Source organism: Massilia agilis, assembly GCF_024756255.1.
Taxonomy (GTDB): domain Bacteria; phylum Pseudomonadota; class Gammaproteobacteria; order Burkholderiales; family Burkholderiaceae_D; genus Telluria; species Telluria agilis.
In genome coordinates this window covers 114,613-169,245 of the sequence record NZ_JANUHB010000001.1, presented here as the reverse complement: position 1 = coordinate 169,245, position 54,633 = coordinate 114,613, and the positions used below count along the sequence as shown (strand labels likewise).

Sequence of the window (54,633 nt, the reverse complement as noted above, 5' to 3'; positions counted from 1 at the left end):
CGTGGCCGTGCATGCCCTTGCTGGACGCGTGGGCAGGAGACCTGCCCACCCTACGTGATCATTTTGCCGGGGATTTCAGCATCGACGGGTAGCCCGCGTCCTCGGTCGCCTTCTTCAGGTCGTCCACGGTCGCCTTGCTGTCGTCGTACACGATCACGGCTTCGCGGCGCTCGTAGCTCACCTTCACCTTGGACACGCCCGTCACCTTGTTCAGCGATGCCTTGATCGTGATCGGGCAGGTGGCGCAATCCATGGTGGGGATGTTCAGCGAAACGGTCTGCTGCTTGGCCAGCGCAAGGCCGGGCACGAGCAGGAGGGTGGCGATAAGCAGGTTGGCCTTCATGGTTCGGCTCAGTAGAAAAGTGGTGCGATCAGGGGAAAGCCCAGCAGCAGCGCGACAAACACGGCGCAGGCGATGAAGATGCGGCGCGTGGCCGGCCGCGTGGTGGCACAGGCGTCAGTACCGCATTCGCCGGCAGGACGCAGCACCAGGTAGCCGGCCCAGCCCATTGCGCCAAGCGCCAGCGCGATGAACAGCGGCGTGACCGGCTTGAGCGCGACCAGGTTGGCCATCCACGCGCCGGTCACGCCCAGCAGCACCAACACCAGCGGCAGCACGCAGCAGGTGGAGGCGAGCAGGGTCGAGACCACCGCAAGCCCCATCAGCCGCAGGCCGAGGTGCTCGCGCGAGGGGGCCGCCTTGGCCGGTGCTGCTTGCAGGTTCATGCCGGTTTATGCCTTGATTTCGCGGGCGGTGATGGTGTACTTGAACGAGTCCGGATCGAGCGGGTCGTAGGCTTCGCCGCCGGTCTGGGCCTGCGGGTACATCAGGAAGCCGAGCTTGGCGCCATGCGCGCCTTGCAGCTTCACGTCGTGCGCAAAGTTGTAGCCCATCCAGTTGCCTTCCCAGCCGCCGAACAGGCCGGCCTTGACCGGCGCGACCACGGCGTTGTCCGGGTCCTTGATCCAGGTGTCGGTCTCAAGGCGCATCACCTTGCCCACGTCCGCCGGGTCCATTGCGACCCAGCCGTGCTTCTTCAGGTACACCTCGGCGCGGCAGTGCTGTGCGCCTTGCAGCGCGGCGCTGTTGCCGCTCAATTGCTTGTAGCCGAAGGCCGATGGCGCCAGGCGCACGCCGTACACGTCGCGCGCGGGCACGCCGGCGGCGCGGCACAGGCCGACGAACAGGCCGTTGATGTCACCACACTTGCCGCCGAAGTTGCCGGTCTCGAGCATGGTCTTGATGTCGCCGGTGCCGCAGCCGCGCACCTTGGGCTCGCGGAAGGTGTTCAGCACGATCCAGTCGTAGATGCGCTGGACCTTTTCGTCGTCGCTGCGGGCGCCCGCCACGACCTGGTGCGCGGTCTTGCGCACGATGCCGTCGGTGGGCATCAGGTCGGTCGGCTGCAGCCACATGCGCAGGTCGGCGGCCGATTCGGTCGCGGCGGGTGCGGCCTTCCAGTCTTGCGCGCGGTCGCGCGTCTGCACGCGGCTGGCCACTTCGAGCACCGGCTTGCTGGTGCCGTCGAATTCGGCGACCAGGTAGCGCGCGCCAAAGCGCGGGTCGGCCGCCATGCGCATCGCGGTGGCGTTGCCGGACCAGTTGTTCGTCAGCGAACGCTGCCATTCGGTGTCGATCGACGGCAGCGGCACCCACACGGTGGAGGGCGCGGTGCCGTGCGTGAGCTCGATGCGGGTGACGACGTCGAAGGTGCGCCAGTCGCCCGGACGCGGCTCGAAGCGGCGCGCGGCTTCCTTGGCCAGCAGCGTGGTCGGCAGTGCGCCGAACAGCATTGCGCCGGAGGCGGCCTTGAGCACGGCGCGGCGGGTCATCTTGCTCTTATCTTGCATGGTTGAACCTTTCCCTGTTCTTGGTTGTTTTTATTGCGCGAGCATCTGGTCAAGCGCCTCGCGCACGCGCTTGTCGTTGGGGGCGATCGCGCCGATCACACGCCAGCGCGGCTTGCCGTCGCGGCCGATCAGCACCGTGGTCGGCATCACGCCGCTGGTCCAGCGCTGGAAATGCTCGCCGCTCTTGTCCAGCAACACCGGGTAGCCGAACTGGTGTTCGCGGGCGAAGCGCTCCACGGTCCAGCTCGGCTCCTTGTAGTTGACGCCGAGGACGACCAGCCGGTCGCCAGCAGTGGCCGCGATCGTGTTGAGCGCGGGCAGCTCTTCAATGCACGGGCCGCACCAGCCGGCCCAGAAGTTCAGCACCACCACCTTGCCGCGCAGGTCGGCCAGGTTCCATTGCTTTCCGTTCAGGTCGGTCAGGGACAGCGGCGCTGGCGCCAGCTTGGCCGGCCACGGGCGCAGTACGCTGTCGGGGGCGGCAATCGCGCTCGAGCAGGCCAGCAGCAACGGGACGATCCCGCATGCCGTGCGGTGCAAGAACTTGACGCGCATTGAACTCAGATACTCCCGCTGTGCTACGAAAAATGCCCGCTATTTTAGCAGATCAGGCCTGGCGGGTCGGCCGGGAATGCGCGCCAGCCCTTGTCACGCGGCGCGCAGGACGCATATCTCTTGATGCAAACGAGACAAGGAGGAGATCATGGCAACTGGAGACGAACGCAAGGACAAGCCGGGACGGCCTTACGACCAGATCACGCACGACGGCACCAGCAGTGCCGGCAGTGTCGGCCCCGGCGGTACGGGCGACCTGGGCGGCGCGGCTGGCGGGCAGGGCGGATCGCGGCAGTCGGAGACGCGCACGGATGACCTGCTGGCGGGTGAAGCCGGGACGCAGGGATTCAGGCCCGAGCAGGCGGGTGAACTGCAGACCGGGATGGGCGGTATCGGCAGCATCAGCCATGGCAACCGCCAGTCGGCCCCGGAAGGGCAATCGGGCTCGGTGCAGGGCGCGCGCGACCGCGAGAACGAGCGGGAGGCGCCGGGCGGCTCGGAACAGCACGGCCGCAAGGGCTGAGTGCCGGCGCGCTCCCCGCTGTTAGCGCAGCGCCTGCCGGGCGGCGGCGCCGTACTGTGCGACCGCGGCCTCGCGAATGAACTCGGCGGTCGCGTCCGGCTGGGTGATCGGCAGCATGTGGCCGGCATCGAGCAGGCTGAGGCTGGCGCCGGGCACCTTGTCGACCAGCGCCTGGCCGTTTGCGCGCCAGTCGAGGATCTTGTCGTTCAGGCCGTACAGCACGCGCACCGGCAGGCGCAGCTGGCTGTAGCGCGCCTCCAGTGCCGGCAGCGTGTGCTCGAGCGCCTGCAGGTCGCTCGATGAGGACAGGAAGGCGCCCGGGCGCAGGCTGAGCAGGCCGCCGCCGCGGGTGGCGAAGTCGGCCGGCACCGGTTCCGGACCGAACACGTCGGCCAGCACACGCGCGCTCTGGATGATCGACATGGGCGTGGCGAGCGTCCATGCGACGATCTTGCGCGCCAGCGCCGAGCGGATGGTGAGGCCCTTGAACGCGGGCGGCACGTCGCCCGGTGCATGGGTGAGCGGGGCGATCAGCGCCAGCGCGCCAACCTGCTCCGGGTGGTCGAGCGCCAGCGTGAGCGCCACGGTGCCGCCGAACGAATGGCCGACGACCAGCGGCCGGTCGAGCTTGAGCTCGTTGACCAGCGCGGAGATCGCGTTGGCCTGCGCCGTTGCGCTTGCGCTGGTGGCGGCATCGCGCGTGGAGTAGCCCGAGCCGGGGCGGTCCACCATGATGACGCGGTAGTCCGCAGCCAGCCGGTCGAGCAGCGCGTAGCTGAAGTGCGCCATCTGGCCGGCCAGGCCGTGGATCATCAACAGTGGCGGGCCGTTGCCGGCCTCGCGCACGTGCAGGCGCGCGCCGGGCACGTCGATGAAGCGGCCGGCCGGGCGCAGCCAGGCTTCGATCCGCCTGGCGGTGCGCCAGGTGAACAGCGCGCTGGCCGCCAGCACCATTGCGATGGCGCCGGCAACGAAGAGCAGCAGGTGTGTGGTCATGCCCTGATCGCTTTCCTGAGAAGGTTCCAGTAGCCGACCGGAGCGAAGCGCTCCAGCAGCGATACCATTTTCGCATCGTTCCCGACCAGGATGCGGGCGCGGTCGCGCTCGATGCCCCGGACGATGATTTCGCCGGCCTGGTCCGCCGGCAAGCGCAGCATCGCCTGCGCGATCTTGCGGCCGCGCTCGGCTTCTGCGCGCGGGGCGCCCGCTGGAATGCGCGCGTTCTGGGCGATCGCGGTGGCGACCCCGCCGGGGTGCACCACCGCCACGCTCACGTTGGTGCCGGCCAGCTCGTGGCGCAGTGCGTTGGAAAAGCCGCGCACAGCGAACTTGCTGGCCGAGTAGGCGGCCTGGCCCGGCGGCGAGATGATGCCGTAGATGCTCGACAGGTTGACGATGCGCGCCTGCTGGCTGCTTCTCAGGACCGGCAGGAAGGCCCGGGTCATGCGTACCACGCCGTGGAAGTTGACCTCCATGAGCCAGTCGAAGTCTTCCTCGCTGACCTGCTCGAACGTGCCGCCGAGGGCCACGCCGGCGTTGTTGATGAGGATGTCCACGCCGCCGTGGGCCGCGCGCACCGTCTCGGGGAAGGCGCGCACGGCATCGCGACTGGCGACGTCGAGCTGGTGCCAGGTGGCGCGCACGCCGTACTCGCGGGCCTGCAAGGCCGTGTACCTGGCCCCTTCCTCGTTGATGTCGGCCAGTGCGAGATGGCAGCCGCGGCGCGCCAGCGACAGCGCTGTCGCGCGTCCGATGCCACCACCTGCGCCGGTGATTACTGCAATGCGTTGGGCCAGTTTCAAGGCATGTTTCCTTTCCGTCCAAAGTGCATGACGCCGTCGGCCAGGCGGCCGAAGCGGATCATCAAGAGGTCCTGCAGGTAGTTCTGGTACACCTGCCAGGGTTTGCGGTCGCCCTGCTTGGGCAGCATGTCGATCGCGCGCTGCACGTAGCCCGAGGTGAAGCTGACGAAGGGCTGGGCCCCGGCCTCGTGGCCGCGCCGCGGCACGGCGATGGCGAGCTTGCGGCGGTCCATGTAGCGCAGCAGGCGGCACACCCAGGCGGCGGTCAGGTCGGCCTTGAGTGTCCAGGACGCGTTGGTGTAGCCGAAGGCGAGCGCCAGGTTCGGCACATCCGACAGCATCATGCCCTTGTACGACAGCGCCTCGCCCGGCTTGAAGGGCTGGCCGTCGATGCTGATGGCGGCGTCGCCCAGCACGTTCAGCTGCAGGCCGGTGGCCATCACCACGACGTCGGCCTCCAGTTCCTGGCCCGACGCGAGGCGAATGCCGGTTGGGGTAAAGCGATCGATGGTGTCGGTGACGACCGACGCGCGTCCCTCGCGGATTGCGCGGAACATGTCGCCGTCCGGAACCACGCACACGCGCTGGTCCCACGGCTTGTAGCGTGGGGTGAAGTGGGTCGCCACGTCGTAGTCGCGGCCCAGGTCCTTGCGCGCCAGCGAGACGATGCGGCGCTTGACTTCTTCGGGATACTTGCGCGCCATCCGGTACAGGAACATGCTCTCGGCGATCACGCGCCAGCGGGTGACCGCATAGGCGAGCTTCTCCGGCAGCAGGCGGCGCCAGCGCGCGGCGAATTCATACTCGGACGGCCGTGACACCACGTAGGTGGGCGAGCGCTGCAGCATGGTCACGTGTGCGGCGCGTTCGGCCATCGCGGGCACCAGCGTCACGGCGGTGGCGCCGCTGCCGATGACGACCACGCGCTTGCCGCTGTAGTCGAGGTCCTGCGGCCAGAACTGCGGCTGCACGATGGTGCCGGCAAAGCTGTCCTCGCCCTCGAAGCTGGGGCGGTAGGCCTTGTCGTAGCTGTAGTAGCCGCTGCACATGTAGAGAAAGCGGGTGCGCAGCAGCCTGCTTTCGCCGGTCTTGCTGTCGCGCGCCTCGACGCTCCAGCAGGCATGCTCGCTCGACCAGCTCGCGGCGACGACCTTGTGGCCGAAGCGGATATGTCGGTCGATCCCGTATTCGCGCGCGGTTTCGCGCACGTAGTCCAGGATCGACGGCCCGTCTGCAATCGCCTTGGACGCCAGCCAGGGCTTGAACGCGTAGCCGAGCGTGTACATGTCCGAGTCCGAGCGGATGCCCGGATAGCGGAACAGGTCCCAGGTACCGCCGATGGCGTCGCGCGCTTCGAGGATCGCGTAGCGCTTGCCCGGACAGCGTTTGTGCAGGTGAACCGCCGCGCCGATGCCGGACAGGCCGGCGCCGACGATGATGACGTCGAGGAGTGGCTCCTCGGGTGGAGAGGATACGGCTGTCATGTGGTGTCTCTTGTTGTAATTATGGTGTGTGACACTGTACATTGTCAGAAATCCGGTTGCAACAACCTGTGCCAAAATAGAGGGATGACTCCAGACTCTTCTCCATCGCGCCCGTACCGCGGCGTGGCCCCCGATGAGCGGCGTGCGCAGCGGCGCCGGCGCCTGATCGAGGCCGCGGTGGCGGTGTACGGCGAGCGCGGCTACCGGCAGGCGACCGTCAAGGCGGTATGCGAGGCGGCCGGGCTCACGGAGCGCTATTTCTACGAATCGTTCGCCAACAGCGACGAGCTCCTGATCGCCGGCTTTAACGCGGTGACGTTCTCGGTCGTCGGAGAGGTGCTGGCGGCGGCGCAAGCCGCGGGACGCAGCCGCAGGGAGCGTGCGCGCGCGCTGCTGGGCACATACTTTGCGGCGCTGCAGCGCGACCCGCGTTCGGCGCGCGTGTTCCTGGTGGAGATGCGCGGCGTGAGCCGTGAAGTGGACAAGGCCTTCGACGCGGCGCTGCGCGACGTCGGGCGCCAGGTCGCGCGCGTGGTGGCGCCGCCGGGCAGCCAGGACGACGAGCTGCTGCAGGCCGGCGTGATCGGCGGGGTGATCCACATCGCGCTGCGCTGGATCGAGCAAGGCTATTCGCCGGCGCTGGAAGAGGTCACCGAAACGGCCCTCCGGCTGGGCATGGTGCTCGCGCGCGCGTCCAGCACGCCCTAGGCGGGTCAGAAGTTGCAGTAGCCGGCGCCCGGCACGCCGCGAAAATCCATCCGCCCCACGAAGTTGTTGTGGAACGCGTCCCAGGTACTGCGGTTGCCATTGGCGACCAGCGCGGCATTGAGCGCGCCAAGCGTGGCCTGGTGCAGCCTGGTCTCTTCCTGGGTGTAGGTCGGCGCGAAGTTCTGGATCACGTAACCCCGGTAGAACAGCAGGTTCACGCAGCGCATCTGCGGCGACTCGGTGATCGCGGCATTCACGATGATGCCGGTTGCGACGTGGTCGGTATGGTCGCCGGGGTTCCAGCGCGTGTCCGGGTCCTGCGTGTTCAGGTTGACCATGGCGGCGGCGCGGTTGTTGATCCTGACGATCTCGCGTATCACGTCCTTCAGCTCGGCCAGCGTGTAGGTGTTGACCGGGTTCAGGCTCGTCACCATCCCGAGCCGGCCGGTGGCCAGCTGCTGCAGGCTCATGTCGTCGGGCAGGTTCAGGTGGTACATCACCACGTTGCCCATGTGGACAGTCTCGATGGCCTTGCCTGCGATGAGTTCGGTCGTCCTGAGCGGCACCGGGGCCGGCACGTCCGGGTTCAGGCCCTGCCAGAAATGGACGATGGACTCGAACGCCCTGAGCCTTGCGCGGTAGTAGGGAATGCGCATGGTGTTGTTGGCGTAGCCGGTGCCATTGGCGGCGTCGCCGGCCGTGGTCAGCACGAACACGGTCGGGTAGCCGGTCGCCACGTCGGTGGCCGCGTTCTTGTGCATCATGAGCGGCACGTCGTCGGGATGGGCGGCGATGAACAGGGCAGAGCGGGCGGGAGCAATGAGGATTGCCGCGAGGGCGAGGAAGGCGGCCACGCTACGTTTGAGGGAGATCATTGGAACCTCCGGAAGCGGGAACTGGTTGCAAAGTTGCTAATCCAGTCTAGGGTTCCGGAGGCGGACGGCTGTTGTGCAACGTCGAGCGACGTTGTGCTACTGATCAAACGTGTTGATCAAAGCGCTTGATTTATTTTCGTGCGGAAAGGAGTCCCGTGGGGCGTAGGGTGGGCAGATTCTGCCCACGCATCCAGACAGTGCTTGCGCCGACTGGGCCGCCGACGAGTTGAGAGGCAATGCGTGCGTCGCCTGGACGCGTGGGCGGGAGACCCGCCCACCCTACGAGAACCAGCGCCCGGAGCGGGCGCTCTTGGGGCTCAGATGTGCAGCGCGTGGCCCAGTGCGCGCAATGCCGCTTCCTGCACCGCTTCGCCCAGGGTCGGGTGCGCGTGGATCGTCCCCGCGACATCCTCGAGCTGCGCGCCCAGTTCGATCGACTGCGAGAACGCGGCCGACAGCTCGGACACGCCGCGGCCCACCGCCTGCCAGCCGACGATCAGGTGGTTGTCCTTGCGCGCAACCACGCGCACGAAACCGTCCGTGCTTTCGATCGTCATGGCGCGGCCGTTGGCCGCGAACGGGAAGCTGGCCGTCGTGCATTCCAGGCCATTGCGCTCGGCCTCCTGCGGCGTCAGGCCGACCACCACCACCTCGGGGTCGGTGTAGCACACCGCGGGAATCGCGCTGGGAGCAAAGTGGCGGCGCTTGCCGGCGATGATCTCGGCCACCATCTCGCCCTGCGCCATCGCCCGGTGGGCCAGCATCGGCTCGCCGGTGATGTCGCCGATGGCCCAGACGTTGCGCATCGAGGTGCGGCACTGGTTGTCGATGCGGACCGCGCGACCGTTCATGTCCAGCAGCAGGCTCTCCAGGCCATAGCCCTCGGTGCGCGGCTTGCGGCCGACTGCGACCAGCACGCGGTCCGCTTCCAGCTGCGATTCGTAGCCACCGGCGGCGCCGCGCACGCGCACCGCGTCACCGGCTTCGGTCATGCCCAGCACGCTGGTGTTCAGGTGCACCTCGATGCCCAGGCGCTTGAGCGAGGCCGCGACCGGCTTGACCAGCTCCTCGTCGTAGGCAGGCAGGATGCGGTCCATCGCCTCCACCACGGACACCTGCGCGCCCAGCTTGCGGTAGGCGATGCCCAGTTCCAGGCCGATGTAGCCGGCGCCCACTACCACCAGGCGCTGCGGCAGCGCTTCGGGCGAAAGCGCCTCGGTGCTGGAGATGACAGGGCCGCCGAACGGCATGAACGGCAGCTCCACGGCCTGCGAGCCGGTTGCCAGCAACAGATGCTCGCAGCGGATGCGCATGCTGCCCTCGGCCGCACCAGGTTCGGTCACCTCGACCGTCTTGCCGTCCACAATGCGCGCCCAGCCCTTGATGACTTGCACGCCGTGCTTGCGCAGCAGGGCGCCCACGCCACCGGTCAGGCGCTTGACGATGCCGTCCTTCCATTCCACCGTGCGGGCGACGTCGATCTCCACGCCGGACACGGCGATGCCGAGCGGCGAATTGTCGGCGTAGTGGCGGGCCTTCTCGAATTCCTCGGCCGCGTGGATCAGGGCCTTGGACGGGATGCAGCCGATGTTCAGGCAAGTGCCGCCCAAGTGCTCGGCCTCGACCAGGATGGTCGGGATGCCGAGCTGACCGGCGCGGATCGCGGCCACGTAGCCACCGGGGCCGCCGCCGATCACGAGCAGGGTCGTCGAAACAGAATTCATATGCTCATTCCACAAACAGGGTTGCCGGGCACTCGAGGTAGCCGCGGATGGTTTGCACGAACTCGGCGGCCACCATGCCGTCGATGACACGGTGGTCGAACGAGGACGACAGGTTCATCGTCTTGCGCGCCACCATGCCGCCGTTCCTGATCACCGGCTTTTCGACGATGCGGTTCACGCCGATGATCGCCACTTCCGGCCAGTTGATGACCGGGGTCGTGACGATGCCGCCCAGCGGCCCCAGGCTGGTGATGGTGATGGTCGAGCCGGAGAGCTCTTCGCGCAGCGCTTTGCCGTTACGCGCCGCGTCGGCCAGGCGCACGATTTCGGAAGCGCTGGACCACGGGTCGCGCGCCTCGGCATTGCGCACCACGGGCACCATCAGGCCGGTGTCGGTCTGGGTGGCGATGCCGAGGTGGACCGGGTTGTAGCGGGTGACCACGCCGGCGTCGTCGTCGTAGCGCGCGTTCACCTCGGGGAACTTGCGGATCGCGAGCACCACCGCGCGCATCAGCAGCGGCAGCAGGGTGAGCTTGCCGCGCTCTTCGCCGTAGCGGCTGTTCAGTTGCGTGCGCAGCAGTTCCAGTTCGGTGACGTCGACCTCTTCCACATAGGTGAAGTGCGGGATGCGGCGCTTCGCTTCCTGCATTTTCTCGGCGATCTTGCGGCGCAGGCCGATCACCGGCACCGCCTGTTCACCCTGCAGCTCGGCGTAGCGCGTGTCCGCGCCGCCCATGCCGCCACCGCCGCGCTGGCGGGTTTCGACGTAGGCGTCCAGGTCCGCGTGGGTGATGCGGCCGGCCGGACCGCTGCCCATCACGTATTGCAGTTCGATGCCCATGTCCCAGGCGCGCTGGCGCACGGCCGGTGCGGCCAGCGGCTTTTCGCCGGCGGGGCGCAGCGGGAGCACGGAGGCGGAGGGGCGCGGGGCAGCCGCAACCGGGCTTTCGGTCGCCTTGCGGGTTTGCGCCTTGTCGCTGGACGCGTGGGCAGCGGAGCTGCCCACCCTACCGGTTGGCTTGCCTTCGGCGTTCACCGCAACGGGTTCGCCGGCTTGTTGTTCGGCCACGGCGTCTTGTGCCGAGACCGGGGCCGGTGCTTTGTCCTTGTCGGCGCTGTGGTTGCCGGCGCCTTCCACTTCCAGGCGGATCAGCTCTGCGCCAACGGCCAGCGACTGGCCCACCGCGCCGCCCAGCGAGGTCACGGTGCCGTGCACCGGAGACGGGATTTCGACGGTGGCCTTGTCGGTCATCACGTCCGCCAGCACCTGGTCTTCCTTGACCGTGTCGCCGGGCTTGACGTGCCATTCGACGACTTCAACTTCCGCAATGCCTTCGCCCAGGTCGGGCATTTTGATTACATGAATGCCCATATCACCTCTCCATCGCACGTTTGAATGCCGCGCCCACGCGGTCGGGGCCCGGGAAGTACGCCCACTCCTGAGCGTGCGGGTACGGGGTATCAAAGCCGCACACGCGCTCGATCGGCGCTTCGAGGTGATAGAAGCAGTGTTCCTGCACGAGCGCGGCCAGTTCGGCGCCAAAGCCGCTGGTCTTCGTGGCTTCGTGCACGACCACGCAGCGGCCGGTCTTGTTGACCGAGGCGACGATGGTCTCCAGGTCGAGCGGCCACAGGGTGCGCAGGTCGATGATCTCGGCGTCGATGCCGGTCTCCTTGGCGGCAGCCTCCGACACCCAGACCATGGTGCCGTAGGTGAGCACGGTCAGGTCCGAGCCGGGACGGAACACAGCTGCCTTGTCGAGCGGGATCGTGTAGTAGCCTTCGGGGACTTCGCCCATCGGGTGCTTGGACCATGGCACCACCGGACGGTCGTGGTGGCCGTCGAAGGGACCGTTGTACAGGCGCTTGGGTTCGAGGAAGATCACCGGGTCGTCGTTCTCGATCGAGGCGATCAGGAGGCCCTTGGCATCGATCGGATTGGACGGCATCACGGTGCGCAGGCCGCACACGTGGGTGAAGAACGCTTCCGGGCTCTGGCTGTGGGTCTGGCCGCCGTAGATGCCGCCGCCGCAGGGCATGCGGATCGTGAGCGGGGCCGAAAAATCGCCGGCCGAGCGGTAGCGCAGGCGCGCCGCCTCGGACACGATCTGGTCGGTCGCCGGATAAAAATAGTCGGCGAACTGGATCTCCACCACCGGACGCAGGCCGTAGGCGGCCATGCCGACCGCAGTGCCCACGATGCCGCCTTCGGAGATCGGCGCGTCGAACACGCGGGTCTTGCCGTACTTGGCCTGCAGGCCGTCGGTGCAGCGGAACACGCCGCCGAAGTAGCCCACGTCCTGGCCGTAGATTACGGTATTGCTGTCACGCTCGAGCATCACGTCCATGGCGCTGCGCAGCGCCTGGATCATCGTCATCGGCACGACCTTGCTTGGTTTGTCATCGTCGCGTGCCACGTTCACACTCCCAGTTGTTGGCGTTGCTGGCGCAGGTGCTCGGGCATGTCCTTGTACACGTCCTCGAACATCGTTGCGGCGCTCGGCACGCGGCCGTCGATCAGGGTGCCGTGCTGCTCGGCCTCTTTTTGGGCGGCGAGCACTTCGGCTTCCAGTTCGGCCTGTACCTTGTCATGTTCCTCGTCGCTCCACCAGCCCTTGTTGGTCAGGTGTTTGCGCAGGCGGGCGATCGGGTCGCCCAGCGGGAACCACGACCAGTCGTCCGCGGGGCGGTAGCGCGACGGGTCGTCGGAAGTGGAATGGGGGCCGGCGCGATAGGTGACCCACTCGATCAGGGCCGGACCATGGCCGCCGCGGGTGCGCTCGGCAGCCCAGCACGAGGCCGCGTACACGGCCAGGAAGTCGTTCCCGTCCACGCGCAGCGAGGCGATGCCGGTGCCCACACCGCGGGTGGCAAAGGTGACGCTCTCGCCCCCAGCGATGTGCTGGAAGGTGGAGATGGCCCACTGGTTGTTCACCACGTTCAGGATCACCGGCGCGTTGTACACGTGGGCGAAGGTGAGGGCGGTGTAGAAGTCCGATTCGGCGGTGGCGCCGTCGCCGATCCAGGCCGATGCGATTTTTGTGTCGCCCTTGATGGCCGAGGCCATGGCCCAGCCGACCGCTTGCGGGTACTGGGTGGCCAGGTTGCCCGAAATGGTGAAGAAGCCCTTTTCGCGTACCGAGTACATCACCGGCAGCTGGCGGCCCTTCATGGGGTCTGCCTCGTTGGACAGCAGCTGGCAGATCATGTCTTTCATCGGGTACTCGCGCGCCATCAGCAGGCTTTGCTGGCGGTAGGTCGGGAAGTTCATGTCGCCGTCCTTGAGCGCAAGCGAATGGGCGGTGCCGATCGCTTCCTCGCCAAGGGAGGTCATGTAGAACGACAGCTTCTTCTGGCGCTGGGCGATGACCATGCGCGCATCGAAAATGCGCGTCTTCATCATCGTGCGCAGGCCGAAGCGCAGCGTTTCACGGTCGAGGTCCGGGGCCCAGGGTCCGACGGCATTGCCGTCGTCGTCGAGCACGCGGATCATGGTGGAGGCAAGGTCGCCCGTTTCGGATGGCAGTACGTCGATGGGTGGACGACGCACCGATCCCGCGGGGCTGACCTGCAGGTATGAAAAATCAGTCTTGCAGCCGGGCCGGCCGGATGGCTCCGGTACATGCAGCGACAGAGGCTTACTCTGGCTCATAAATACGCTTCTCCCTTGTGAGGTGACTTGCGGCAAGCGCGATGATAAAGCGTCCAGCAGCGCACGAGTGGCGATATCGCAGATATTTTCATGTTGCTATGCAGCATGCATCCAGGGCGTGCGCGGCCTGATCGCGGTAAAGTTGCTGCATGAACGAGCCGATTTGCCCGCTGTGCGGGCGTGCCCTGGGGACGGAGAACATCGACCGGCACCACCTGGTGCCGAAGACCTACAAGGGAAAAGAGCAGTTCCCGGTGCACAAGATCTGCCACCGGAAAATCCATTCGGTGTTCACCGAGAAGGAGCTGCGCGACCGCTTCCACAGCTGGGAAGCGTTGCGCGCGCATGAGGATATCCGTACGTTTATCGAGTGGGTGGCGAAGAAGCCGCCGGGGTACTACGCGCGTACGGAAACGTCGAAGCGGAAGGCGCGGTAATGCCAGCAGGCGTTGGACGTTGGTTTCGTAGGGTGGGCGGGTTTCCCGCCCACGCGTTCAACTGACGTCCGCGCTGACGCGTTCCGGTGCGGTGTCCACGCTGCGCTGGCGCAGCCAGTAGCCAACGCCCAGCACCGCCAGCCAGGCCGGGATCAGGATGACGGACACGCGCAGCTCGGGCGTGATCCACATGATCACCAGCATCGCGGCCAGGAAGCCCAGGCACAGGTAGTTGGTGAGCGGCGCAGCCGGGCTGGGGAAGCCGGTGGCCGCGCCAGCCGCGCGCTTGGCGGCCCGAAAACGCAGGTGGATCCAGCTGATCATGCCCCAGTTGATGACCAGTGCGGACACGGTCAGCCCCATCAGCATGCCGAACGCTTCGCCCGGCATGAAGTAGTTCAGGCACACGCAAATGCCGGTGACCAGTGCGGACACGCCCAGCGCCAGCACCGGCACCCCGCGCCCGTTCACGCGGAGCAGCGCGCGCGGCGCATTGCCCTGCGCGGCCAGGCCATACAGCATGCGGCTGTTCGAATACACGCCGCTGTTGTACACGGACATGGCCGCGGTCAGCACCACGATGTTGAGCAGGTTGGCAACCATGTCGCTGTTGAGCGCATGGAAGATCAGCACGAAGGGGCTGCCGCCGGCCGCGACCTTCTGCCATGGGTACAGCGACAGCAGCACGCCCAGCGCGCCGATGTAGAAGATCAGGATGCGGTAGATGGCCTGGTTGGTCGCGCGCGGGATCGAGTGCGACGGGTCGTCGGCCTCGGCGGCGGTGATGCCGATCAGCTCCAGCCCGCCAAAGGAGAACATCAGCATCGGGATCGCCATCACCAGCCCGCCCACGCCGCCCGGGAAGAAGCCATCGCGCCACAGGTTCGTTACGCTGGCTTGCGGACCGGCGCCGCCGGACAGCAGCAGCCACAGGCCGAACACGATCATGCCCACCACCGCCACCACCTTGATGAGGGCGAACCAGAACTCCATTTCGCCGAACGCTTTTACGTTGAACAGGCTGATGGCGTTGATGACGGCGAAAAACGCCAGCGCCGAGACCCAGGTCGGGATGCCCGGCCACCAGTACTGCACGTAGATGCCGACCGCCGACAGCTCGGCCATGCTGACCAGGACGTACAGCACCCAGTAGTTCCAGCCGGTGACGAAGCCGGCCAGATGGCCGCAGTATTTGTTGGCGAAGTAGCTGAACGACCCGGCCACCGGCTCGTCCACCACCATTTCGCCGAGCTGGCGCATGATGAGGAAGGCGATCATGCCGCCGATCGCGTAACCGAGCAGCACCGAGGGGCCGGTCATCTTGATCGTTTGCGCCACGCCCAGGAACAGGCCGGTGCCGATCGCGCCGCCGAGGGCGATGAGCTGGATATGGCGGCTCTTGAGCCCGCGTTTGAGTCCTTCTTTTGGTTCTGACATATTCACCCTCGGCAATAGCTGAAGGTTCGGATTCTAAAGCACGCGCGGGCCGAGCGGGTAGCGAAAGCGGCCGCCCCCCCGCTGGAAGGGGCGCGGCCGCCATGCGTGATGCTTAGCGCTGCAGGATCGAGGCCACGTTGCCGTAGCCGGGCGTGGTGAAGTTCTGGGCAATGGTGGCGGTGTACCCGGCGGTGCCGGCGCTGGTCTGGGTGATGGTGGCCAGGTTGTCGTGGCCGCCCTGGCGGATGGTCGCCGTGTTGGTCTGGTCGGCCGAGAAGCCGTCACCCACCGAGGTGATGCGGCCGGTGTTGTGGTTGCCGTGCTGGATGATGGTCGCATCGACGAAGCTGCCCGTCACGTCGATGGTGGCGACGTTGTTGTTGCCGGCCTGGTCGATCGTGGCCGAGTTGGAAGAGCCTTGCTCGGTGATCCGTCCCACGTTGCCCACGCCGTCCTGCTTGACCGTCGCCTGGCTCGAGTTGGCTGGCAGGTCGATGGTGGCAAAGTTTGACGAGCCGTTCTGGTGAATCGTCGCGCGCGGGTCGATGTTGTTCGGTTCGTTGATCGTGGCGACGTTGTCGTTGCCGGTCTGGCGCACCTCGGCGGTGGCGCCGATGGTGTTGTTCTGGTTGACGGAGGTGATATTGCGCAGGCCATCCTGCTCGATGTTGATGTGGAGTTCGTGTATCCCGCTCTGGTCCACGTCGGCCACGTTGTCCGACCCGCGCTGCACGATCGTCGTATGCGAGCCGTCGGTGTCCTGCTTGACCCGGGCGATCTGGTTGTTGCCGTATTGGGTGACGGCCGCGTGCGCTTCGTAGCCGGTCTGCTCCACGGCTGCATAGTTGTTGGTGCCGATTCCCTGCAGGATGTCGGCGGTGCTCTCGAACGAGACGACAAACCGGCCCTGCGTGATCTTGGCAGTGCTCAGGCTGCCCTGTTGGGTGATGGACGAATTGTCCGAAGCGATGGCCGGCAGGGCGTTCAGGGCCAGGACGGTGCATGCAAGTGCGGCGAATGGCTGCTTCATGGTCGGTCTCCAGTGGTGAAAGTGATGAAGGATCAGCTCTTGCGCGCACCGCGGTCCGCCGGCGCGCCTTCCTCGTTCAAATAGGTTTCGATCAGCGGGTTGGACCAGTCTTTCTCGTCCTTGAGCTGCCAGCGCCCGTCCTTCAGCCCCTGCACGACCAGGTGCACGACCGCCGCCTCGATCGCCTCGCGCACGCACAGCTGGGCCGGCTCGTTGCGGGTGGTGCCGGCCTCGAACTGGGCCAGGTCCTTGAAGTTGACGAACTTGAAGACGCTCGGGTGCAGCTCGTACGAATAGATGGTCTTGGTGGTCGAAACGGAGTTCAGCACCTCGCCGGTGCGCACGTCCACGCTGCGCAGGGTGACGGTCACCTGGTCCACGCGGTACTGCGAGGAGGCCCCAATGCCAAGAAAATTGGCGCCAACGCCGCCGGTGCGCACGTTGGTCTCGTAGGCCGTGATGCCGCCCTCGACCAGGATGGCCGCGGGCACCAGCTGCGGCATCGCGACCGGCGCCGGCGCGGCGTTCGCTTCCTTGGGCGACTCGAGCGCGCGCGCGATCTTGCGCTCGGTGAGCAGGTCCTGCAGGTTCTCGCGTTCCACCGGGGTGAACCAGCCGGACGCCTGCAAGGCGCCGAGCAGCAGCGAAGCCGCGCCTTGCGTGACGGCGGTGGAGAACGAGCTGTCGGGGGCCGCCTTGTACTGGCCGGTCTGGTCGCGGAAGCCGTACACGGCCACGCTGATCTTGCCGCGCGGCGGCGGCAGGCGGGCCAGGTCGCGGGTGACGGTGGTGGCCGGGGTCAGGCGCGCGCCAGCCTTGGCCGCGGACGGGGCGTGGGCGCAGCCGGTCAGCGTGACGCACACCAATGCGCCGGAGAGCGCGGCGAAAAGCCTGATGGCGGGGCGAGCGGATTTCATTGTCCACCTATCTGGAAGGTCGTCGAGGCGCCGGTGGTCTTGTCGGTGGTGGTGATGGTCAGCACGCCGCCGCCGGAATCGACGATGGTGATGCGAAAGTTGCCCGTGTCCACCGTGCCCGGCTGAAGCTTGCCGTTCTGCCCGATCACCCCCGACATTGCCGCCGCCGACAGCTGGCCGAGGATCGAACGTTCCAGCATGTCGGTGAACTGTTCGAGCGGCGATTTGTCGAGCAGCGAATTGCGCGCGGCGAGCGGGTCCTTGTGTTTGTTGGTGGCCTGCGCGCCGGCGAGCAGTCCAGGGCCGTTGAGCGGGCTGCCGCCGAATGCGGGGTTGACGGGCGTGTACACCAGCTCGGTTGCGCCGGCCGGGAGGACGGCCGCGCAAGCGCTGAGCACGGCTGCGAGGTACAAGTGTCTGGCCATGTGAACTCCTTGTTGCTGCTAGATTTCGTCGGGCGCGAGGTCGCCGTCGGCTGGCAACAGAGGCTGGACCTGGCTGGCGAGCGCCGCTTCGTAGGCCGCGTCCACCGCCTGCGCGGCCAGCGGGCGCACCTGCGCGCGGGTGGGCGGCAGGAAGGCGCGAAACAGCAGACGGCCGGCGTGCTCGACTTCGATGGTGGTGCCGCGCGCCGCGGAGGGACGCTCGCGCACGAGGACGGCATAGCCGGCCACGCCCGGCTTGTCCGCCCACATCGCGGCAAAGGCTGCGTGGAACTCCTGCCCGGCGACCGTGACCGTCTGGTTGACGAGGATGCCTTCGACAGGATCTTGCGCAGCGACATAGCCTGCAGTGGCCACGCTGGCGAAGAGCAAGGCCACGGCGGCAATTGTGTTGACCGCGACACGCCACATTTGCCGTCCCCGGTATTAGCGCTGCACGATGCGGGCGTAGTTGCCGCCACCCGGGAGGAGGTTGTTCTGCGCAATCGTGGCAGTCAGGCCATTGCCAAGCTGATCGATTTTGGCCCAATTGTTGCGCCCGCCTTGTACGATGGTGGCGAAGTTGCCGTCACCGGCCGACGTGATGAAGGCCTTGTTGCCGGTGCCGGTCTGCGAGATTTGTGCGGCGCTGGTGGTGCCGGTCAGGTCGATCTCGGCGACGTTGTTGCTGCCGGTTTGGTCGACGATGCCGGACAGCCGCGAGCCGCCGTGCACGTTGATTGCCATCGAGTTGTCGTTACCCACCTGCCTGCCGCCCGCCTGGTTTTCGTCGCCCGAGAGATCGATGTCGGCCACGTTGCCGGTGCCATTCTGGAAGACCGTGGAGCCGAGTATCGTTCCGCTCGGCTCGTTGATGCTGGCCTTGTTGTTGGTCCCCAGCTGTGTGACATCGGCGAAAGCGTCGGGCACACCCTGGGCGATCGTGACGGAGTTGCCCGTGCCTTCTTGTCGGACCTTGGCGGTGCCGCCGATGACTTTCTGCGCCACGTCCGCGGAGTTTCCGGCCCCGCGCTGAAAAATGGTGGCGCTGCCGCCAGCATTGTTCTGCACGATGCGCGCAGCCTGGTTGTCGCCGGCCTGGTCAATCGAGGCGTCGGCTTTTTCTCCGGCCTGCTCGATGATGGCCAGGCTGCCTGAGCCCCGCCCTTGCGTGATCTGGGCGTTGGCGCCTACGGGAAGGTTGTCCTGCTTGATTGTTGCGGTGCTGTTGCTGCCTTGCTGATCGATGGACGCGGTTTGCTGGCCGAGCGCCGGCAGCGCCAGCAGCGCCGCGGTGGCGAGAGCGAGTACTTGAAGTGGACGTTTCATGGTGGTGCTCCTTGCAGGAGGGTAATTGTTTCGCGATCGCATTTTTCCCTGAATAATCAATGGCATACGGTTGTCGCCTTGTCTAGTATTGGCGAGGCCAACGCAACGCCGCTTGGCGCAGCTTAAGAACGGCTGAGTTGACCATATGACGTAGCGCAACAACGCGGGGTGCCATATCGTCTACACGTTTTGATTTATCTCAACTGGCACTTGGGCGCCTCGGAAACAATGCCGGGATACCCGTTCGGCGTGCCAGCCCAGGCCGCCGTCGTTCACCAAGGAGACTGCCGTGCGCCCGACATCCCGTGCCGCCTTAGCCCTCATGACCTTCGCTGTCGCCGCCAGCATGCATCCAGCGCGGGCCGACGAGACCTGCAATTCCCCCTACCTGTCCAACCTGATCAAGGGGCAGGAGGACTACCTGTACGTGTGGACGCTGGGCGTGCCCGGGATGGGTGACGGGTCGGACAAGCTGGTGACGGTGGACGTGAACCCGCGCTCGAAGCAGTTCGGCAAGGTGATCGCCCAGCTGCCCGTCGGCGGGCGCGGCGAGGCGCACCATGCAGGCTTCACCGACGACCGCCGCTTCCTGTGGGCGGGTGGGCTGGACGACAGCAAGATCCACGTCTTCGACATCCACACCGACCCGGCCAAACCAAAACTGGTGAAGACCATCACCGACCTGCCCGCCAGGAGCGGCTACGTTGGCCCGCACACGTTCTACGCGCTGCCGGGGCGGATGCTGGTCGGGGCGTTGTCGAACACCAAGGACCACGGCGGCGTCACCGGAATGGCGTTGTACAACAACAAGGGCGAATACATCACCAAGTATCCGCTGCCCACCAGCATGGGCGGCGACGGCTATGGCTATGACATTGCGATCAACCCGGCGAAGAACGCGATGCTCACCTCCAGCTTTACCGGCCACACCAACTACATGATGGACTTGGGCACGCTCATCAAGAACAAGACCGCGATGGGCAACTTCGGCAACACGATGGTGTTGTGGAACCTGAAGGCGATGAAGCCCGAAAAGGTGTTCAAGGTGCCGGGCGCGCCGCTGGAAATCCGCTGGTCGCAGCATGAAGGCGACGGCTGGGCGGTGACCGCGACCGCGCTCACGTCCAAGCTGTGGCTGGTGAAGAAGGACGCACAGGGCCAGTGGCAGGCCAGGGAAGTGGCCACCATCGGCGACCCCGCCAAGACGCCGCTGCCGGTGGACCTGTCGCTGTCGGCCGACGGCAAGGGGCTGTGGGTGAACACCTTCATGGACGGGACCACGCACCACTTCGACCTGTCGAACCCCGAGGCGCCGAAGGAGGACTATGCCAAGCACACCGGCTCGCAGGTGAACATGCTGTCGCAAAGCTGGGACGGCAAGCGCCTGTACGTGAGCAGCTCGCTATTGGCCAACTGGGACAAGAAGGGCGCGGACAACGAGCAGTTCGTCAAGTTGTATGCGTGGGATGGCAAGGAGCTCAAGGAAGTGTTCCAGCTCGACTTCGCCAAACTCGGGCTGGGCCGGCCGCACCACATGAAGTTCGGCGCCGCCGCGTCGCAGCGGGTGGCCGCGGCGCGGGAGTAGGTGATGGCCGGGCGCAGGCTGGGCCGCGCGGTGCTGGCCGGGCGCGCCGCCCTCGCGCTCGGGCTGCTGCGCGCGGCCACGGAAAGCTGCGCACCGGCGCAGGCGGCCACGCCTGGCCTGGCGCTGATGCTGCCGCCGCCCGGCAGCTACCGGCTCGAACGCATCATGCGCGCGCCGGAGGGCGTGGTGCTGGACAGCGACGGCGCGGTGCGCCGGCTTTCCGAGTTCACCACCGGGAAGGTGACACTGTTCTCGTTCATCTACACCTACTGCACCGACGCGCGCGGCTGCCCGTTGGCCTACGCGACGATGCACAGCGTGAAGCAGGCGCTGCTTGCCGACCCGGTCCTGGCAGGGCAGGTGCGATTCGTGAGCATGAGCTTTGACCCGGAGTACGACACACCGGCCGCGATGCGCAGCTATGGCGGCGAGGATGCGCGCGACCGGCGCCCCTTGCGCTGGTACTTCCTGACGGCGCGTTCGGGGCGCGAACTGGCGCCGATGCTCGACGGGTTCGGGCAGGATGTGCGGCTGGCCATGCAGCCGCCGGGGCAGCGCGCGCCGGTCTTCAGCCACGTGCTGAAGGTGTACCTGCTGGACCGGCGCGGTTACGTGCGCGAGATCTATTCGACCTCGTTCCTCCATCCCGACGTGCTGGTGAACGATATCCGCACGCTGGCGATGGAGCGCTAGCGGCGGCGCGCCACCATGCCGATCAGGGCCGACGGGCCGATGTGGCGCGAGCCTTCGCTCAGCTGCGCCTCATACTCGCGCAGCTCGACCATCTCCAGGTCCGCAAACGCTTCGCGCAGCAGCGCGGGCGTGTACAGGTGCTCGAGGATGCCGGGCCCGCCGGTGTTGTAGTCCAGCTGCTTGGGCGTGTACCCCTGCAGGACGAGGTAGCCGCCGGGCTTGAGCGCGCGCGCCATGTTGGCGAACAGCCGCTCGCGCATTGCCGGATCGGCGAACTGGATGAAAATCGCGACCACGTAGTCGTAGGCCTGCGGCTCCCAGTTCCAGCCGTCGCAATCGGACACCTGGTAATTGACCGCTACGCCGCCCTGGCGCGCCAGCTCGCGCGCCTTGTCCACACCGACGGGCGAGATGTCGAATGCGTCCACGGCCAGGCCCTGCCGGGCGAGCCAGACGCTGTTGCGGCCTTCGCCGTCGGCCACGGCCAGCGCGCGCTTGCCCGGCTCGAACAGGGCGCGCTGGCTGGCGAGGAAGGCGTTCGGTTCGGTGCCGAACACATAGCCCGGCTGGCTGAAGCGCTGGTCCCAGGTGGCCGCCGGCTCCGGAAATTGTCGGTCATGCGCCATGGGACAGCCCCAGGTTGCGGTTGGCAGGCACGGCCACGTCGATCAGCTTGGGCCGCGGCAGGTTGAGCGCGGCCATCAGCTGCGCGAATTCGTCGCGGCTGCGGTTGGCCAGGCGCGCGTTGTGGCGCTTCTCCCAGCCGATCGTGGAGACCGACTGGCCCTTGTAGTCGTGGCCCGGCCACATGCGCGTGTCCTCCGGCAGCGCGAACAGCTTGTTCGTCACGCTGTCGTACAGGGCGTCGGCGCTGCCGCTCTGGAAGTCGGTGCGCCCGCAGCCGTCGATGAGGAGGGTATCGCCGGTGAATACGTTGCCGCGCCAGACGTAGCTCATGCTGCCGGCAGTGTGGCCCGGCGTGTGCAGCACCGAGATCGTCTCGCCCGCGCCAAAGCGGATCACGTCGCCGTCGTTCAGCTGCACTTCGGCCGGCGGAATGCCGCAGCCGCTCGGCACGCAAGCCTTGGCGCCGGTCAGCTCGCGCAGCTTGCCGGCCGAGGTCACGTGGTCGGCGTGGGCGTGGGTCTCGAGCACATAAGCGAGCGTCAGGCCGAGGCGCCGGATATGCGCCAGGTCGCGCTCGAGGTTGTGATCGACCGGGTCGATGATCACCGCCTCGCGGCTGTCCGGGCCGCACAGGATGTAGGTGAAGGTCGATGACTCGGCATCGAACAGCTGGATCGGGTTGATGTTCATGGTCTCTCCTCAGTCCTGATTCTAATCTGCTTTTACCAGACGGCCTTGGCGATCATGCCCAGCGCCACCGCGCCCGAGATCGCGCCAAAGCCCGCCTGCAGGTGCGGCCCGGCCAGCCGCGCGGCCACGGCGCGCCCGCCCAGCATGCCGGCCAGCGCGCCGCCCGAAAAGGGCAGGGCGACCGCCCAGTCCAGCTGGCCGGCGATGGCGCTTGCGACGACGCCGGTGGCCGACACCAGCGCGATCACGGCCAGCGAGGTTGCCACCGTCGATTGCATGTCCAGGTCGGTGTAGCGCTGCAGCGCCGGCACCATCACGAAGCCGCCGCCCACGCCAAGCAGGCCCGAGAGCAGGCCCGCCACCACGCCGGACAAGGCAAGCGCGCGGGCGCACGGCGCGGTCCAGATGAAGCGGCCGGTGGCGGCGTTGCGCACGCACGGTCGCGCGGCGTGCGGGTGTTCGGCCGGCTGCTGGCCGCGGCCCAGGCCCTTGGCCAGCGCGCGGTAGCCCACGTACAGCAGCACGATGGCGAACAGCACGCTCAGCCAGCGGTTGTCGATGCGATGCGCCAGCAGCAGGCCCAGGGGCGAAGCCAGCATGCCCGTTCCGGCCACCAGCCCTGCGGCGCGGTAGCGGACGATGCCGGCGCGCAGCCCGAGCAGCGCGCCCAGTGCCGCCGCCATGCCCACTGCCAGCAAGCCGATCGGGGCGGCCTGCACCAGCGCGATGTGCGCCCCGAACACCAGCAGCGGGACGGCCAGGATGCCGCCGCCCGCGCCGGTGAGCGCGAGGATGATGCCGACGACCAGGCCGAGGACGAGGGCGATCATGACCGGGTCGCTGCGCGGCCGGCGCGCGGCAGCCGCTCGAGCACTTCGAACAGCGCCATGCCGGCGATCATCGCGATCACGAAGATCGCAGGTTTCGCGCCCAGCGTGACCGAAGCGAGCGCCGGGCCCGGGCAGTAGCCGGCCAGGCCCCAGCCGGCCCCGAAGGCCAGGCTGCCGAGCACCAGCCTGCGGTCGATGTCGCGGGCGGTGGGCAGGCGCATGGCCGCGCCCAGGATCGAGCGTTCGCGCTTGCCGGCAAAGCGGAAGGCGACCGTGCCGACCGCGATGGCGCCGGCCATGACGAAGGCCAGCGACGGGTCCCAGTTGCCGCCAAGGTCGAGGAAGCCCTGCACCTTGCCGGGGTCGGTCATGCCGCCGACGATGAGGCCAATGCCAAAGACAAGGCCGATGATGAATGCGCTCAGGATCTGCATGGCTGGTTCCTTAAAAAACGTGGCGAATGACGAACACGGTGACAAAGCCCGCCAGCATGAAGGCGGCGGTGGCCACCAGCGAGCGCGGCGACAGGCGCGACAGGCCGCACACGCCGTGGCCGCTGGTGCAGCCGGAGCCGTAGCGCGTGCCCAGGCCGACCAGCAGGCCGGCGGCGATCAGCGTGCCGGTGCCGGCATCGACGCGCGCCTGGGGCAATGCGTGGAACAGCGCATAGGTGGCCGGGGCGAGCACCAGCCCGAGCAGGAAGGCGACGCGCCAGGCCGAGTCGCCGGCCGGGCGCGTGAGCAGGCCGCCCAGGATGCCGCTGATGCCGGCGATGCGGCCGTTGAGCAGCACGAACAGCGCCGCCGCCAGGCCGATCAGCAGGCCGCCGGCGAGCGAGGCCAGCGGGGTAAAGTGCGTCCAGTCGATGTTCATTTGTTGGCTCCTTGGTTGGCGCCGCAATACAGGTCGTAGAGGACCTGCATCACGGCCTGCGCCTCGCGGCTGGTGATGCTGTAATAGATCTGCTTGCCCTCGCGCCGGGTTTGCACGAGTGCTTCGTCGCGCAGCACGCCCAGTTGTTGGGACAGGGTGGGTTGCTGGATGCCGAGGGCTTGTTCGAGGTCGCTCACGCACTGCTCGCCCTGCGTGAGCTGGCACAGCAGGAGGAGCCGGTCGGGATTGGACAAAACCTTGAGCAGGCCGCGCGCCTGTTCAGCCGCGGCGCGCATGGCGTCGATGTCGAGGGTGTCTTTATTCACGGGAATCTCGCACTGATCGGGATGGTTCATGGCACTCAGTATATCGCACGATAATCTATCGTGCAATAGAGTATGTCTGTACGCGACCGCTCGCTCCGTGTTGCAGGTTGGCAACTATACAAGTCCGCCCCTTGTCCATACTAGTTTCCTGCAGGTAATATCTGCGTTCTTTTTACCAAGAGTTCCACGTGAGGGTGCGGGAGGCGCTGTGCCGCCCGGCGTTTCGCTAATGAAAGGTGGTCAATGAAGTTACGTAGCAAGATCGCGCTGGGCATGGGCCTGGTGTTCGCCGTATTCTCGATTGCACTCGGCGTGGCCATCTGGGGCATGCGCAACGCGACCAGCCAGTTCGAACGATTCATCGACCAGGACCAGGTGGTCCTGACGGCGAGTAATGGGCTGTATGCGCAGGGACTGCAAATGGGGCAGGCGCTGCGCAACATCGTCATGGCGCCGGACAACCGCAAGGCGTACCAGAACCTGGAAGACTCGCGCAAGGGCTTCCGGCAGACGCTGGACGAGGCCGGGCGGTTTGCGGCGAACGATGCGGACATGGCGCGCACGCTGGCCAAGCTGGGCGAAATGCACCAGCGCCAGCGCGCTTTGCAGGACGCGCTGGTGGCCATGTCCAAGGACGACCAGCCTGGCGCCATCCAGAAGCTCAATGCCGAGGAAACACCGCTGTGGCGCCAGATGCGCGCCGAGCTGCTGGACCTGATCAAGATGAAAAGCGCGGTGGTGGGCGAGCGCAAGGCCGCGCTGTCGGCGCAGACCAACCGCCTGCTGGCATGGAGCCTGGCGCTGGCTGCCTGCGCCCTGGTGGCCGGAGGCGCGATCGCGTTTTGGCTGGCGCGCGACATCATGCGGCGCCTGGGCGGCGAGCCCGATTACGCGGCTGCTGTCGCGGCAGCGATCGCAGCGGGCGACCTGACGGCGCACATCGAGATCGACGACGAGGATAACCGCACCAGCGTCATGTACGCGATGCGCAAGATGCAGCAGGGACTGGCGCAACTGGTGAGCAGGGTGCGCGAAGGGACCGATGCGATCACCACCGCCTCTGGCGAAATCGCGGCCGGCAACCTCGACCTGTCGGCGCGCACCGAGCAACAGGCCAGCGCGCTGCAGGAGACTGCCGCGTCGATGGAGGAGCTGACCGTCACGGTGCGCCATAACGCCGACTATGTACGCGAGGCCAATGACATGGCTGCGTCCGCATCGGCGGTCGCGCTCAAGGGGGGCGATGCGGTGGCCGAGGTGGTGCAGACCATGGGTTCGATCAATGCCTCGGCCAAGCGCATCGTGGACATCATCGGCGTGATCGATGGGATCGCGTTCCAGACCAATATCCTGGCGCTGAACGCGGCGGTGGAAGCGGCGCGCGCCGGCGAGCAGGGACGCGGCTTTGCCGTGGTGGCGTCGGAAGTGCGGGCGCTCGCACAGCGCAGCGCGGCGGCGGCCAAGGAGATCAAGGAGCTGATCGGCGAATCCGTGCACCAGGTCGAGAACGGCAGCAAGCTGGTGCACACCGCCGGCAGCACGATGGAAGAGGTGGTGGAAAGCGTGAAGCGATTCTCTGCCATCATGCACGAGATCGCGCAGTCCGGGCAGGAACAGAGCTCGGGCATCGCCCAGGTCAGCCATGCGATCACGCAGATGGATTCGGTGACCCAGCAAAACGCCGCACTGGTCGAGGAAGCGGCGGCGGCAGCGCAGGCCATGCAGGAGCAGGCGGAAGCGCTGCTGTCGCTGGTGGGGACGTTCCGGCTGGTGCAGGATGTGCGGGCGCCGGCCTTGACGGGTCGGGCCGGACGGGCGCTGCTGGCGGGGCCGGCGGCGTGACGCGGATTTGACTTGTCCTGGGGGTGTTGCACGCGCCGCGGGCGATGCCGGCCTGAGCTGGACGCGTGGGCAGGAGAACCTGCCCACCCTACGCGGACCCCGCTCAGGAGCGCAGGTAGGCGTAGCCTTCGTGCTGGCGGCGGATCAGTTCACCGACGCCCGAGGGCACGTAGCCGGCTTCGGGCAGCATGTCCTTCGGCTCCAGGTGCATCGCGCGCATGGTGTTCTGGCAGGCCACCAGCTTGATGCCGGCGGCCGCCGACTCGGTGATGCGCGCGGCCACTTCCGATCCGGCCTTGAGCATGCCGATGCCGGGGCCGAGCACCACGATCTCGATCACCGTGTCCTTGCCCAGGTCGGCCGCGGCGTTCCTGGCGTTGTTGAGCGTGAGGTTCCACTTGTGCGGGTCGGCGTCGCTCACCTGGATCACGACTTTGTACGGGCCACCGGCCCGGGCCGGCTCGGCGGCGGCAGCGCCGGCGCACAGCGCAGCGGCGGCCGCTGCGGCGAGGGACTGGGTGACGAGGGTGCGGCGCTCGTTCGAAGGCTTGGTCATCGTTTGTTCTCCAATTGTCGAGTCGCGACAGTCTAGCGCGTTTGCCCGTCCTGCGGCATGTGTGCCGGCCCGGTGCGCCTGACCAGCAGGCGGTCGATACGGTTGCCGTCCATGTCGACCACCTCGAACGCGAAGTCATCCCACCCGAAGTGTTCGCCCGGCCGCGGAATGGTGCCGAGCTGGTAGAGCACGAAGCCGGCCAACGTGTGGTAGTGCGCTTCGTCCTCGCCCGGAAAGGGCGCATCGGTGGCGAACAGGTCGCGGAACCGTTCCAGCGACATGCCGCCGTCGAGCAGCCAGCTGCCGTCCTCGCGCTGCACCGCGTCCGGTTCGGGCATGCCGGTCACCGCCGGCACCTCGCCCACCAGTGCGCCCATCATGTCCGCCAGCGTGACCATGCCCTGGATCTCGCCGTACTCGTCCACGATCAGCGCGAGCTCGGCGCGGTTCTGCTTGAACAGTTCGAACGCGTCCATCACGCTCACCGATTCGGGTACATACAACAGCGGCTTGACGGCCGCGCCGAGGTCGATCGCGCTGAGTGCGCGCGCCCGGATCGCCTGCGAGAACAGGTCGCGCGCGTGCACCACGCCCAGGATCTGCGAGCGCTCGCCCCGGTACACCGGATAGCGGCTGTACGGCGAGGCGGCGATGCGCGCGAGGTTGGTCTCGATGCTGTCGCCAAGGTCGAGCAGGTGCAGGTCCACGCGCGGCGTCATCAAGGCCTTCAGGTTGCGGTCGTCCAGCCTTAGTGCGCGCGAGACGATGTCGTACTCCATTTTTTCCAGCACGCCGGCCTGGCTGCCTTCGCGGATCATGCCCGAGATCTCTTCTTCGGTCGGCGTCTCGTCGCGCGGACGGTGGATGCCCAGCAGGTGCGAAAGGAAGTCGGTGGCGGCGGTCAGCACCTTGACCAGCGGCGCCATCAGTGCCGACAGCGCGCGCAGTGGCGGCGCGGCCAGCGTGGCCAGCTGTTCCGGGTACTGGATCGCGATGCGCTTGGGGACCAGTTCGCCTAACAGGATCGAGGCAAAGGTGATGGCCACCACCACGGTCACCAACGCCGCCTCGTGCGCGTACGGGTCGGCCAGGCCAAGGGCGGCAAAGCGCGGCCCCAGGCGCGCGGCCAGCGAGGCCTCGCCGTAGGCGCCGTTGAAGATGCTGATGAGGGTGATGCCGATCTGGATGGTGGACAGGTAGCGGCTCGGGTTGTCCGCCAGTTCGAGCGCGGCACGGGCGCCGACGCTGCCGTCGCCGGACAGCTTTTCCAGGCGCAGGCGGCGGGCCGAGACCATGGCCAGCTCGGCCATCGCAAGCATGCCGTTCAGCACGATCAGGCCGAGGATGATCAGGACGTCGCTCATGGCCCCGCAAGGTGCCGGGCTTGCCGGGCCGGCGGCCGCTGCGCCGGGATGGCGCGCAGCACATCATCGCACGGGCGGCGTGCCGCCCGGCACACAACTGGCTAGGGCTCCAGGCGGAAATTCTTGCGGATGCCGGCCCAGCAGTCCGCGTAGTCACGCTGCAGCTGCGGCGAGGTCAGCGCGTACTCGGTAGGCTGGATCACGTGGCGCGTCTCGAACATGAAGGCCATCGTGTCGGCCACCTTATGCGGGCGCGTGGTGTCGGCCGCGCTGGCCTTGTCGAAGGTGGCGGCGTCGGGGCCGTGGCCGCTCATGCAGTTGTGCAGGCTCGCGCCGCCGGGCACGAAGCCTTCGGCCTTGGCGTCGTACTCGCCGTGGATCAGGCCCATGAACTCGCTGGCGACATTGCGGTGGAACCAGGGCGGGCGGAAGGTGTCTTCGCCCGCCAGCCAGCGCGGCGGGAAGATCACGAAGTCGATCGTGTCCACGCCCGGCGTGTCGGAAGGCGCCTGCAGCACCAGGAAGATCGACGGGTCCGGGTGGTCGTAGCTGATCGAGCCGATGGTGTTGAAGTGGCGCAGGTCGTACTTGTACGGCGCGTAGTTGCCGTGCCAGGCCACCACGTCGAGCGGCGAGTGCCCGATCGGGGCGCGCCACAGGTTGCCGCAGAACTTGGCCACCAGCTCGAACTCGCCCTCGCGGTCCTCGTAGCGTGCCACCGGCGTGAGGAAGTCGCGCGGGTTGGCCAGTCCGTTGCTGCCAATGACGCCCAGGTCCGGCAGGCGCAGCAGGGCGCCAAAGTTCTCGCAGATGTAGCCGCGCGCCTGGCCATCGGGCAGCGCTACCTGGAAGCGCAGGCCACGCGGGATCACCGCGATCTCGTGCGGCCCGACCTCGACCAGGCCAAGTTCCGTGGCAATCGACAGCCGGCCCAGTTGCGGCACGATCAGCAGTTCGCCGTCGGCGGAGTAAAAGAATCGGTCCGTCATCGGCTTGTTGGCGGCGTACAGGTGGATCGCACAGCCAGACTGGCTTTCCGGCGAGCCGTTGCCGGCCATGGTGACCAGGCCTTCGACGAAGTCGGTGGGCGCGTCCGGCATCGGCAGCGGGGACCAGCGCATCTGGCTGGGCGGCACCGGCACCTGGCCGAAGTGGCTGACCATGCGGCCGTTGGGCATGCGGCTGAACTGGCCGTGCAGCGCGCCGGGGCGGATGCGGTACATCCAGGTGCGGCGGTTGTGCGCGCGTGGGGCGGTGAAGGCGGTGCCGGAGATTTGCTCGGCGTACAGGCCGTAAGCCACGCGCTGCGGCGAGTTGCGGTGCTGCGGCAGGGCGCCGGGCAGGGCTTCGGTGGCAAATTCGTTGCCAAAGCCGGACTGGTAGCCGTCCTGGGGCTGGGTCATGGCGGTCTCCTCCAAATTTGAGTATTTGCGGACACTCTACGGCAAACGGGATTGATTTACGACATGAATGGCAAAATGTACACTATTGATTTGCGAAATATCGTTGGACGCGTGGGCAGGGTGAGGCTGGGCAGTGCCCAGCCGAACGCCCACCCTACGCGATGCGCACGTAGGGTGGGCGGGTTTCCGCCCACGCGTTCAGCCAGCGCCTGACTGACCCGTCTTTATGATCGAGCCAAACAATATCGACCTGAACCTGCTTGCCGTCTTCCAGGAGGTGTACCGCGAGCGCCAGATCTCGGCCGCCGCCAAGCGCCTTGGGCTGACCCAGTCGGCGGTGAGCAATGCGCTGGCGCGCCTGCGCCGCGTGTTCAACGACGAACTGTTCGTGCGCACGGCGCAGGGCATGCAGCCCACGCCATTCGCGGAGCAGGTCGCCGGCCCCGTCGGCGCGGCCATGGCGCAGGTGGCGCTGGCGCTGAACCAGCGCAGCCAGTTCGACCCGGCCACCAGCGAGCGCCGCTTCGTGCTGGCGATGACGGACGTGGGCGAGGTGCACTTCATGCCCGCGCTGATCGAGCGGTGCCGGGCGCTGGCGCCGCGCGTGCAGCTCAGTTCCGTGCGCGCGGGCAGCATCGCGCTCAAGGAGGAGCTCGAGACCGGCCGGGTGGACCTGGCGGTCGGGCCGTTCGACGGCATCTCGGAGGCGCTGTTCCAGCGGCTGCTGTTTCGCCAGCCGTACGTGAGCATGTTCCGCAAGGGGCATGCGCTCGGGCGCGGCAAGGTGACGCTGGCGCGCTTTGTCGCGGCCGAGCACTTGCTGGTGGACGCGACGCACGCGCCTTACGACCGCATCAACCAGTTGCTGGAACAGGCGGGCGTGGGCGGCAATTCGCGCTTTCGCGTGCCGCATTTCACCGCCGTGCCGTACATCGTGAGCACGGGCGAACTGGTGGTCACGGTGCCGCTCAAGCTCGCCGAGCGCGCGGCGGTGCCGTTCGGGCTTACCTGGATCACGCCGCCGCTGGCGTTGCCACAGCTGCAAACCAATCTGTTCTGGCACCGGCGCTTCAACCAGGATCCGGGCAACCAGTGGCTGCGGGCATTGGTGGTGGAGGTGTTTGGCGAATGAGCTGGCCAGCGCCTTGTTCGCCAACCTATACAATAGGCGCCAGTCTCACTATTTGCGTTTCGAAGGACCAGCATGATCGCGGCTTTTGCCATCATCCTCATCTTCCAATGCCTCGGCGAGGGCGTCGCCTTCCTCACCGGGGTGCCGATCCCGGGTCCGGTGATCGGCATGCTGCTGCTGTTTGCGGCGCTGCTGGCGTGGCCGCGCCTGCAGGAGCTGCTTGAACCGACCGCCTCGGAGCTGCTGCGCCACCTGTCCCTGCTGTTCGTGCCTGCGGGCGTCGGCATCGTGGTGGCGGCGGCGAGCGGGCGCGGACAATGGCTCGCCATCGGGGCCGCGCTGGTGGGCAGCACGCTGCTGACCCTGGGCGTGACCGCATTCGTGATGCAGGCCCTGAGCCGAGTAGGCAAGGAGCAGGGCGATGTTTAGCGAGATCACTTCGTTCTGGGTGTACTTGTCGGCCTCGCCGCTGCTGGGCCTGACGCTCACGCTGTGCGCCTACGTGGTCGCCCACGCCATTTTCGTGCGGGCCAGGTTTTCGCCGCTGGCCAACCCGGTCGCCATCGCGGTGGCCCTGATCGCGCTGGTGCTGGCCGGGTCCGGCATGTCCTACCAGCGCTATTTCGCGGGCGCCCAGTTCGTGCACTTCCTGCTGGGACCGGCCACGGTGGCGCTGGCGGTGCCGCTGGCGCGGCTGTTCCCGCGCATGCGCCGCTCGCTGATCCCGATTTCGTGCGCGCTGCTGTCCGGCTGCGTTACCGCTATCGTGTCGTCGGTGGTGATCGCGCGCCTGCTGGGGGCCACCCCGCAGCTGGCGCGCACCCTTGGTCCCAAGTCGGCCACCACGCCGATTGCCATGGCGGTGGCCGAGCGCCTCGGCGGCCTGCCGGCGCTGACGGCGGCGGTCGTAATCGTCACCGGCGTGTTTGGCGCCATCACGGGGCGCTTTCTCTTTAACGCGCTGCGCATCCGGTCGATGGAGGCGCGCGGCTTTGCGCTGGGCGTCGCCGCGCACGGGATCGGGACGGCACGCGCGTTCCAGGTCAATGCCGAGGCTGGTGCCTTTGCCGGCCTGGGCATGGGCCTGAACGGCGCACTGACCGCGCTGCTGGCGCCGTGGCTGGTGCCGCTGGTGCTGCGCTGGATGTAGACGCGCGGAACGGGACGCAGCCCGGCCGCGCGGCCGGGCTATCATCGGCTCGACAGCCATCACAGGGAGGCTGCGATGCCGACTCATCTTTGGCGGCCTGGCGCCGTGCTCGCGCTGGCGGTGGCGGGCCTGGTCCAGGCGCAACCGTTCCAGCCGCAAATCGCCGCGACCGCCGCCGAGCAGGACCGCTACCCGCAAGGCCGGCCGGCTTTCCCGCGCGGCGTGACCGGGCTGCCGGGGCTGGTCTATGCCACCGATCCGGGCTACGCCCCGCTCAGGCTCGACTTGTACCTGCCGCCCGGTTCCCCGGCCACCGCACCGCGGCCGCTGGTGGTGTTCGTGCACGATGGCGGCTGGCACGGCGGATCGCGCCGCACCAACGGGGCGTTTGCCGACTGGCCGCTGGCACTGGCGGCGCTCGCCTCGCGCGGCTACGTGGTCGCGTCGATCGACTACCGGCTGGCGCCGCAGGCGAACTTTCCGGCGCCGGTGCAGGACGTGAAGGATGCGCTGCGCTGGCTGCGCAGCAAGGCGGGAAGCTACGGCATCGACCGCTCCAAGGTGCTGGTGTGGGGCGCGGGGGCGGGTGCCCACCTGGCGGCACTGGCGGCGGTGTCATGCGGTGCCGCAGGGCTGGACCGGCCCGCCAGCGGCGTGCGGCCGAACCCGGCCGTCGGCGCCGCGGCGACGCCGCCGCCACCGTCGGACGAGTCGGCGTGCGCGCGCGCAGCCGTCGCCTGGTACGGCGCCTACGACTTGCTGGCCCTGCGGTCCATGCCGCAGGCAAACAGCTTCCTTGGCTGTGGCACGGCCAATTGCGACCCGCAGCGGCGCCTGGCCAGCCCGGTGAACTACGTGGACGCGAGCGTGCCGCCGTTCCTGATCGTGCACGGGATGGAAGACACGTTCTTCGCGGTGTCGCAGGCGTCCACGCTGGACCGCGTGATCCGCGCGCGCGGCGGCAGCGACGAGCTGATCCTGCTGCCCGGCGTCGGTCATGCCTTCATCGGCAGCAGCGCGGACGCGACGCGCGCGGCGTCCCAGCGCGCGTGGGAACGCACGGTGGACTTCATCGCACGCATGCTGCCCCCGGCCGGGCCGTAAGGGCAGGCGCTCAGGCGTGCTTTTGGCCGAACTTCTTGACCGCGAACAGCGTGCCGGCCACGCCCAGCGCGATGGCTGCGGTGCTGCCGGCAAAGCCGAGCACGGTGTTGGCGGCGATTTTTCCGGCCTTGGGCGTAACCAGCTCGAGCCGCCGGCGCGTCATCTGCGCGCCCAGCTCGGACAGGCGCTCCTGGCCAAGATGCTCCTCGGCCTGCGGCAGCAGCACGGTTTCCTCGTCGGCCACGTGGTGGATCACCAGTCGCATCAGCTCGAACATCAGGCGGTCGTGGTCGGGATCGTCTGCCTCGGTGTTGCGCAGCAGGGCGATGACGTTGCGCATCTGGTCGTGCTCGGACGGGCTCTTGGCGATCACGTGCTCGTCGCTGGTAATGCCGCGCATGACCGGGTAGAAGAGTTCCTCTTCCAGCCGGGCGTGGATGTCCACCGCGTCGCAGATGGTCTCGGCGAGCGCCTTCTTGACCCGTGCCGGCTTGTCCCGGGTGTACTGGTGGAAGGTCACCATCACGTGCGAGTGATCGAAACGGATCATGTCGGTGATGGTCGGGCTAAGCTTGTTCAGAGAAAACATTTTGCATCTCCGTTGAGCGTCGAAGACACCATGCTAGCCCCCGGCGCGCGTGCCGTCAGTAGGACAGCAGGCTATCGTGCTGTCGGCATTTTGCCGGGAAAGTTCCAAAAATCGGCTGAACCGACGCGCGGGGCGCTTGTCTTACTGGTTATTTCCCAAAACGCAATCGGTTACCCAGCGCATGGCTGAACAAACGGCGACCGCATCCGTCGCCAGACTCGAGGACGTGCTGATCACCGGCGAACTGTCGGCGCGGCCCGCGCGCGCTCCCGATTACCGGGCCGAGAGCCAGGCGCTGGCCGCGCTTGGCAGCGAGATGGCGGCGCACCCGCACGGGGTGCTGCACAAGCTGGCCGAGATCGTGCTGGCGCTGTGCCACGCCGACTCGGCTGGCGTGAGCATCCTCGAACCGGATGGTGCGGCGGGACAGTTCCGCTGGCGCGCGGTGGCCGGTGCGTTTTCGCCCAACCTGGGCGGCACCATCCCGCGTGACACCAGCCCGTGCGGCGTGGTCATCGAGCGCAACGGGGTCATGCTGTTCCGCGACCCCGGGCTGGTCTTCCCGCGCCTGCGTGGCGTGCAGCCGCGCATGCACGAGACGCTGCTGGCGCCGTGGACGGCCGGCAGCCAGGTGGTCGGCACGGTATGGGCGATCGCGCATTCGCCGGACCGGCACTTCGACCCGGAAGACGCGCGCCTGCTGCAAAGCGTTGCCAGCTTCGCCTCGGCGGCGCACCAGCTGGTCACGGCGCGCGACCAGGCCGACACGGCGCGCGTCGCGGTGGAACGCCAGGCCGCCGAGCGCACGCGCGAACTGGGGCGCAGCAACGCGCTGCTGCGCGAGCAGGGCGAACAGATCAGCCAGGCCGGGCGCGACGCGCGCGAGCAGCACGCGCTGCTGGCGGCGGCCATGGGCATCGATACGGTCGGGGTGCTGTTCTTCCGGCTCGATGGCAAGGTACTGGCGGCCAACCGTGGCTTCCAGCGGATGAGCGGCTACAGCGAGCAGGAACTGGTGCAGGCGGTGAACTGGGCCACGCTCACGCCCGCCGAGTTTTGCGCCGTCACGCGCGCCGCCGCGGCTGAGCTCCAGGAGACGGGCCGCACCGCGCCCTACGTCAAGCAAATGGTGCGCAAGGACGGCACGCGCTGGTGGGGGCTGTTCGCGCCAACCAGGCTGTCGGGCAGCGGCAAGCAGTCGAAATGCGTCGAATTCATCCTTGACATCACCAAGCAGAAGGAGACCGAAACAGCGCTGCGCGCGAGCGAGGAGCGGTTCCGCGCGCTGGCCGACGGCTCGCCGGCGCTGATCTACCAGTTCGACGCCAATGGCGCTGCGGTCTTCCTGAACCAGCGCTTCGCCAACGTCACCGGGTGCGATACCGAGGCGATGCTCGGCACGGGCTGGCTGGCCCTGCTGCATCCGGACGACGTGGCGCCGATCACCCGGGCCGTGGGCAAGGCGATCCGCGAGCAGGTACAGTGCCAGCAGCGCATGCGCTTTCGCAGCGCAGCCGGCGACTGGCGCTGGTTCGAGTCGCACTCGGTGCCCTGGTACGGCGGCAGTGGTGATTATCGGGGACTGGTCGGCATCGCCATCGACATCACCGACGCGGTGCAGGCGGAGCGGGCGCTGCGCGCCGCCGACCGGCGCAAGGACGAGTTCCTGGCCACGCTGGCCCACGAGCTGCGCAACCCGCTCGCACCGATCAGCAACGCCGTGCACCTGCTCGGGCGCCCGGACGGGCGGCGCCGGGCGGATCGCCTGATCGGGATGGTCGAGCGCCAGGTCAAGCACATCGTGCGGCTGGTGGACGATTTGATGGAGGTGTCGCGCATCACGCGCGGCAAGCTGGAACTGCAGCTGGCGCCGGTGACGCTGGACGAGGTGGTGCGCGGCGCGCTCGAGATCAGCCAGCCGGCGATCGACCAGGGACGGCACCGGCTGGCGGTGTCGTTGCCGCCGGAGCCGGTCACGCTCATGGCGGACAAGGTGCGGCTGGTGCAGGCGTTCGCCAACCTGCTCAACAACGCGGCGCGCTACACCGACCCGGGCGGCGCGATCGCGCTGGCCGCGTGCCGCGCCGGCGACCAGGTCGTGGTGGCAGTGCGCGATACCGGCATCGGCATTGCGCCGGACCAGCTGCCGCGCGTGTTCGAGCTGTTCGCGCAGGTGCAGCGTGAAGGCGCACGCGGCATGGGCGGGCTCGGTATCGGGCTGACCATGGCGCGCAGCCTGGTCGAGATGCACGGCGGCTCGGTGGCAGTGGCAAGCGACGGGCCGGGGCGCGGCAGCGAGTTCACCGTGCGCCTGCCAGTCGCCGCGAAACCGGAGGCGGTCGCCACGGGCGAGGGCGCCGGTAAGGAGCACGCGCCGCTGGCCGGGCTGCGCGTGCTGATCGTGGACGACAATCGCGACGCTGCCGACTCGCTGGCGATGCTGCTCGAGGAAGAGGGCGCGACCGTTGGCGTGACCTACGACGGGCCGGCCGCGCTCGCGCGCGCCCAGACATTTGCGCCGCGCGCCGTGCTGCTGGACCTGGGGATGCCGGGCATGGACGGCTATGAGGTGGCGCGCCGCATGCAGCACGACCCGGCGCTGGGCGAGCCGCTGCTCATTGCACTCACCGGATGGGGCCAGGACGCCGACCGCCGCGCCACCAGCGCCAGCGGGTTCGACTACCACCTGACCAAGCCGGTGGACTTGGCCAGGCTGACGATGCTATTGCGGGAGCGAGGTTAGCAGCTCGCCTTCGACCCCGGTGCGTGTGCCCAGTTCGCGGCACAGCGCACGCATGCGCTCGATGATCCAGTCGCGCGCCGCCACGTGGGCTGGCGCGGTGCGGCAGTCCTCGATGAACAGCGGCCGCATCGCCAGCTTCAGCACCCGCCGGGCGTCGAGGTCCAGCTCGAACAGCAGCTGGTGGTCATTGCGAAAGCCGGCGTCCACGTAGTAGTCGTCCACCAGGTCGCCCGCCGCGTAGATGATCGGGCAGCCGGCGCGCCACTCCACGCCCTGGAACACGTGGGCGCTGTGGCCGAACACGATCTTCCAGCCCATGTCGATGGCGGCGTGGGCCAGGCGCCGGAAGCGTGGCGACGGCCGCCACACCATGTTCGGGCCCCAGTGCAGCGACAGCACCGGCCAGTCCGTGCCGGCCTCCACCAGCGTGGTGAGCGCGGCGCGCAGGTCATCCGCGGCGCGCGCTTCGTCCTCCAGGTCGATCCAGGCGATGCCGGGGCGGTCGTGGGCGGCGGCGAAATCGCTCTGGTGGTCGCAGAACGCCGCCATGCCGAAGCGGATGCCGGCGCGTTCCAGCAGGGCGGGGCGCAGCGCGCCAGCGAGGTTTTCGCCGGCACCGGCGTGCGTAATGCCGTGCGCGTCCAGCGCCTGGAGGGTGTCGCGCAGCCCTTGCACGCCAAAGTCGAGGGCGTGGTTGTTGGCCAGGCTGACAAGATCGATGCCGGCCTCGGCCAGCGACAGCACGGCCGCGGGCGGGGCGCCGAAATAGAAGGCCTTGGGCTCACCGGGCCAGGGCGTGGTGGACGCGGTGATCGCGCATTCGAGGTTGACGATGGCCAGGTCGCTACCTGCCAGCGTGGCCGCCAGTGGGCCAAGCGGGTAGCCGTGGCCGAAGCGGGAGATCGCCTCGCCCACCAGCCGGCCGAGCATGGCGTCGCCGCCGAACACGAGCCGCAGGGGCCGTGCGGCGTCCATCGGTCACCCGGCCGGGCAGTGGCTGCGGAACCAGTCCGTGGCCAGGCGCGCCACCTCTTCCAGCGTGCCGCGCTCCTCGAACAGGTGGGTTGCCCCGGGCACGATGACCAGCTCCTTTTCGCAGGTCATTGCGGCCAGCGCGCGGCGGTTCAGGTCGATGACGAGGCTGTCGTCGCCGCCCACGATCAGCAGGGTGGGCGAGCGCACCTTGCGCAAGGCGTCGGTCCCGGCCAGGTCGGGCCGCCCGCCACGCGACACGACGCACGCCACCGCATCCGGCCGGGCCGCTGCCAGCCGCAGGGCCGCCGCCGCGCCGGTGCTGGCGCCGAACAGGCCGATCAGCAGGTGCCCGACCTCCTGGTTGGCCGCGAGCCAGCTCGCGGCGTCGTCCAGGCGGCCGGTGAGCAGGGCGATGTCGAAACGGTTTTCCGCTGCCAGGTCTTCCTGCGGCGTGAGCAGGTCGAGCAGCAGGGTGGCGATGCCGGCCTTGCGCAGCTCGCCGGCGACGTAGTTGTTGCGCGGGCTCAGGCGGCTGCTGCCCGAGCCGTGGGCGAACAGGACGATGCCGGTGGCGTTGTCGGGCACTTCGAGCATGCCTTCCATGACGGCCGCGCCGGTGGGGATGGTGACAAAGGTTTGCTGCGCCATGGTTGGTCTCCGTACCGTGTCCTTTGGACCGGCGCGGGGGCGCGAAAATTCGGCTCGGCGGTGCGGGGGCTGCCCGCACCGCGGCCACGCATGCGTGTGCTGAACGCGTGGGCAGAAATCTGCCCACCCTACAAAAGCCGCGCTTAGTCGCGGATCTCGAGCGCCCGGTTCAGGCTCAGCGCCGCCAGCGAGCCGACCGCGCCGGACAGCAGGTACAGGCTGACGTAGCCCAGGCCAAAGTTGGCCGACAGCCCCAGCGCGACCAGCGGCGCGAACGCGGCACCCACCAGCCATGCCAGGTCCGATGTGAGCGCGGCGCCGGTGTAGCGGTACTTGCGCTGGAACTGGGCCGTCACCGCGCCGGCGGCCTGGCCGTACGACAGGCCGAGCAGTCCAAAGCCCACCAGGATGAAGATGTCCTGGCCGCTTTCGCCACCGTCGATCAGCGTCGGCACAAAGGCCGAGAACACCGCGATCAGTGCCGCCGTTGTGCCGAGCGTGGTGCGGCGCCCCAGCTTGTCGGCAATCAGGCCCGACGCCAGGATGCCGACCGCCGCCACGCCCGCGCCCCACATCTGCAGTTGCAGGAATTCGGCGGTCGGGCGCGTGTCGTAGAGCTGGATCCACGACAGCGGGAACACGGTGACCAGGTGGAACAGGGCGTAGCTGGCGAGCGCCGCCATGGCGCCGATGGCAACATTGCTGCCTTGCTCACGGGTCAGTTCCAGCACCGGGGCCGGGTCGAGCTCGTGCGCGTCCAGCAGGCGCGAGTACTCGGTCGTCGAGACCAGCCGCAGCCGAGCGAACAGCGCCACCACGTTGATGGCAAACGCCACATAGAACGGGTAGCGCCAGCCCCAGACCAGGAAGTCCTCGGAAGACAGGTTGGTCAGCAGGTAGGAAAAAAGACCGGCTGCGATCAAAAATCCCACCGGTGCGCCAAGCTGCCCCAGCATCGCGTACCATCCCCGCTTGTTTTCCGGCGCATTGAGCGCGAGCAGCGACGGCAGGCCGTCCCACGAACCGCCCTGGGCGACGCCCTGGCCGATGCGCAGCAGCGCGAGCAGCACGATGGCGGTGGTCCCCAGGCTGGCGTAAGTTGGCAGGAATGCAATTCCAGCAGTCGCGGTGCCCAGCAGGAACAGGGCGATGGTCAGCTTGATCTCGCGGCTGAACTTTTGCTGGATTGCCATGAAGATCACGGTGCCGATCGGGCGCGCGATGAAGGCCAGCGCGAAGATCGTGAACGCGTACAGGGTGCCGTCGAGCCGGTCGGCAAACGGGAAAAACACCGCCGGGAACACGAGCGCCGAGGCGATGGCGTAGACGAAGAAGTCGAAGTATTCGGAGGCCCGCCCGATCACCACGCCGATGGCGATTTCGCCGGGGTGGATCTCGGCGTCGCGCGCATTGATGTTGCGGGCGCCGCTGCAGGGATGGGTAATGGGAGCGGCACCTGCACCGCCGTATTGCGTCGTGCTTTGCATATCTTCGTCTCCATATTTACTTGTTTTACAGCCCGAGGTTTCACCCCGAAAGTGATGCTGTGTGACAAAGGGTGAGACAAAACGTCCAATGTGCAGCCCGGGCCGTTGGCAGTACAGTAGCATGTTCTCATTCCCATGTAACGTCCTATACAAGCATGATTCCATTGACCGTCCGTCGCGGACTGGTTCTGACCCCGTTGTTGCTCGCTCTTGCGGGCTGCAACACCGTGGTGCTGAACCCTTCCGGTGACATTGCTAAACAGCAGGCAGACCTGATCACCGTGTCGGTGCTGCTGATGCTGTTGATTATCGTCCCCGTGATGTTCCTGATTGTCCTTTTCGCTTGGCGTTATCGAAAAGGCAATACCAGTGCGAAGTACGAGCCCGACTGGGACCACTCGACCAAGCTGGAACTGGTCATCTGGGGTGCCCCGCTGCTCATCATCATCGCGCTGGGCCTGATCACCTGGATCAGCACCCACAAGCTCGACCCCTACCGTCCGCTCGAACGGCTCGACGCACACCGCCCGATCGCCGCATCGACCAAGCCGCTGACGGTGCAGGTCGTGGCGATGGACTGGAAGTGGCTGTTCATCTATCCGGAGCAGGGCATCGCGACGGTCAATGAACTGGTGCTGCCGGTGGACCAGCCGGTGCGCTTCAAGATCACCGCGACGACGGTCATGAACGCGTTCTACGTGCCGGAACTGGCCGGCATGGTGTACGCAATGCCGGGCATGCAGACCGAGCTGAACGCGGTGCAGAACAAGCCGGTGGTCTCGCGCGGCCTGTCGGCCAACTACAGCGGCGCCGGCTTCTCGGACATGATCTTCTCCTACCGTGGCGTCCCGCAGGCCGATTTCGACCAGTGGATCGCGCAGAAGAAGGCCGGTTCGGGCAACCTGAACCGCGCGGACTACCTGCAGCTGGCCAAGCCGAGCGTGAAGGAAGCGGTGCGCTCGTACGCGCAAGTGGAAGACGGCCTGTACAACGCCGTGCTGAACCAGTGCGTTGCGGCCGGCACCGTCTGCCTGAACCGCCAGATGGCCGACGACGCGCGCCGCCAGCAAGAAGCTGCCACCAAAGAGTCGCACAAGGAAGCCGGGGAGAAGGTAGCCCAGGCCGAGATCTGCACGACACCTGACAAAACCTCTGTGAAGTAACCATGCAAGACTTTGACTTGACCAAGCTGATTTTCGGTCGGCTGAGCTGGGAAGCGATTCCCTACCACGAGCCGATCCTGCTGGGCACCTTTATCATGGTTGCCCTGGGTGGCCTTGCCGTGCTCGGCGCGCTCACCAAATTCAAACTGTGGGGTCCGCTGTGGCGCGACTGGATCACCTCGATCGACCACAAAAAGATCGGCATCATGTACATGGTGCTGGGCCTCGTGATGTTCCTGCGCGGCTTTGCCGACGCGCTGATGATGCGCGCGCAGCAGGCATTCTCGTTCGGCGACGCCCACGGCTTCCTGCCGCCGCACCACTACGACCAGGTCTTCACCGCCCACGGCGTGATCATGATCTTCTTCGTGGCGATGCCGCTGGTGACCGGCCTGATGAACTACGTGGTGCCGCTGCAGATCGGCGCGCGCGACGTGGCGTTCCCGTTCCTGAACAACTTCTCGTTCTGGATGACCACTTTCGGCGCCATCCTGGTGATGGCCTCGCTGTTCGTGGGCGAATTCGCGCGCACCGGCTGGCTGGCCTACCCGCCGCTGTCGGGCATCCTGGCCTCGCCTGACGTCGGGGTGGACTACTACATCTGGTCACTACAGATTGCCGGTGTCGGCACGCTGTTGTCCGGCGTGAACCTGATCGTCACCATCGTCAAGATGCGTGCCCCCGGCATGGACCTGATGAAGATGCCGGTGTTCACCTGGACCGCCCTGTGCACCAACATCCTGATCGTCATCACCTTCCCGGTGCTGACCGCCGCGCTGGCGATGCTCGGCGTGGACCGCCTGTTTAACGCCCACTATTTCACCAATGAGCTGGGCGGCAACGCGATGATGTACGTGAACCTGATCTGGATCTGGGGCCACCCCGAGGTGTACATCCTGATCCTGCCGGCCTTCGGCATCTTCTCGGAAGTCGTCTCGACCTTCTGCGGGAAGCGCCTGTTCGGCTACACCTCGATGGTGTACGCGACCTGCGTGATCATGATCCTGTCGTACCTGGTGTGGCTGCACCACTTCTTCACCATGGGTTCGGGCGCATCGGTCAACTCGTTCTTCGGCATCTCGACGATGATCATCTCGATCCCGACCGGCGCGAAGATCTTCAACTGGCTGTTCACCATGTACAAGGGCCGCATCCGCTATGAACTGCCGATGATGTGGACCATCGCGTTCATGATCACCTTCATCATCGGCGGCCTGACCGGCGTGATGCTGGCAGTGCCTCCGGCCGACTTCGTGCTGCACAACTCGCTGTTCCTGATCGCGCACTTCCACAACGTGATCATCGGCGGCGTGCTGTTCGGCCTGTTCGCTGGTGTGAACTACTGGTGGCCGAAGATGTTCGGCTACAAGCTGGACCGTACCTGGGGCGTGCGCTCCTTCTGGCTGTGGTCGATCGGCTTCTGGGTCGCCTTCACGCCGCCGTACATCCTGGGCTTCATGGGCTATACCCGTCGCATGTCGCACTTCGATAACATGGACGACCAGTGGCTGTTCCGCATCTCGCTGTTCGGCACCCTGATGATCGCCGCCGGCATCGGCTGCCTGGTCATGCAGATCCTGGTCTCGGTCCTCAAGCGCAAGGAACTGCGCGACGTGACCGGCGACCCGTGGGATGGCCGTACGCTGGAATGGTCGACCTCGTCGCCGCCGCCGGACTACAACTTCGCGTTCACCCCGGTGGTGCATGACAACGACACCTGGGCCGACATGAAGAAGAACGGCTACCAGCGTCCGCTGAAGGATTTCGTGGCGATCCACATGCCCAAGAACACCTGGGCCGGCTTCGGCATCGCAGCGATCTCGGCGGTGTTGGGCTTCGGCGTCATCTGGCACATGTGGCTGCTGGTTGGCCTGTCGTTCCTCGCGATGATGGCCGCCATCATCAAGCACACCTTCGATTACAAACGCGATTACTACATCCAGGCGGACCAGGTTGTTCGCACGGAAAACGCACGTACCGCACTGCTGGAAAGCCATGTCTGAAATTAACGCAACTGCTGGCGGCGTAGCCGCCGACAACAGCTCGCGCTACTTCGTGCGCGAGCATCATCCGGAGAACGGCACGCTGCTGGGCTTCTGGATCTACCTGATGAGCGACTGCCTCATCTTCGCCTGCCTGTTCGTGGGTTACGCCGTGCTGGGCCGCAACTATGCGGGCGGCCCGACCGGCGCCGAGCTGTTCGAGCTGCCGATCGTGGCGCTGAACACCGCGTTCCTGCTGGTGTCGTCGATCACCTACGGTTTCGCGATGCTGTCGGCGCAGAAGAAGAACGTGAAGGCCACCCAGCTGTGGCTGGTCGTCACCGGCATCTTCGGCGCCTGCTTCCTGGGCCTGGAGCTGACCGAGTTCGCCACCCTGATCCACGAAGGCGCAGGCCCGTGGCGCTCGGGCTTCCTGACCTCGTTCTTCTCGCTGGTGGGCACCCACGGCCTGCACGTGACCTTCGGTATCGTGTGGCTGGTGACGCTGCTGTTCCAGCTTGGTAAGCACGGGATCACCCCGGAAAACTATCGCCGCCTGGCCTGCCTGTCGATGTTCTGGCACTTCCTGGACGTCGTCTGGATCGGCGTGTTCACCTATGTCTACCTGATGGGAGTATTGCCATGAGCGATCATCACCACGCACACGGCCACCACGGCCATGACGATCACCTCGAAGCCCACGGCAGCCTGAAGGACTACACGATCGGCTTCATCCTGTCGGTGATCCTGACCGCCATCCCGTTCTGGCTGGTGATGGGCCATGTTGTGCCGCCCGCCACCACCAAGGTCGTGATCCTCGGCTTTGCCGCGGTCCAGGTGGTCGTGCACATGATCTACTTCCTGCACATGAACTCGAAGTCCGAGGGCGGCTGGAACATGATGGCGCTGATCCTGACCGCGATCCTGCTGGTCATCGTGCTGTCCGGTTCGCTGTGGGTCATGTACCACATGAACGCCAACATGATGCCGACCATGGACGCCGGCCAGGCCATGCACAACATGCCATGATGGCCAACGATCAGCCAGCGGCGCGCCCCATGCGCGGCTTTCTCCTGCGCGCTGCCGCGCTGCTGCTGATCGTCCTGTTTGCGGGGCTGGGAACCTGGCAGGTGCAACGCCTGCAATGGAAACTGGCCCTCATCGAGCGCGTAGAGTCACGCGTGCACTCGGCCCCTGGCGCGCCACCCCCTCCGGCGCGCTGGGGCCAACTTTCTGCAGCTTCCGACGAGTACCGGCGCGTTCGCCTGGCCGGTCACTATTTCTACGAATTCACCACCCCCGTGCAGGCCGTGTCCGACCTGGGCAGCGGCTACTGGCTGATGACGCCGCTGTGCACCAGTGACGGCTACATCGTGCTGGTCAATCGCGGCTTCGTGCCGGTCGAGCAGGGCGGACCCGCACACTATCCGGCCCGCGCCGCTGACGCTGCGCACCAGTGCGCGCGCTTCTCCGGTGCGCCGGGCGCCGACATCGTCGGGCTGGTGCGGATCACCGAGCCCAAGGGCGGCTTCCTGCGCGAGAACGATCCGGCCCGCAACCGCTGGCACTCGCGGGACGTACAGGCCATCGCAAAAGCGCGGGGGCTGTACAATGTCGCACCATACTTCGTCGACGCGGCCAAAGACCAGGACCCGGCAGGCGCGCCGGACCATCCGGTTGGCGGCCTGACCGTGATCTCCTTCCATAACAGTCACCTGGTTTACGCCTTCACCTGGTATGCGCTGGCCCTGATGGTCGCCGGCGCGTGGTGGTGGGCGGCGCGCGGCGGCGCAAGTCGGGAACATTGACCCGTCGGGCGGACAGCAATCCGCGCACCGACGGGCGATTGCCAGGTTAAGGATGATGCGGAAAGAGACACCCGTTTTAGAAAAGCCAATCGCGGCCGCAGAGCCGTCGGCACTTGCCGCCAACGTCGAATACGCGGCAGGCCACACCAACATGCTGCAGCTGATCGAGCTGCGCTGGATCGCGGTGGTCGGCCAGGTCACGACCATAGCCGGTGCCATCCTCGTCTTCCACGTCAAGCTGCCGCTGGTGCAAATGCTGCAGGTGCTGGCCTGCCTGATCGCGTTCAACATCGCCAGCCACCTGCGCTGGCACGAGCGCCGGCCGGTCACCAACCGCGAGCTGTTCCTCGCGCTGCTGGTGGACGTGGGCATGTTCACGCTGCAGTTGTACCTGTCGGGCGGCACCACCAACCCGTTTGCCTTCCTGTACCTGCTGCAGGTGATCATCTCGGCCGTGCTGCTGGAGGCGTGGTCCACCTGGACCATCGTCGGCATCACGCTCGCTTGCCTGGCGGGCCTGGCCGTGTTTGCGCGGCCCCTGGCGCTGCCGTTCGACCATGCGCGCGGCATCGGCAGCCTGTACGTGCAGGGCCTGCTGGTGTGCTTTGCGCTCAATGCCGCGCTGCTGGTGATCTTCGTTTCGCGCATCAGCAATACCCTGCGCACCAAGGCGGCCCAGCTGGCGGACCTGCGCCAGCGCGCGGCCGAGGAAGACCACATCGTGCGCATGGGCCTGCTGGCATCGGGCGCGGCCCACGAGCTGGGCACGCCGCTTGCCACGCTGTCGGTCATCCTGGGCGACTGGAAGCGCATGCCCGAGTTTAAAAAGAATCCGGAGCTGCTCGAAGAGATCGGCGAGATGCAGACCCAGCTCAAGCGCTGCAAGAGCATCGTCAGCAGCGTGCTGCTGGCGGCCGGCGAGACGCGCGGCGAGTCGGCGGCGCGCACCACGATCCGTACCTTCCTCGACCAGCTGGTGGACGACTGGAAGGCGAGCCGGCCGGTGCATGGATTCACCTACGACAACCGCATCGCGGACGACGTGCGCGTGGTGTTCGACTCGGCGCTCAAGCAGATGATCGACAACGTGCTGGACAACGCGCTGGAGGCCTCGCCCGAATGGGTGGGACTGGACGCTTGCGTGGAAGAGGGCGTGCTCAAGCTCGCGGTCAGCGATGCCGGGCCCGGCTTTGCGCCGGCGATGCTGGCCCACTTCGGCAAGCCCTACCAATCGAGCAAGGGCCGGCCCGGCGGCGGACTGGGCCTGTTCCTCGTGGTGAACGTGGCGCGCACGCTGGGTGGTTCGGTGTCGGCCTCGAACCGGCCGGAAGGCGGCGCCGAGGTCAGGCTGACCTTGCCGCTGTCGGCCATCGCCCTGGAACAGGAGCGCGCCGATGTCCAGTGAACGCCTGCTCCTGATCATCGAAGACGACGAGGCGTTCGCCCGGACGCTCGCGCGCTCGTTCGAGCGCCGCGAGTACAAGGTGATCGTCGCATCCGGCCACGACGAGGCGGCCGAGCTGCTGGCCGCGCATTCGCCGGGCTACGCGGTGGTGGACCTCAAGCTCAAGGGGAACACGTCCGGGCTGACGTGCGTGCAGATGCTGCACCAGCACGATCCGGACATGCTGATCGTGGTGCTGACCGGCTTTGCCAGTATCGGCACGGCGGTGGAGGCGATCAAGCTGGGCGCGGTGCAGTACCTGGCCAAGCCGTCCAACACCGACGACATCGAGGCCGCCTTCGGCCACGTCGCCGGCAGTGCCGAGGTCGAGGTGACCAACCGCTCCACCTCGATCAAGACGCTGGAGTGGGAGCGCATTCACGCGGTGCTGGCCGAGACCGACTTCAACATCTCGGAGACCGCGCGGCGCCTGGGCATGCACCGGCGTACGCTGGCGCGCAAGCTGGAAAAGCAGCGGGTCAAGTAGAGTTGGCGGCGAACGCTTGAATCCGTAGGGTGGGCTCTCGAGCCCACGCCGTATGCACGCATCACGTACATGGCGCGTGGGCACAAGTGCCCACCCTACGACCAGGCGTTAGCGCGAGCCGGCAGGGCGCGGCGGCGGTTCGGTATTTACGCGCTACAATACGCCCATCCCAGTCACCGATCCGGCCGCCACGCGTATGGAGCCATTTGTCGCCGAGCTGTCCCGCCTTTACCGCATCGCCTCGACCACGCCGGTCGAGCAGTTCGCGGACTGCGCGCTCGAGCAGCTGCGCGAGTGGATCGATTTCGACGGCGCCGTATTCGGCTTCGGCGAAACCGGCGCGGACCGGCTGACGATCGGCAGCTGCGCCATCTACAACCGCGACGCGGCGATCGTTGGCGAGTATGCCGCCGTCTCTGCCGCCGATCCCACCACACGGCGCTTCCTGCAGGCGCCGGGCGTGGTGGCGAACGTGGACACGCAGGCCGACTACAGCGCGCACGATGCGCAAGTCAAGCGCTTCGTGCGCCGCCACGACATCCGCCACCTGCTGCTGCTCGGCGAACCGGCGGCCGTGCCAAGCCACCTGCGCTGGATCGTCCTGTACCGCGGCACCCGGACCGGCTTTGGGCCGCACGAGTCGGCACGGCTGTCGGCCGCATGGTCGCACCTGCTGTGCGCGCTGGACCTGAACCGGACCCGCGCGCTCGACCTGCATGCGCTGTCAGGCGCACCGCGCGCGGCGGCGCTGGCCGGCCCCAACGGCGCGATCGAAGCGGCCAATCCGCTGTTCGTCGAGATGCTGCGGCGCGAGTGGCGCAACGCCACGCCTGCCTTTCTGCCGCCGGCCCTGTGCGAGGCGATGCGCGGCCCCGGCCCCTACGTGGGGCGCGAGATCGAGGTGTATTTCACGCGCAAGGGCGACTACACGTTGTGCCAGGCCGCTCGCCTGGGCGCGGAGTCCAGGCTCAGCCCGCGCGAGGCGCAGGTGGCCCGCTGCTTTGCTGCAGGCCAGGATTACAAGACGATCGCGGCGCTGCTCGGCATCTCGCCCAACACTGTGCGCGCCCAGCTTGCCAGCGTGTACCGCAAGCTGGAAATCAACGACAAGGCGATGCTGGCCGCCGCGCTCTCCCAAGCCCCCGGCAACTGACGCCGGCACCCGGCCCGCATGCGGCCGCGCATAGTGCATTTGCATGATTCCGGTTTTCCCTCCGCCGCTTTACTGTTATCTCCGCCTTCATCCGCTTGGGGGCGCAGATAACCATAAAACGAACGGAGACCATCATGACGCAGGCGCGACGCCTCATTCCACTGCTTTTCCTGACACTTGCCATCGGCCTTGCGGGCTGCGGCGCCGGCGACCAGGGGGCGCAAGGGCCGGCGGGGCCCGCCGGCGCAACCGGGCCGGCAGGGGCCAATGCCGACGCTATCGCCACCATTGGCGAGGGCGCGATCATCGTTGACGGCGTGGCTGCGGGCGATCCGAAGGAAAGCATCTATGTCCGCAAGGTCGGGCACGGACCGAAGACCATCGTCCTCATCCCCGGTAATAACACCTCCGGCGTCGCCTTCGACGGCATGCTCGGCTATTTCCGTTCCGTCGACGCGCTCAACGACGCCTATACCGTGTATGCCTTCGATTACCGGGGCAGCGGCAGGTCCAGCTACAACAAGAAGATCACGTCGCTGAAGGACTTTGCGCTCGATTTCGAGAAGGTGATGAACAAGATCACCGGCTTTCCGACTTCCGGCGTGACCCTGGTCGGCTACTCGATGGGTTTTGGCGTCGCGCTGGAGATGGTGATCGCCAACCCGGCGCGCTACGGCAACGTGGTCAGCCTGGCTGGCATCGGCACGCGCGGCATTCGCGTCAGCTTCAATGCCGGCCAGGCGGGAACCGACGCGGCGGGCCATGCATGGGCCAACGGCGACTGGGTGACCGTGACGAACGACGCCGCGGGCCTGGCCGGCACCGAGTTCCAGCAGCGCTCCTGGCAAGGGGACCAGCGCACCTACGCGAACGTGCAGGCGACGTGGGACGCGGTGGTCTATAACGACGTCCTGAAGTACGACATCAGCAAGGCCTTCACGGCGGCAGCGGTGACCGACCCGGCCTTCCGCGCGGCGCCGAGCTACGTCAATTCGCTGATGGACGGCTTCAACATCCAGTACATGCCGGAATCGCTGTACTACTCGCACAAGTTCAACGTCTCGCCGACCGACGTGGTCAAGGGTACGCCCAATGCCGACGGCAGCCTGGTGACGATCCCGGGCGACGGCCGGCTGGCGTCGCTGTTGACCGGGAAGCGCGCGCTGCTGGTGAAGGCCACTACCGACTTTGCGACCTGGCGCGGCGACCAGGTCATCTACGACAACTACACGGCCACCTCGAAATACGACCTCAAGCGCGCCGGCGCCGACGTCACCGCCGTGATGATCAACCCCAACCAGGGCTTCGACCACGGCTTTCCGGTGGCGCATCCTCTGGAGACGGTGCGCCTGATCGATGCCTTCATCAAGGGGAATGTCACTGCCGGCAGCGCGGCCAGCGCCTTGGGCAATGCGGGAGTTGCCGTGTATCCGAATGCGGAAACGACCTGGGAGACCGCCACGTTCACCGGGTTCTGACGGGCAGGGCCGGGCGCCGCCATGGCGCTGGCGACGCCGGATCGGGCAGGCCTACTGCGCTTCCTTGAGCCGGCGCGCGCCTTCGAGCAGCGGATGCCAGCCGAACACGAGTGTCATCATGAAGGTGTCGATGCGCGGGTCGGCGCTGGCTGCCTGGGCCAGCGTCGACTTGTAGCCCACCGTCAGGTTCAGGTTTTCGTTGATCTGGTACCCGAAGGTCAGCCCGAAGCCGAAGTTATTGAGTTTCTTCCCGCCGACGCCGTTGATGCGTGATTTGCCACCTTCGTAATAAGTGGCGTCGAGGGCGCCCCAGAACGATTCGGTCAGGTCGCGCGTCAAATGCGCGTCCAGCTGGAACAGCGGGTCCGTTTTCAGCGTTTGCCCGACAAAATCGGTGTTTTTGCCAAAGAACCAGACTGCGGGCAGGAGCTCGAGGGTCGTGCGCCGGCCCGGCACCCAAGGCCCGAACTGTACGACCATCGGTGCGCCCAGGCGGCCATACCATCGGTTTTGCCCAAGATTGAGTGGCTGGCTGCTGTCGTACTGGCCCAGCGGAATCGCCAGGTCGGCCAGCAAGTCGAGTGAGAAGCCAGGTTCATAGCGCAGGATGTCCGGAATGATCCTTTGCGCCGTTGGCCCGATGACGTTGACGTCGAACTCGAGCAGCGGGTCGCCGTATCCGTTGGCCGCCTTGTTAAACGACTTGCCGGCAACCGTCACTTCGCCGGACACCCGCCCCATCGGCGCCAGGATCGCGGCCATGGCCGAGCGCTCACCGAGCGCGAAGGTGCGTGCATAGCCGGCGATCGCCAGCGTGGCATCGACGGCTCCCCCGGGCAAAACTTGATGGGAGGGATCGAACGGGTTCGTGTTGCCGCTCAGTGAGTTGAAGATGATGGGCGTTCCGTTGGCGCCAACCAAGGACTTCCAGTAGAAGCGCGCGGGCACCTGCCCCTGCGCCTGGAGCGGAAGAAGCGCCATGGCCATCATGATGAGGGCGAGTCGCAACCACGCAGGCAGGCTCGCCATGTTGCTGCCATTTTTCATGGGATCTCACCCTTCTTGTTGACCGATCGTGGCCGCAGGACGATCAGGGCCTGGGTTCGGCCACCATCTCCTTTGGTGGGACAAACTGGCGCTTGTAGATCAGCGGCGGATAACCCGGGTCGTCCCGGAAGCGCTCCGGCAGCGTGTCGGCCAATCCCTCGAACGGCGAGCGGTTGGGCAGGATGACGTTATTCGCTTGCACGTAGCCCTGCCAGAGGGACAGCAACGCCTTGAGCTTGTCCGGGCGCTGTGCCGCAAGATCGGTGCGCTCGGCCGGGTCCGTTGCGAGGTTGAATAACTCCCAGTCGCCTTTGCCAAACGATTTCCACTCCCAGCGCAGCTTCCAGTCGCCCTGGCGGACGGCGCGATTGCCGAACAGCTCCCAGGCCAGGTAATCGGCCTCGCTGCGGGGAGATTCCACCTTGCCCGCCAGCAGCGGTAGCCACGACTTGCCGATCAGCGGCGGCAGCGTACGCCCGTCCTGCGTTCGCGGGTAGGCGGCGCCCGCGACCTCGAGCAGTGTGGGCATGATGTCGGCCACGTGCATGAGACCGCGGTTGATGCTTCCTTTGGCGCGCTTGACCACCGGACCGCTCACGATCAGCGCGTTGCGGATGCCGCCTTCGGCGAGCCATCCCTTGTATTGGCTGAAGGGGGTCATCGATACCTGCGCCCACATCGCGCCGTAGCCGACGTACGAGCCCGGATCGCCCCAGGCGTTCGGGCTGGTCTGCGACCATTTGCTGGCCGCGAAAAGGAAGTCACGGGTGCCAGGCTTACCGGTGATCATCTGGAACAGGTCGGTGCCTTCGGCGCCGTTGTCGCCGAAGACGATGAAGATGGTGTTGTCGTACTCGCCGATCTGCTTCAGGTGCGTGATGAGCCGTCCCACGTGGTAATCCATGTTTTCCATCATCCCGGCATACAGCTCCATCTTCTTGCCAAGAATGGCGCGGGTCGCCGGTGCGAGCACGATCGGGTCGGGCAGGAACCACATCCGCTCCGCTAGTCGCGTGCCTGGCGGCATGATACCCAGTTCGATTTCCCGTTTCAGTCGCGCCTGCCGCACCGCATCCCAGCCAATATCGTATTGGCCCACATGCCGGGTGCGCCATTCCTGCGGCAGGTGATAGGGATCGTGTGGCGCCTGGTGGGCGACATAGGCGAAGAAGGGTTTGCCGTCACCGCGGTGCGCGTCGATGTAGCCGATCAGCTTGTCGGTATAGGTCTTGGTGGCGTAGTAATTGTCGGGAAGGCGCGACAGGTAGCGGCCGTCCTCGGTGAACACCGACTTTGGCGAGGCACCGCTCAGGTTCGTCATGTCCCAGTAGCTGCCGGCGCCATCGAGCAGCGAGAAGTCGCGTTCGAAGCCGCGGGACGCCGGGATCTGGTCAGGCGCCTTACCCAAGTGCCATTTCCCGACCATGTAGGTGTGATAGCCCGCTGCCTTCAGCAACTGCGGCAGCGTGGCCACGCGTTTGTTCAGGTAGCCTTCGTAGCCGGGCACGCCGCGCTGGTTAGGCGCGGTCCACTCGTCCATGTTGCCAAGGCCGTTCAGGTGGGTGTCCACGCCGGTGAGCAGCATCGCGCGGGTGGGCGAGCAACTGGCGTGCGTGTAGAAGTTCGTGAAGCGCACACCGTCATTGGCCAGCGCGTCGAAATTCGGCGTGTGGATTTCGCTGCCGAACGATCCCATGTCGCAAAACCCCATGTCGTCGCCCAGGATGATGACGATGTTCGGTCGCTTTGCTGGCGCCTGCGCGCTCGCCGGCGCAGCCTGCAGCGCGCCCACGGCGGCGGCGAGCACGGTCATGACAGTGAACTTCATCGGTCCTCCACCATGGATTGCCTGCTGGTGCTTGCTCACGTGCGCAGCGTACACCGTCATCATTGCGCCCCTTTGATCGCACGCATCTGTCGCAACCGAGCGGCTCAGGCGGGCGGGCGTGCACGCCTTGCCACCTGGCGCACGATGTTGGGCATGTCGCGCTGGATGTGCGAGAAAAATGCCTTCAGGCCGGCGCAAAGGTAGTTCAGGTTCGGTTCGCCGGACGGCGCGCGTACCAGCCGGTTCTTCGGGCATTCGCCCCAGCACAGCGTGAGTGAAGGGCACTGGCGGCAGTAGTCCGGCAGCGTGTCGCGCTTGGCGAAGCCGAATTGCTGCTGGCGTGCCGAATAGGCCATGTCGCCCCAATGGGTCTGGCCGATGTTGCCGACACGGTATTCCGGGTACACGTAATGGTCGCAAGGGTATACGTCGCCGTTGTGCTCGACAGCCATGGACTTTCCGCAGAATTGCGCGGTGACGCAGCGTTGCGCGGGCAAGCCCATTGACTGCGCGACCGCGGTCTCGAACAAATCCACGTGAACCTTGCCGTAATCCCGGCGGTACCAGTCGTCCCAGACCTTGCACAGGAAGTGGCCCCAGTCGTCCGGGTCCACCGACCAGTCGGTGACGATCGAATCTGGCATGCCCGGTCTTGCCTGCGCGGTTCCGGCCAACGGAAGCAGGCCGGGCTCCCAATGCTGCGGCGCGACGGTGCGAAACGCCTTGGGCTCGACGCAGGGGATGAACTGAAGGCGGCGTGCGCCGAGCTCGCGCGTCAGGAACCGGTAGACGTCGAACGGGTGCCTGGCGTTCTCGCGGTTCACCACGCACAAGGCGTTGAACGGTACGGCGTGCTGGCGCAACAGGCGCGCGGCGGCCACTACTTTGTCGTGCGTTGGCGTGCCGCCCTTCGTCAACCGGTAACGGTCGTGCAGGCGTTGCGGGCCATCGCAGCTTAGCCCGACCAGAAAGTTGTGCTGCTTGAGGAAGCGCGCCCACTGCACATCGAGCAACGTGCCATTGGTCTGCAGGTCGTTGGAAACGCGCTGCCCCGGCTTCCTGTAGCGCGCCTGCAAGGCGACCACCCGGTGGAAGAACGCCAAGCCGAGCACGGTCGGTTCGCCGCCCTGCCAGCTGAACACCACCTCTTCGCCGGTCTGCGCCTCGATATATTGCCGTATATGTTGTTCGAGCATGTCGTCCGTCATCCGCGCTTGCGGCGGCTGCTCGCGCAATTGTTCCTTGTGCAGGTAGTAGCAGTAGGTGCAGTCCAGATTGCACGAGGAGCCAACCGGCTTGACCATTGCATGAAAACGGTGCTGCATGCCCTGCGGCTGTGCTGCCAGTTGCACCGCCGGTTGCGGCGCCTCGGCGGCTTGCCGCAAAGGGTACAGCGTGACGGGCCTGGTGTGCATGGGGCGCGCACCTCGCGTGGGTTGGATGCGGCCACGATAGCAGGGCCGGGGCGCGGCGCGGCGCAGGCACAACACACGTCTGGCCGACGTCAAACAAGGAGCGGATCGTGCGCCCCAAAGTGTGCACTGGCAGCACGCACGGCGGCGCGCATGACTGTTGTGCTTGTCACGGTTTGGTGCGAGCATGTATGCGTGCTTGCCCGCTGAAAGAGGGGGGCGCGCTGTTTGGCCTGGAATACAACGACAACGGATTCGGGAGGCAGACATGGGTAGCGAGAAGGACGATCCGCACAGCCGGCAGCGGCGCGCGGTATTACGGCAGGCCGGGGCACTGGGGGCGGCCTGGTCGCTCGGCGGGCTTGCAGCGGACGCGCTGGCCGCGCCCCCCAGGACGGTGAATCTTGGCTTTGACAACGGCGAACGTGAGCTGGTGGCCTATCCGCAAAAGCGGCCGCTGATCCTGCTGACCAGCCGGCCGCCGCAGCTCGAAACGCCGTTTGGCGTCTTCAACGAAAACATCATCACCCCCAACGACGCGTTCTTCGTCCGTTACCACTGGAGCGGGGTGCCCACATCGATCGATCCCGGAACGTACCGGCTGCACGTGGGCGGCAACGTGAACACGCCGCTCGAACTGTCGCTCGCGGAGCTCCGGCAAATGGGTGGCATGGAGCTCACCGCCGTCAACCAATGCTCCGGCAACAGCCGCGGCTTCTTCCAGCCACGCGTGAACGGCGGCCAGCTCGGCAACGGGGCGATGGGCAACGCGCGCTGGACCGGGGTGCCGCTCAAGACAGTTCTGGAGCGCGCGGGCCTGAAGGCGGGCTCGGTGCAGGTGTCGTTCAACGGCATGGACATGCCACCGGTTGCCGGCGGTCCCGACTTCGTCAAGGCGCTCGACGTCGACCACGCCATGGACGGCGAGGTCATGCTGGCCTACCTGATGAACGGGGCCGACCTGCCGGTGCTGAACGGCTACCCGGTACGCCTGATCGTGCCCGGCTATTACGGCACCTATTGGGTCAAGCACGTCAACGATATCCAGGTGCTCGACAAGATCTTCGACGGGTTCTGGATGGCATCGGCCTATCGCATTCCCGACAACGCCTGCGCCTGCGTGCCGCCGGGTACCTCGGTAGCGAAATCGCGCCCCATCGGCCGCTTCGACGTGCGCTCGTTCATCACCAGCGTGGCCAACGGCGCGAAGGTGAAGGCCGGGCAGGACCTGGTGCTCAAGGGGATCGCGTTCGACGGCGGCTCGGGCATTGCCGAGGTGGCCGTGTCCGTCGACGGCGGCAACACCTGGCGCACGGCGCGCCTGGGCGAGGACCTTGGCAAGTACTCGTTCCGTGCGTGGAGCGCGAGTGTGCGGCTACCCAAGGGCGCGCACGACCTGAAGGTGAGGGCGGTGAGCCGCATCGGGCAATCGCAGCCGATGGCGCCGCTGTGGAATCCACCGGGCTAC

At 66.9% G+C, this 54,633-nt stretch carries 55 protein-coding genes (1 of these 55 only partly in view); 21 read left to right on the top strand and 34 right to left on the bottom strand.

The features are described 5' to 3' along the window. Positions 1 to 58: 58 nt before the first annotated feature. Genes merP through NX774_RS00745 form a run of 4 tightly spaced genes read right to left on the bottom strand, consistent with a single transcriptional unit; the run spans position 59 to position 2,406 of the window. Entirely contained in the window at positions 59 to 343 is a 285-nt protein-coding gene (merP, locus tag NX774_RS00760) for a mercury resistance system periplasmic binding protein MerP (protein ID WP_258820245.1), read from the bottom strand. Positions 344 to 351: 8 nt separating this feature from the next. Beyond that, complete coding sequence (locus NX774_RS00755) at positions 352 to 726, bottom strand: mercuric transporter MerT family protein (protein ID WP_258820244.1); 375 nt, start codon at positions 724 to 726, stop codon at positions 352 to 354. Positions 727 to 732: 6 nt separating this feature from the next. Then, entirely contained in the window at positions 733 to 1,851 is a 1,119-nt protein-coding gene (locus NX774_RS00750) for a transglutaminase-like domain-containing protein (RefSeq protein WP_258820243.1), read from the bottom strand. 30 nt (positions 1,852 to 1,881) lie between these two features. Next, positions 1,882 to 2,406 carry a TlpA family protein disulfide reductase gene (locus NX774_RS00745; protein ID WP_258820242.1) on the bottom strand — a complete coding sequence of 175 codons (525 nt, stop codon included), beginning with the start codon at positions 2,404 to 2,406 and terminating at the stop codon, positions 1,882 to 1,884. A gap of 148 nt (positions 2,407 to 2,554) precedes the next feature. Here NX774_RS00745 and NX774_RS00740 point away from each other — a divergent pair, with 148 nt between their 5' ends. After that, complete coding sequence (locus NX774_RS00740; protein WP_258820241.1) at positions 2,555 to 2,929, top strand: hypothetical protein; 375 nt, start codon at positions 2,555 to 2,557, stop codon at positions 2,927 to 2,929. Between the two features lie 21 nt (positions 2,930 to 2,950). Here NX774_RS00740 and NX774_RS00735 read toward each other — a convergent pair whose 3' ends face one another. From NX774_RS00735 to NX774_RS00725, 3 genes are read right to left on the bottom strand one after another with little or no spacing between them, the layout of a single operon-like run. Next, positions 2,951 to 3,925: an alpha/beta fold hydrolase gene (locus NX774_RS00735; protein ID WP_258820240.1), complete on the bottom strand. Its 975-nt coding sequence runs from the start codon at positions 3,923 to 3,925 to the stop codon at positions 2,951 to 2,953. After that, complete coding sequence (locus NX774_RS00730) at positions 3,922 to 4,731, bottom strand: SDR family NAD(P)-dependent oxidoreductase (protein ID WP_258820239.1); 810 nt, start codon at positions 4,729 to 4,731, stop codon at positions 3,922 to 3,924. The genes NX774_RS00735 and NX774_RS00730 overlap by 4 nt, the downstream gene beginning before the upstream one ends. Then, positions 4,728 to 6,215, bottom strand: coding sequence for a flavin-containing monooxygenase (locus NX774_RS00725; RefSeq protein WP_258820238.1), 1,488 nt, complete (start codon positions 6,213 to 6,215; stop codon positions 4,728 to 4,730). The genes NX774_RS00730 and NX774_RS00725 overlap by 4 nt, the downstream gene beginning before the upstream one ends. A gap of 84 nt (positions 6,216 to 6,299) precedes the next feature. Between NX774_RS00725 and NX774_RS00720 the strand changes: the two genes are divergently transcribed. Continuing rightward, the gene (locus NX774_RS00720; RefSeq protein ID WP_258820237.1) at positions 6,300 to 6,923 is read left to right on the top strand and encodes a TetR/AcrR family transcriptional regulator; all 624 of its coding nucleotides are present in this window, start codon (positions 6,300 to 6,302) and stop codon (positions 6,921 to 6,923) included. A 5-nt stretch (positions 6,924 to 6,928) separates the two neighbouring features. On the opposite strand, the gene NX774_RS00715 is transcribed toward NX774_RS00720, so the two are convergent. The 5 genes from NX774_RS00715 to NX774_RS00695 form a co-directional block, all read right to left on the bottom strand. Beyond that, a complete protein-coding gene (locus NX774_RS00715; protein ID WP_258820236.1) occupies positions 6,929 to 7,798 on the bottom strand; it encodes a PIG-L family deacetylase in 870 nt (289 codons plus the stop codon). Between the two features lie 317 nt (positions 7,799 to 8,115). After that, a complete protein-coding gene (lpdA, locus tag NX774_RS00710; protein ID WP_258820235.1) occupies positions 8,116 to 9,522 on the bottom strand; it encodes a dihydrolipoyl dehydrogenase in 1,407 nt (468 codons plus the stop codon). Positions 9,523 to 9,526: 4 nt separating this feature from the next. After that, positions 9,527 to 10,894 (bottom strand): dihydrolipoamide acetyltransferase family protein, encoded by a 1,368-nt coding sequence (locus tag NX774_RS00705; protein ID WP_258820234.1) that lies wholly within the window; start codon positions 10,892 to 10,894, stop codon positions 9,527 to 9,529. Position 10,895: 1 nt separating this feature from the next. Then, positions 10,896 to 11,900: an alpha-ketoacid dehydrogenase subunit beta gene (locus NX774_RS00700; RefSeq protein WP_258821418.1), complete on the bottom strand. Its 1,005-nt coding sequence runs from the start codon at positions 11,898 to 11,900 to the stop codon at positions 10,896 to 10,898. 41 nt (positions 11,901 to 11,941) lie between these two features. Continuing rightward, positions 11,942 to 13,174 carry a 3-methyl-2-oxobutanoate dehydrogenase (2-methylpropanoyl-transferring) subunit alpha gene (locus tag NX774_RS00695; protein WP_258820233.1) on the bottom strand — a complete coding sequence of 411 codons (1,233 nt, stop codon included), beginning with the start codon at positions 13,172 to 13,174 and terminating at the stop codon, positions 11,942 to 11,944. Between the two features lie 149 nt (positions 13,175 to 13,323). On the opposite strand from NX774_RS00695, the gene NX774_RS00690 reads away from it, so the two are divergent. Next, on the top strand, positions 13,324 to 13,611 hold the full coding sequence (locus tag NX774_RS00690) for a hypothetical protein (RefSeq protein ID WP_258820232.1): 288 nt from the start codon (positions 13,324 to 13,326) through the stop codon (positions 13,609 to 13,611). A 57-nt stretch (positions 13,612 to 13,668) separates the two neighbouring features. On the opposite strand, the gene NX774_RS00685 is transcribed toward NX774_RS00690, so the two are convergent. From NX774_RS00685 to NX774_RS00660, 6 genes are all read right to left on the bottom strand, one after another. Further along, on the bottom strand, positions 13,669 to 15,048 hold the full coding sequence (locus NX774_RS00685; RefSeq protein WP_258820231.1) for an amino acid permease: 1,380 nt from the start codon (positions 15,046 to 15,048) through the stop codon (positions 13,669 to 13,671). A 112-nt stretch (positions 15,049 to 15,160) separates the two neighbouring features. Then, on the bottom strand, positions 15,161 to 16,078 hold the full coding sequence (locus NX774_RS00680; protein ID WP_258820230.1) for a hypothetical protein: 918 nt from the start codon (positions 16,076 to 16,078) through the stop codon (positions 15,161 to 15,163). Between the two features lie 32 nt (positions 16,079 to 16,110). Continuing rightward, complete coding sequence (locus tag NX774_RS00675) at positions 16,111 to 16,995, bottom strand: CsgG/HfaB family protein (protein WP_258820229.1); 885 nt, start codon at positions 16,993 to 16,995, stop codon at positions 16,111 to 16,113. Continuing rightward, complete coding sequence (locus NX774_RS00670; RefSeq protein WP_258820228.1) at positions 16,992 to 17,420, bottom strand: curli assembly protein CsgF; 429 nt, start codon at positions 17,418 to 17,420, stop codon at positions 16,992 to 16,994. Before NX774_RS00670 ends, NX774_RS00675 begins: the two co-directional genes overlap by 4 nt. Positions 17,421 to 17,438: 18 nt before the next feature. Next, a complete protein-coding gene (locus tag NX774_RS00665) occupies positions 17,439 to 17,849 on the bottom strand; it encodes a CsgE family curli-type amyloid fiber assembly protein (RefSeq protein WP_258820227.1) in 411 nt (136 codons plus the stop codon). Positions 17,850 to 17,864: 15 nt separating this feature from the next. Then, a complete protein-coding gene (locus NX774_RS00660; protein WP_258820226.1) occupies positions 17,865 to 18,746 on the bottom strand; it encodes a hypothetical protein in 882 nt (293 codons plus the stop codon). 289 nt (positions 18,747 to 19,035) lie between these two features. On the opposite strand from NX774_RS00660, the gene mtoX reads away from it, so the two are divergent. Together mtoX and NX774_RS00650 are read left to right on the top strand one after the other, a co-directional pair. Further along, complete coding sequence (gene mtoX / locus NX774_RS00655; RefSeq protein WP_258820225.1) at positions 19,036 to 20,331, top strand: methanethiol oxidase; 1,296 nt, start codon at positions 19,036 to 19,038, stop codon at positions 20,329 to 20,331. A gap of 3 nt (positions 20,332 to 20,334) precedes the next feature. Beyond that, positions 20,335 to 21,024 (top strand): SCO family protein, encoded by a 690-nt coding sequence (locus NX774_RS00650; RefSeq protein WP_258820224.1) that lies wholly within the window; start codon positions 20,335 to 20,337, stop codon positions 21,022 to 21,024. On the opposite strand, the gene NX774_RS00645 is transcribed toward NX774_RS00650, so the two are convergent. Genes NX774_RS00645 through NX774_RS00620 form a run of 6 tightly spaced genes read right to left on the bottom strand, consistent with a single transcriptional unit; the run spans position 21,021 to position 24,340 of the window. Beyond that, entirely contained in the window at positions 21,021 to 21,650 is a 630-nt protein-coding gene (locus NX774_RS00645; RefSeq protein ID WP_258820223.1) for a class I SAM-dependent methyltransferase, read from the bottom strand. The two genes, NX774_RS00650 and NX774_RS00645, sit on opposite strands and share 4 nt — an antisense overlap. Next, the gene (locus tag NX774_RS00640) at positions 21,640 to 22,341 is read right to left on the bottom strand and encodes an MBL fold metallo-hydrolase (protein ID WP_307731080.1); all 702 of its coding nucleotides are present in this window, start codon (positions 22,339 to 22,341) and stop codon (positions 21,640 to 21,642) included. The genes NX774_RS00645 and NX774_RS00640 overlap by 11 nt, the downstream gene beginning before the upstream one ends. Before the next feature lie 32 nt (positions 22,342 to 22,373). Further along, entirely contained in the window at positions 22,374 to 23,171 is a 798-nt protein-coding gene (locus tag NX774_RS00635) for a sulfite exporter TauE/SafE family protein (protein ID WP_258820222.1), read from the bottom strand. Further along, positions 23,168 to 23,605, bottom strand: coding sequence for a YeeE/YedE family protein (locus NX774_RS00630; RefSeq protein WP_258820221.1), 438 nt, complete (start codon positions 23,603 to 23,605; stop codon positions 23,168 to 23,170). The genes NX774_RS00635 and NX774_RS00630 overlap by 4 nt, the downstream gene beginning before the upstream one ends. A gap of 10 nt (positions 23,606 to 23,615) precedes the next feature. Then, on the bottom strand, positions 23,616 to 24,044 hold the full coding sequence (locus tag NX774_RS00625) for a YeeE/YedE family protein (RefSeq protein WP_258820220.1): 429 nt from the start codon (positions 24,042 to 24,044) through the stop codon (positions 23,616 to 23,618). After that, the gene (locus NX774_RS00620; RefSeq protein WP_307731117.1) at positions 24,041 to 24,340 is read right to left on the bottom strand and encodes an ArsR/SmtB family transcription factor; all 300 of its coding nucleotides are present in this window, start codon (positions 24,338 to 24,340) and stop codon (positions 24,041 to 24,043) included. The genes NX774_RS00625 and NX774_RS00620 overlap by 4 nt, the downstream gene beginning before the upstream one ends. A 273-nt stretch (positions 24,341 to 24,613) precedes the next feature. On the opposite strand from NX774_RS00620, the gene NX774_RS23350 reads away from it, so the two are divergent. Then, entirely contained in the window at positions 24,614 to 26,212 is a 1,599-nt protein-coding gene (locus NX774_RS23350) for a methyl-accepting chemotaxis protein (RefSeq protein ID WP_307731079.1), read from the top strand. A gap of 103 nt (positions 26,213 to 26,315) precedes the next feature. Here the strand turns inward: NX774_RS23350 and NX774_RS00610 are convergent, their stop codons facing one another. The 3 genes from NX774_RS00610 to hmgA form a co-directional block, all read right to left on the bottom strand. After that, positions 26,316 to 26,768, bottom strand: a complete 453-nt coding sequence (locus NX774_RS00610) for a DsrE family protein (protein WP_258820218.1) — start codon at positions 26,766 to 26,768, stop codon at positions 26,316 to 26,318. 32 nt (positions 26,769 to 26,800) lie between these two features. Next, positions 26,801 to 28,132, bottom strand: coding sequence for a hemolysin family protein (locus NX774_RS00605; RefSeq protein WP_258820217.1), 1,332 nt, complete (start codon positions 28,130 to 28,132; stop codon positions 26,801 to 26,803). Positions 28,133 to 28,233: 101 nt separating this feature from the next. Next, on the bottom strand, positions 28,234 to 29,535 hold the full coding sequence (hmgA, locus tag NX774_RS00600; protein WP_258820216.1) for a homogentisate 1,2-dioxygenase: 1,302 nt from the start codon (positions 29,533 to 29,535) through the stop codon (positions 28,234 to 28,236). Positions 29,536 to 29,761: 226 nt separating this feature from the next. On the opposite strand from hmgA, the gene NX774_RS00595 reads away from it, so the two are divergent. The 4 genes from NX774_RS00595 to NX774_RS00580 all read left to right on the top strand — a co-directional run bounded on the left by NX774_RS00595 (position 29,762) and on the right by NX774_RS00580 (position 32,921). Then, positions 29,762 to 30,667, top strand: a complete 906-nt coding sequence (locus tag NX774_RS00595) for a LysR family transcriptional regulator (protein ID WP_258820215.1) — start codon at positions 29,762 to 29,764, stop codon at positions 30,665 to 30,667. Positions 30,668 to 30,739: 72 nt separating this feature from the next. Continuing rightward, entirely contained in the window at positions 30,740 to 31,096 is a 357-nt protein-coding gene (locus tag NX774_RS00590; RefSeq protein WP_258820214.1) for a CidA/LrgA family protein, read from the top strand. Then, positions 31,089 to 31,817: an LrgB family protein gene (locus tag NX774_RS00585; RefSeq protein ID WP_258820213.1), complete on the top strand. Its 729-nt coding sequence runs from the start codon at positions 31,089 to 31,091 to the stop codon at positions 31,815 to 31,817. Before NX774_RS00590 ends, NX774_RS00585 begins: the two co-directional genes overlap by 8 nt. Positions 31,818 to 31,892: 75 nt before the next feature. After that, entirely contained in the window at positions 31,893 to 32,921 is a 1,029-nt protein-coding gene (locus NX774_RS00580; protein WP_258820212.1) for an alpha/beta hydrolase, read from the top strand. 10 nt (positions 32,922 to 32,931) lie between these two features. Here NX774_RS00580 and NX774_RS00575 read toward each other — a convergent pair whose 3' ends face one another. Further along, the gene (locus tag NX774_RS00575) at positions 32,932 to 33,510 is read right to left on the bottom strand and encodes a hemerythrin domain-containing protein (RefSeq protein ID WP_258820211.1); all 579 of its coding nucleotides are present in this window, start codon (positions 33,508 to 33,510) and stop codon (positions 32,932 to 32,934) included. A 181-nt stretch (positions 33,511 to 33,691) separates the two neighbouring features. On the opposite strand from NX774_RS00575, the gene NX774_RS00570 reads away from it, so the two are divergent. Continuing rightward, positions 33,692 to 36,253, top strand: a complete 2,562-nt coding sequence (locus NX774_RS00570) for a PAS domain S-box protein (RefSeq protein WP_258820210.1) — start codon at positions 33,692 to 33,694, stop codon at positions 36,251 to 36,253. Here NX774_RS00570 and NX774_RS00565 read toward each other — a convergent pair. From NX774_RS00565 to NX774_RS00555, 3 genes are all read right to left on the bottom strand, one after another. Then, positions 36,233 to 37,228, bottom strand: coding sequence for a CapA family protein (locus NX774_RS00565; RefSeq protein WP_258820209.1), 996 nt, complete (start codon positions 37,226 to 37,228; stop codon positions 36,233 to 36,235). The two genes, NX774_RS00570 and NX774_RS00565, sit on opposite strands and share 21 nt — an antisense overlap. A gap of 3 nt (positions 37,229 to 37,231) precedes the next feature. Next, entirely contained in the window at positions 37,232 to 37,876 is a 645-nt protein-coding gene (locus tag NX774_RS00560) for a dienelactone hydrolase family protein (RefSeq protein ID WP_258820208.1), read from the bottom strand. A gap of 143 nt (positions 37,877 to 38,019) precedes the next feature. Further along, positions 38,020 to 39,363 (bottom strand): MFS transporter, encoded by a 1,344-nt coding sequence (locus tag NX774_RS00555; protein ID WP_258820207.1) that lies wholly within the window; start codon positions 39,361 to 39,363, stop codon positions 38,020 to 38,022. A 155-nt stretch (positions 39,364 to 39,518) separates the two neighbouring features. Between NX774_RS00555 and cyoA the strand changes: the two genes are divergently transcribed. The 9 genes from cyoA to NX774_RS00510 all read left to right on the top strand — a co-directional run bounded on the left by cyoA (position 39,519) and on the right by NX774_RS00510 (position 48,878). Next, positions 39,519 to 40,526 (top strand): ubiquinol oxidase subunit II, encoded by a 1,008-nt coding sequence (gene cyoA / locus NX774_RS00550; protein WP_258820206.1) that lies wholly within the window; start codon positions 39,519 to 39,521, stop codon positions 40,524 to 40,526. A 2-nt stretch (positions 40,527 to 40,528) separates the two neighbouring features. Next, on the top strand, positions 40,529 to 42,529 hold the full coding sequence (gene cyoB, locus NX774_RS00545) for a cytochrome o ubiquinol oxidase subunit I (protein WP_258820205.1): 2,001 nt from the start codon (positions 40,529 to 40,531) through the stop codon (positions 42,527 to 42,529). Further along, positions 42,522 to 43,154 carry a cytochrome o ubiquinol oxidase subunit III gene (gene cyoC / locus NX774_RS00540; protein WP_258820204.1) on the top strand — a complete coding sequence of 211 codons (633 nt, stop codon included), beginning with the start codon at positions 42,522 to 42,524 and terminating at the stop codon, positions 43,152 to 43,154. The genes cyoB and cyoC overlap by 8 nt, the downstream gene beginning before the upstream one ends. Beyond that, entirely contained in the window at positions 43,151 to 43,537 is a 387-nt protein-coding gene (gene cyoD, locus NX774_RS00535) for a cytochrome o ubiquinol oxidase subunit IV (RefSeq protein ID WP_258820203.1), read from the top strand. Before cyoC ends, cyoD begins: the two co-directional genes overlap by 4 nt. Next, entirely contained in the window at positions 43,534 to 44,316 is a 783-nt protein-coding gene (locus tag NX774_RS00530; RefSeq protein WP_370660391.1) for an SURF1 family protein, read from the top strand. The genes cyoD and NX774_RS00530 overlap by 4 nt, the downstream gene beginning before the upstream one ends. A 55-nt stretch (positions 44,317 to 44,371) precedes the next feature. Beyond that, positions 44,372 to 45,721, top strand: coding sequence for an ATP-binding protein (locus NX774_RS00525; protein WP_258820202.1), 1,350 nt, complete (start codon positions 44,372 to 44,374; stop codon positions 45,719 to 45,721). Further along, positions 45,711 to 46,247 (top strand): response regulator transcription factor, encoded by a 537-nt coding sequence (locus NX774_RS00520; protein ID WP_258820201.1) that lies wholly within the window; start codon positions 45,711 to 45,713, stop codon positions 46,245 to 46,247. Before NX774_RS00525 ends, NX774_RS00520 begins: the two co-directional genes overlap by 11 nt. Before the next feature lie 196 nt (positions 46,248 to 46,443). Continuing rightward, complete coding sequence (locus NX774_RS00515) at positions 46,444 to 47,400, top strand: helix-turn-helix transcriptional regulator (protein WP_258820200.1); 957 nt, start codon at positions 46,444 to 46,446, stop codon at positions 47,398 to 47,400. Positions 47,401 to 47,534: 134 nt separating this feature from the next. Further along, positions 47,535 to 48,878, top strand: coding sequence for an alpha/beta hydrolase (locus tag NX774_RS00510; protein ID WP_258820199.1), 1,344 nt, complete (start codon positions 47,535 to 47,537; stop codon positions 48,876 to 48,878). Between the two features lie 51 nt (positions 48,879 to 48,929). On the opposite strand, the gene NX774_RS00505 is transcribed toward NX774_RS00510, so the two are convergent. The 3 genes from NX774_RS00505 to NX774_RS00495 all read right to left on the bottom strand — a co-directional run bounded on the left by NX774_RS00505 (position 48,930) and on the right by NX774_RS00495 (position 53,168). Continuing rightward, positions 48,930 to 49,925 carry a transporter gene (locus NX774_RS00505; protein WP_258820198.1) on the bottom strand — a complete coding sequence of 332 codons (996 nt, stop codon included), beginning with the start codon at positions 49,923 to 49,925 and terminating at the stop codon, positions 48,930 to 48,932. A gap of 43 nt (positions 49,926 to 49,968) precedes the next feature. Beyond that, the gene (locus tag NX774_RS00500) at positions 49,969 to 51,753 is read right to left on the bottom strand and encodes an arylsulfatase (RefSeq protein WP_258820197.1); all 1,785 of its coding nucleotides are present in this window, start codon (positions 51,751 to 51,753) and stop codon (positions 49,969 to 49,971) included. A gap of 104 nt (positions 51,754 to 51,857) precedes the next feature. Then, complete coding sequence (locus NX774_RS00495) at positions 51,858 to 53,168, bottom strand: anaerobic sulfatase maturase (RefSeq protein WP_258820196.1); 1,311 nt, start codon at positions 53,166 to 53,168, stop codon at positions 51,858 to 51,860. Between the two features lie 265 nt (positions 53,169 to 53,433). On the opposite strand from NX774_RS00495, the gene sorA reads away from it, so the two are divergent. Further along, positions 53,434 to 54,633, top strand: partial view of a SorA family sulfite dehydrogenase catalytic subunit gene (gene sorA / locus NX774_RS00490; RefSeq protein ID WP_258820195.1) — the 5' portion only. It continues 42 nt past the right edge of the window; the window shows 1,200 of its 1,242 coding nt (coding positions 1–1,200); it begins with the start codon at positions 53,434 to 53,436; its stop codon lies beyond the right edge, outside the window.

Excerpts from the sequence above, each read along its gene's own strand:
- NX774_RS00555 (WP_258820207.1), bottom strand. The coding sequence starts at position 39,363 with ATGCAAAGCACGACGCAATACGGCGGTGCAGGTGCCGCTCCCATTACC.
- NX774_RS00520 (WP_258820201.1), top strand. The coding sequence starts at position 45,711 with ATGTCCAGTGAACGCCTGCTCCTGATCATCGAAGACGACGAGGCGTTC.
- NX774_RS00570 (WP_258820210.1), top strand. The coding sequence starts at position 33,692 with ATGGCTGAACAAACGGCGACCGCATCCGTCGCCAGACTCGAGGACGTG.
- lpdA (WP_258820235.1), bottom strand. The coding sequence starts at position 9,522 with ATGAATTCTGTTTCGACGACCCTGCTCGTGATCGGCGGCGGCCCCGGT.
- NX774_RS00750 (WP_258820243.1), bottom strand. The coding sequence starts at position 1,851 with ATGCAAGATAAGAGCAAGATGACCCGCCGCGCCGTGCTCAAGGCCGCC.
- NX774_RS00620 (WP_307731117.1), bottom strand. The coding sequence starts at position 24,340 with ATGCGCGCCGCGGCTGAACAGGCGCGCGGCCTGCTCAAGGTTTTGTCC.
- NX774_RS00580 (WP_258820212.1), top strand. The coding sequence starts at position 31,893 with ATGCCGACTCATCTTTGGCGGCCTGGCGCCGTGCTCGCGCTGGCGGTG.
- NX774_RS23350 (WP_307731079.1), top strand. The coding sequence starts at position 24,614 with ATGAAGTTACGTAGCAAGATCGCGCTGGGCATGGGCCTGGTGTTCGCC.
- NX774_RS00530 (WP_370660391.1), top strand. The coding sequence starts at position 43,534 with ATGATGGCCAACGATCAGCCAGCGGCGCGCCCCATGCGCGGCTTTCTC.
- NX774_RS00740 (WP_258820241.1), top strand. The coding sequence starts at position 2,555 with ATGGCAACTGGAGACGAACGCAAGGACAAGCCGGGACGGCCTTACGAC.
- NX774_RS00605 (WP_258820217.1), bottom strand. The coding sequence starts at position 28,132 with ATGAGCGACGTCCTGATCATCCTCGGCCTGATCGTGCTGAACGGCATG.
- cyoA (WP_258820206.1), top strand. The coding sequence starts at position 39,519 with ATGATTCCATTGACCGTCCGTCGCGGACTGGTTCTGACCCCGTTGTTG.
- NX774_RS00610 (WP_258820218.1), bottom strand. The coding sequence starts at position 26,768 with ATGACCAAGCCTTCGAACGAGCGCCGCACCCTCGTCACCCAGTCCCTC.
- NX774_RS00670 (WP_258820228.1), bottom strand. The coding sequence starts at position 17,420 with ATGGCCAGACACTTGTACCTCGCAGCCGTGCTCAGCGCTTGCGCGGCC.
- NX774_RS00755 (WP_258820244.1), bottom strand. The coding sequence starts at position 726 with ATGAACCTGCAAGCAGCACCGGCCAAGGCGGCCCCCTCGCGCGAGCAC.
- NX774_RS00650 (WP_258820224.1), top strand. The coding sequence starts at position 20,335 with ATGGCCGGGCGCAGGCTGGGCCGCGCGGTGCTGGCCGGGCGCGCCGCC.
- NX774_RS00630 (WP_258820221.1), bottom strand. The coding sequence starts at position 23,605 with ATGCAGATCCTGAGCGCATTCATCATCGGCCTTGTCTTTGGCATTGGC.
- cyoB (WP_258820205.1), top strand. The coding sequence starts at position 40,529 with ATGCAAGACTTTGACTTGACCAAGCTGATTTTCGGTCGGCTGAGCTGG.
- NX774_RS00500 (WP_258820197.1), bottom strand. The coding sequence starts at position 51,753 with ATGAAGTTCACTGTCATGACCGTGCTCGCCGCCGCCGTGGGCGCGCTG.
- NX774_RS00590 (WP_258820214.1), top strand. The coding sequence starts at position 30,740 with ATGATCGCGGCTTTTGCCATCATCCTCATCTTCCAATGCCTCGGCGAG.
- NX774_RS00515 (WP_258820200.1), top strand. The coding sequence starts at position 46,444 with ATGGAGCCATTTGTCGCCGAGCTGTCCCGCCTTTACCGCATCGCCTCG.
- NX774_RS00675 (WP_258820229.1), bottom strand. The coding sequence starts at position 16,995 with ATGAAATCCGCTCGCCCCGCCATCAGGCTTTTCGCCGCGCTCTCCGGC.
- hmgA (WP_258820216.1), bottom strand. The coding sequence starts at position 29,535 with ATGACCCAGCCCCAGGACGGCTACCAGTCCGGCTTTGGCAACGAATTT.
- NX774_RS00700 (WP_258821418.1), bottom strand. The coding sequence starts at position 11,900 with ATGACGATGATCCAGGCGCTGCGCAGCGCCATGGACGTGATGCTCGAG.
- NX774_RS00715 (WP_258820236.1), bottom strand. The coding sequence starts at position 7,798 with ATGATCTCCCTCAAACGTAGCGTGGCCGCCTTCCTCGCCCTCGCGGCA.
- merP (WP_258820245.1), bottom strand. The coding sequence starts at position 343 with ATGAAGGCCAACCTGCTTATCGCCACCCTCCTGCTCGTGCCCGGCCTT.
- NX774_RS00595 (WP_258820215.1), top strand. The coding sequence starts at position 29,762 with ATGATCGAGCCAAACAATATCGACCTGAACCTGCTTGCCGTCTTCCAG.
- NX774_RS00645 (WP_258820223.1), bottom strand. The coding sequence starts at position 21,650 with ATGGCGCATGACCGACAATTTCCGGAGCCGGCGGCCACCTGGGACCAG.
- NX774_RS00660 (WP_258820226.1), bottom strand. The coding sequence starts at position 18,746 with ATGAAACGTCCACTTCAAGTACTCGCTCTCGCCACCGCGGCGCTGCTG.
- NX774_RS00635 (WP_258820222.1), bottom strand. The coding sequence starts at position 23,171 with ATGATCGCCCTCGTCCTCGGCCTGGTCGTCGGCATCATCCTCGCGCTC.
- NX774_RS00525 (WP_258820202.1), top strand. The coding sequence starts at position 44,372 with ATGCGGAAAGAGACACCCGTTTTAGAAAAGCCAATCGCGGCCGCAGAG.
- NX774_RS00565 (WP_258820209.1), bottom strand. The coding sequence starts at position 37,228 with ATGGACGCCGCACGGCCCCTGCGGCTCGTGTTCGGCGGCGACGCCATG.
- NX774_RS00625 (WP_258820220.1), bottom strand. The coding sequence starts at position 24,044 with ATGAACATCGACTGGACGCACTTTACCCCGCTGGCCTCGCTCGCCGGC.
- NX774_RS00510 (WP_258820199.1), top strand. The coding sequence starts at position 47,535 with ATGACGCAGGCGCGACGCCTCATTCCACTGCTTTTCCTGACACTTGCC.
- NX774_RS00685 (WP_258820231.1), bottom strand. The coding sequence starts at position 15,048 with ATGTCAGAACCAAAAGAAGGACTCAAACGCGGGCTCAAGAGCCGCCAT.
- NX774_RS00665 (WP_258820227.1), bottom strand. The coding sequence starts at position 17,849 with ATGTGGCGTGTCGCGGTCAACACAATTGCCGCCGTGGCCTTGCTCTTC.
- NX774_RS00585 (WP_258820213.1), top strand. The coding sequence starts at position 31,089 with ATGTTTAGCGAGATCACTTCGTTCTGGGTGTACTTGTCGGCCTCGCCG.
- NX774_RS00695 (WP_258820233.1), bottom strand. The coding sequence starts at position 13,174 with ATGAGCCAGAGTAAGCCTCTGTCGCTGCATGTACCGGAGCCATCCGGC.
- NX774_RS00575 (WP_258820211.1), bottom strand. The coding sequence starts at position 33,510 with ATGTTTTCTCTGAACAAGCTTAGCCCGACCATCACCGACATGATCCGT.
- NX774_RS00560 (WP_258820208.1), bottom strand. The coding sequence starts at position 37,876 with ATGGCGCAGCAAACCTTTGTCACCATCCCCACCGGCGCGGCCGTCATG.
- cyoD (WP_258820203.1), top strand. The coding sequence starts at position 43,151 with ATGAGCGATCATCACCACGCACACGGCCACCACGGCCATGACGATCAC.
- NX774_RS00690 (WP_258820232.1), top strand. The coding sequence starts at position 13,324 with ATGAACGAGCCGATTTGCCCGCTGTGCGGGCGTGCCCTGGGGACGGAG.
- NX774_RS00680 (WP_258820230.1), bottom strand. The coding sequence starts at position 16,078 with ATGAAGCAGCCATTCGCCGCACTTGCATGCACCGTCCTGGCCCTGAAC.
- NX774_RS00720 (WP_258820237.1), top strand. The coding sequence starts at position 6,300 with ATGACTCCAGACTCTTCTCCATCGCGCCCGTACCGCGGCGTGGCCCCC.
- NX774_RS00735 (WP_258820240.1), bottom strand. The coding sequence starts at position 3,925 with ATGACCACACACCTGCTGCTCTTCGTTGCCGGCGCCATCGCAATGGTG.
- cyoC (WP_258820204.1), top strand. The coding sequence starts at position 42,522 with ATGTCTGAAATTAACGCAACTGCTGGCGGCGTAGCCGCCGACAACAGC.
- NX774_RS00505 (WP_258820198.1), bottom strand. The coding sequence starts at position 49,925 with ATGAAAAATGGCAGCAACATGGCGAGCCTGCCTGCGTGGTTGCGACTC.
- NX774_RS00745 (WP_258820242.1), bottom strand. The coding sequence starts at position 2,406 with ATGCGCGTCAAGTTCTTGCACCGCACGGCATGCGGGATCGTCCCGTTG.
- NX774_RS00705 (WP_258820234.1), bottom strand. The coding sequence starts at position 10,894 with ATGGGCATTCATGTAATCAAAATGCCCGACCTGGGCGAAGGCATTGCG.
- NX774_RS00640 (WP_307731080.1), bottom strand. The coding sequence starts at position 22,341 with ATGAACATCAACCCGATCCAGCTGTTCGATGCCGAGTCATCGACCTTC.
- NX774_RS00495 (WP_258820196.1), bottom strand. The coding sequence starts at position 53,168 with ATGCACACCAGGCCCGTCACGCTGTACCCTTTGCGGCAAGCCGCCGAG.
- NX774_RS00725 (WP_258820238.1), bottom strand. The coding sequence starts at position 6,215 with ATGACAGCCGTATCCTCTCCACCCGAGGAGCCACTCCTCGACGTCATC.